Origin of the sequence: Streptomyces sp. NPDC006393, assembly GCF_040628575.1 — a bacterium.
Lineage (GTDB): Bacteria > Actinomycetota > Actinomycetes > Streptomycetales > Streptomycetaceae > Streptomyces.
Window position 1 is genome coordinate 1 of record NZ_JBEXZD010000059.1, and the last position, 47,017, is coordinate 47,017.

40 protein-coding genes and 3 pseudogenes are annotated in these 47,017 nt (G+C 71.6%); 20 read left to right on the forward strand and 23 right to left on the reverse strand.

Annotated elements, in window-relative coordinates; all coding sequences use genetic code 11:
- A pseudogene (locus ABZ484_RS23145) lies at positions 1–402 on the forward strand (6-phosphogluconate dehydrogenase); the annotation flags it as partial.
- Between the two features lie 50 nt (positions 403–452).
- Here ABZ484_RS23145 and ABZ484_RS23150 read toward each other — a convergent pair.
- Together ABZ484_RS23150 and ABZ484_RS23155 are read right to left on the reverse strand one after the other, a co-directional pair.
- Positions 453–2,243 carry a TIM barrel protein gene (locus ABZ484_RS23150; RefSeq protein ID WP_358867814.1) on the reverse strand — a complete coding sequence of 597 codons (1,791 nt, stop codon included), beginning with the start codon at positions 2,241–2,243 and terminating at the stop codon, positions 453–455.
- Positions 2,244–2,299: 56 nt separating this feature from the next.
- Positions 2,300–3,256, reverse strand: coding sequence for a shikimate dehydrogenase (locus ABZ484_RS23155; protein WP_358867815.1), 957 nt, complete (start codon positions 3,254–3,256; stop codon positions 2,300–2,302).
- A 192-nt stretch (positions 3,257–3,448) separates the two neighbouring features.
- Here ABZ484_RS23155 and ABZ484_RS23160 point away from each other — a divergent pair, with 192 nt between their 5' ends.
- Positions 3,449–4,114 carry a TetR family transcriptional regulator gene (locus tag ABZ484_RS23160; protein WP_358867816.1) on the forward strand — a complete coding sequence of 222 codons (666 nt, stop codon included), beginning with the start codon at positions 3,449–3,451 and terminating at the stop codon, positions 4,112–4,114.
- A 189-nt stretch (positions 4,115–4,303) separates the two neighbouring features.
- The gene (locus ABZ484_RS23165) at positions 4,304–5,662 is read left to right on the forward strand and encodes an MFS transporter (RefSeq protein WP_358867817.1); all 1,359 of its coding nucleotides are present in this window, start codon (positions 4,304–4,306) and stop codon (positions 5,660–5,662) included.
- A gap of 113 nt (positions 5,663–5,775) precedes the next feature.
- On the opposite strand, the gene ABZ484_RS23170 is transcribed toward ABZ484_RS23165, so the two are convergent.
- The gene (locus tag ABZ484_RS23170) at positions 5,776–6,117 is read right to left on the reverse strand and encodes a VOC family protein (RefSeq protein ID WP_358867818.1); all 342 of its coding nucleotides are present in this window, start codon (positions 6,115–6,117) and stop codon (positions 5,776–5,778) included.
- The gene (locus tag ABZ484_RS23175) at positions 6,114–6,722 is read right to left on the reverse strand and encodes a TetR/AcrR family transcriptional regulator (protein WP_358867819.1); all 609 of its coding nucleotides are present in this window, start codon (positions 6,720–6,722) and stop codon (positions 6,114–6,116) included. The genes ABZ484_RS23170 and ABZ484_RS23175 overlap by 4 nt, the downstream gene beginning before the upstream one ends.
- 144 nt (positions 6,723–6,866) lie before the next feature.
- On the opposite strand from ABZ484_RS23175, the gene ABZ484_RS23180 reads away from it, so the two are divergent.
- Positions 6,867–7,739: an NAD(P)-dependent oxidoreductase gene (locus tag ABZ484_RS23180; RefSeq protein ID WP_358867820.1), complete on the forward strand. Its 873-nt coding sequence runs from the start codon at positions 6,867–6,869 to the stop codon at positions 7,737–7,739.
- A 40-nt stretch (positions 7,740–7,779) separates the two neighbouring features.
- Here the strand turns inward: ABZ484_RS23180 and ABZ484_RS23185 are convergent, their stop codons facing one another.
- On the reverse strand, positions 7,780–8,241 hold the full coding sequence (locus ABZ484_RS23185) for a PPOX class F420-dependent oxidoreductase (RefSeq protein WP_358867821.1): 462 nt from the start codon (positions 8,239–8,241) through the stop codon (positions 7,780–7,782).
- A gap of 122 nt (positions 8,242–8,363) precedes the next feature.
- Here ABZ484_RS23185 and ABZ484_RS23190 point away from each other — a divergent pair, with 122 nt between their 5' ends.
- The 3 genes from ABZ484_RS23190 to ABZ484_RS23200 all read left to right on the forward strand — a co-directional run bounded on the left by ABZ484_RS23190 (position 8,364) and on the right by ABZ484_RS23200 (position 11,790).
- Complete coding sequence (locus tag ABZ484_RS23190; RefSeq protein ID WP_358867822.1) at positions 8,364–8,984, forward strand: TetR/AcrR family transcriptional regulator; 621 nt, start codon at positions 8,364–8,366, stop codon at positions 8,982–8,984.
- Positions 8,981–10,414, forward strand: coding sequence for an MFS transporter (locus ABZ484_RS23195; RefSeq protein ID WP_358867823.1), 1,434 nt, complete (start codon positions 8,981–8,983; stop codon positions 10,412–10,414). The genes ABZ484_RS23190 and ABZ484_RS23195 overlap by 4 nt, the downstream gene beginning before the upstream one ends.
- A gap of 143 nt (positions 10,415–10,557) precedes the next feature.
- Positions 10,558–11,790 carry a serine hydrolase domain-containing protein gene (locus tag ABZ484_RS23200; RefSeq protein ID WP_358867824.1) on the forward strand — a complete coding sequence of 411 codons (1,233 nt, stop codon included), beginning with the start codon at positions 10,558–10,560 and terminating at the stop codon, positions 11,788–11,790.
- Between the two features lie 37 nt (positions 11,791–11,827).
- Here ABZ484_RS23200 and ribA read toward each other — a convergent pair whose 3' ends face one another.
- A complete protein-coding gene (gene ribA, locus ABZ484_RS23205) occupies positions 11,828–12,499 on the reverse strand; it encodes a GTP cyclohydrolase II (RefSeq protein WP_358867825.1) in 672 nt (223 codons plus the stop codon).
- Positions 12,500–12,537: 38 nt separating this feature from the next.
- Here ribA and ABZ484_RS23210 point away from each other — a divergent pair, with 38 nt between their 5' ends.
- Positions 12,538–13,314: a creatininase family protein gene (locus ABZ484_RS23210; protein WP_358867826.1), complete on the forward strand. Its 777-nt coding sequence runs from the start codon at positions 12,538–12,540 to the stop codon at positions 13,312–13,314.
- Positions 13,315–13,409: 95 nt separating this feature from the next.
- Here ABZ484_RS23210 and ABZ484_RS23215 read toward each other — a convergent pair.
- The 5 genes and pseudogenes from ABZ484_RS23215 to ABZ484_RS23235 all read right to left on the reverse strand — a co-directional run.
- Positions 13,410–14,336 (reverse strand): annotated as a pseudogene (locus ABZ484_RS23215) (lysylphosphatidylglycerol synthase transmembrane domain-containing protein); the annotation flags it as partial.
- Positions 14,333–15,442: an SAM-dependent methyltransferase gene (locus tag ABZ484_RS23220; RefSeq protein ID WP_358867827.1), complete on the reverse strand. Its 1,110-nt coding sequence runs from the start codon at positions 15,440–15,442 to the stop codon at positions 14,333–14,335. The pseudogene ABZ484_RS23215 and the gene ABZ484_RS23220, both read right to left, overlap by 4 nt.
- Complete coding sequence (locus tag ABZ484_RS23225) at positions 15,439–16,623, reverse strand: glycosyltransferase family 4 protein (protein WP_358867828.1); 1,185 nt, start codon at positions 16,621–16,623, stop codon at positions 15,439–15,441. Before ABZ484_RS23225 ends, ABZ484_RS23220 begins: the two co-directional genes overlap by 4 nt.
- On the reverse strand, positions 16,620–17,018 hold the full coding sequence (locus ABZ484_RS23230) for a 6-carboxytetrahydropterin synthase (protein ID WP_358867829.1): 399 nt from the start codon (positions 17,016–17,018) through the stop codon (positions 16,620–16,622). Before ABZ484_RS23230 ends, ABZ484_RS23225 begins: the two co-directional genes overlap by 4 nt.
- A gap of 115 nt (positions 17,019–17,133) precedes the next feature.
- A complete protein-coding gene (locus tag ABZ484_RS23235) occupies positions 17,134–18,117 on the reverse strand; it encodes a zinc-binding alcohol dehydrogenase (RefSeq protein ID WP_358867830.1) in 984 nt (327 codons plus the stop codon).
- 107 nt (positions 18,118–18,224) lie between these two features.
- On the opposite strand from ABZ484_RS23235, the gene ABZ484_RS23240 reads away from it, so the two are divergent.
- Positions 18,225–19,082: a CDP-alcohol phosphatidyltransferase family protein gene (locus ABZ484_RS23240; RefSeq protein ID WP_358867831.1), complete on the forward strand. Its 858-nt coding sequence runs from the start codon at positions 18,225–18,227 to the stop codon at positions 19,080–19,082.
- An 18-nt stretch (positions 19,083–19,100) separates the two neighbouring features.
- Here the strand turns inward: ABZ484_RS23240 and ABZ484_RS23245 are convergent, their stop codons facing one another.
- Positions 19,101–19,262 (reverse strand): hypothetical protein, encoded by a 162-nt coding sequence (locus ABZ484_RS23245; RefSeq protein ID WP_358867832.1) that lies wholly within the window; start codon positions 19,260–19,262, stop codon positions 19,101–19,103.
- An 86-nt stretch (positions 19,263–19,348) separates the two neighbouring features.
- Positions 19,349–20,074 carry a YcnI family protein gene (locus ABZ484_RS23250; RefSeq protein WP_358867833.1) on the reverse strand — a complete coding sequence of 242 codons (726 nt, stop codon included), beginning with the start codon at positions 20,072–20,074 and terminating at the stop codon, positions 19,349–19,351.
- 30 nt (positions 20,075–20,104) lie between these two features.
- On the opposite strand from ABZ484_RS23250, the gene ABZ484_RS23255 reads away from it, so the two are divergent.
- The gene (locus tag ABZ484_RS23255; protein ID WP_358867834.1) at positions 20,105–20,896 is read left to right on the forward strand and encodes a hypothetical protein; all 792 of its coding nucleotides are present in this window, start codon (positions 20,105–20,107) and stop codon (positions 20,894–20,896) included.
- Positions 20,897–20,938: 42 nt separating this feature from the next.
- On the opposite strand, the gene ABZ484_RS23260 is transcribed toward ABZ484_RS23255, so the two are convergent.
- Both ABZ484_RS23260 and ABZ484_RS23265 read right to left on the reverse strand, forming a co-directional pair.
- Complete coding sequence (locus ABZ484_RS23260; protein WP_358867835.1) at positions 20,939–21,478, reverse strand: hypothetical protein; 540 nt, start codon at positions 21,476–21,478, stop codon at positions 20,939–20,941.
- 318 nt (positions 21,479–21,796) lie between these two features.
- On the reverse strand, positions 21,797–22,612 hold the full coding sequence (locus tag ABZ484_RS23265; RefSeq protein ID WP_358867836.1) for a GntR family transcriptional regulator: 816 nt from the start codon (positions 22,610–22,612) through the stop codon (positions 21,797–21,799).
- A gap of 433 nt (positions 22,613–23,045) precedes the next feature.
- Here ABZ484_RS23265 and ABZ484_RS23270 point away from each other — a divergent pair, with 433 nt between their 5' ends.
- The 5 genes from ABZ484_RS23270 to ABZ484_RS23290 all read left to right on the forward strand — a co-directional run bounded on the left by ABZ484_RS23270 (position 23,046) and on the right by ABZ484_RS23290 (position 29,502).
- Positions 23,046–24,314, forward strand: coding sequence for an extracellular solute-binding protein (locus ABZ484_RS23270; protein WP_358867837.1), 1,269 nt, complete (start codon positions 23,046–23,048; stop codon positions 24,312–24,314).
- Positions 24,315–24,393: 79 nt separating this feature from the next.
- Positions 24,394–25,374 carry a sugar ABC transporter permease gene (locus ABZ484_RS23275; protein ID WP_358867838.1) on the forward strand — a complete coding sequence of 327 codons (981 nt, stop codon included), beginning with the start codon at positions 24,394–24,396 and terminating at the stop codon, positions 25,372–25,374.
- 5 nt (positions 25,375–25,379) lie between these two features.
- A complete protein-coding gene (locus ABZ484_RS23280) occupies positions 25,380–26,243 on the forward strand; it encodes a carbohydrate ABC transporter permease (RefSeq protein WP_358867852.1) in 864 nt (287 codons plus the stop codon).
- Between the two features lie 171 nt (positions 26,244–26,414).
- Positions 26,415–28,013 (forward strand): beta-N-acetylhexosaminidase, encoded by a 1,599-nt coding sequence (locus ABZ484_RS23285; protein WP_358867839.1) that lies wholly within the window; start codon positions 26,415–26,417, stop codon positions 28,011–28,013.
- A gap of 34 nt (positions 28,014–28,047) precedes the next feature.
- Positions 28,048–29,502, forward strand: coding sequence for a cellulose binding domain-containing protein (locus ABZ484_RS23290; protein WP_358867840.1), 1,455 nt, complete (start codon positions 28,048–28,050; stop codon positions 29,500–29,502).
- Positions 29,503–29,640: 138 nt separating this feature from the next.
- Here ABZ484_RS23290 and ABZ484_RS23295 read toward each other — a convergent pair whose 3' ends face one another.
- From ABZ484_RS23295 to ABZ484_RS23320, 6 genes are all read right to left on the reverse strand, one after another.
- Positions 29,641–30,999, reverse strand: a complete 1,359-nt coding sequence (locus ABZ484_RS23295; protein WP_358867841.1) for a GH1 family beta-glucosidase — start codon at positions 30,997–30,999, stop codon at positions 29,641–29,643.
- Positions 31,000–31,028: 29 nt separating this feature from the next.
- Complete coding sequence (locus ABZ484_RS23300; protein ID WP_358867842.1) at positions 31,029–31,868, reverse strand: carbohydrate ABC transporter permease; 840 nt, start codon at positions 31,866–31,868, stop codon at positions 31,029–31,031.
- Positions 31,869–31,908: 40 nt separating this feature from the next.
- A complete protein-coding gene (locus tag ABZ484_RS23305) occupies positions 31,909–32,898 on the reverse strand; it encodes a sugar ABC transporter permease (protein ID WP_358867843.1) in 990 nt (329 codons plus the stop codon).
- Positions 32,899–32,903: 5 nt separating this feature from the next.
- Entirely contained in the window at positions 32,904–34,220 is a 1,317-nt protein-coding gene (locus tag ABZ484_RS23310; protein ID WP_358867844.1) for a sugar ABC transporter substrate-binding protein, read from the reverse strand.
- A 411-nt stretch (positions 34,221–34,631) separates the two neighbouring features.
- Positions 34,632–36,740, reverse strand: a complete 2,109-nt coding sequence (gene fusA / locus ABZ484_RS23315) for an elongation factor G (RefSeq protein WP_358867845.1) — start codon at positions 36,738–36,740, stop codon at positions 34,632–34,634.
- Between the two features lie 478 nt (positions 36,741–37,218).
- Positions 37,219–39,066 (reverse strand): adenylyl cyclase, encoded by a 1,848-nt coding sequence (locus tag ABZ484_RS23320; RefSeq protein WP_358867846.1) that lies wholly within the window; start codon positions 39,064–39,066, stop codon positions 37,219–37,221.
- A gap of 300 nt (positions 39,067–39,366) precedes the next feature.
- Between ABZ484_RS23320 and ABZ484_RS23325 the strand changes: the two genes are divergently transcribed.
- The 4 genes from ABZ484_RS23325 to ABZ484_RS23340 all read left to right on the forward strand — a co-directional run bounded on the left by ABZ484_RS23325 (position 39,367) and on the right by ABZ484_RS23340 (position 44,372).
- Positions 39,367–39,936 carry a hypothetical protein gene (locus ABZ484_RS23325; protein WP_358867847.1) on the forward strand — a complete coding sequence of 190 codons (570 nt, stop codon included), beginning with the start codon at positions 39,367–39,369 and terminating at the stop codon, positions 39,934–39,936.
- Positions 39,937–40,309: 373 nt separating this feature from the next.
- Positions 40,310–41,224 carry a YceI family protein gene (locus ABZ484_RS23330; RefSeq protein ID WP_358867848.1) on the forward strand — a complete coding sequence of 305 codons (915 nt, stop codon included), beginning with the start codon at positions 40,310–40,312 and terminating at the stop codon, positions 41,222–41,224.
- A gap of 285 nt (positions 41,225–41,509) precedes the next feature.
- Positions 41,510–43,060, forward strand: coding sequence for a hypothetical protein (locus ABZ484_RS23335; protein ID WP_358867849.1), 1,551 nt, complete (start codon positions 41,510–41,512; stop codon positions 43,058–43,060).
- 319 nt (positions 43,061–43,379) lie between these two features.
- On the forward strand, positions 43,380–44,372 hold the full coding sequence (locus tag ABZ484_RS23340) for a phospholipase D-like domain-containing protein (RefSeq protein WP_358867850.1): 993 nt from the start codon (positions 43,380–43,382) through the stop codon (positions 44,370–44,372).
- A gap of 401 nt (positions 44,373–44,773) precedes the next feature.
- Here ABZ484_RS23340 and ABZ484_RS23345 read toward each other — a convergent pair whose 3' ends face one another.
- On the reverse strand, positions 44,774–44,989 hold the full coding sequence (locus ABZ484_RS23345) for a hypothetical protein (protein WP_358867851.1): 216 nt from the start codon (positions 44,987–44,989) through the stop codon (positions 44,774–44,776).
- Between the two features lie 132 nt (positions 44,990–45,121).
- Here ABZ484_RS23345 and ABZ484_RS23350 point away from each other — a divergent pair.
- Positions 45,122–45,511: pseudogene (locus ABZ484_RS23350) on the forward strand (UvrD-helicase domain-containing protein); the annotation flags it as partial.
- A 72-nt stretch (positions 45,512–45,583) separates the two neighbouring features.
- Here ABZ484_RS23350 and ABZ484_RS23355 read toward each other — a convergent pair.
- Positions 45,584–46,387, reverse strand: coding sequence for a GH25 family lysozyme (locus tag ABZ484_RS23355; protein WP_358867853.1), 804 nt, complete (start codon positions 46,385–46,387; stop codon positions 45,584–45,586).
- Positions 46,388–47,017 lie beyond the last annotated feature (630 nt).

The following is a 47,017-nucleotide window of genomic DNA, read 5'->3' on the forward strand; positions in this document are numbered from 1 at the left end:
TTCGCGAAGATGGTCCACAACGGCATCGAGTACGCGATGATGCAGGCCTACGCCGAGGGCTGGGAGCTGCTGGAGAAGGTCGACTCCGTGGACAACGTCCGCGAGGTCTTCCGGTCCTGGCAGGAGGGCACCGTCATCCGCTCCTGGCTGCTGGACCTCGCCGTCGGCGCCCTCGACGACGACGAGCACCTGGACAAGCTGCGCGGCTACGCGGAGGACTCCGGCGAGGGCCGGTGGACCGTGGAGGCCGCCATCGACAACGCCGTGCCGCTGCCCGCGATCACGGCCTCGCTGTTCGCACGGTTCGCCTCCCGTCAGGAGGACTCGCCGCAGATGAAGATGGTCGCGGCGCTGCGCAACCAGTTCGGCGGCCACGCCGTGGAGGCGGCGAAGAAGGACTGACGCGTCACCGCAGGCGGCCCGGGTCACCCGACGGTGGCCCGGGCCGTCCGTCAGCGTGCCGGGCGCCGGGCCTGCTGGGCCGCCAGCCGTACGGGCGCGTTCGGGGCGCCGTAACCCCGGTAGCCGGGGTCCCGCTGGACGAGTTCGAAGAACACGCGGCCGACGGTCTCGGTGTAGCAGTGCCGGAAGGCGCCGCCCGCGTCGCGGTCGTAGAGGATGCCGAGGCCGCGGTAGGTCTCCAGTTCCTCGTCGGTCAGCTCGAACCGTGCCGCCAGGTCGTCGTAGTAGTTCGCGGGCACGGGCAGCAGCCGGCCGCCGGCCCGCCGGAAGCGGCGGGCGGCGGCGACCACGTCGTCCGTGGCCAGCGCGAGGTGCTGGGCGTGGACGGTGTCGTCGGTGGGTGCGGCGCCGACCCCGAGGGCGATCCGGACGCTGCCGTCGGCGTTGGTGACGGCGCGGCTGCGCAGCAGCCCGTAGGGGTCGGCGACGTCGACGCTCTCCTGGGCGTCCAGCCCGAGGACGCTGCGGTGGAAGAGGGCCGCCTCGTCGAACTGGTGCCAGGGCTGGGTGAGGGCGAGGTGGTCGATGCGCTCCGCTCCCGGGGCCGCGGGCGCGGCGGCGGTGTCCTCGAAGTCGGCCCGCCAGCTGGGCAGGTCGGGCCGGTCGGTGGCGCAGAAGAACAGTTCGGTGCCGTCGGGGGCCGCCACGGCGTCGAGCGGTGCGTCCTCGGCGGCACGACGGCGCGGCAGCACGGGGGCCAGCAGTGCCTCGGCGCGCCGGGCGGCGGCGGCCGGGTCCGGTGACTCCAGGCCGATCGCGGCGAGCTGGGTGCCGTCCCGGCGTACGGCCCCGGCGGTGTTGACGAGGATTCTGGCCTCGCCCCGCTGCCACAGGTCCACGGGCTTGGCGCGGTGGCGCGCGGTGCGGGCGAAGCCCAGCGCGCCCAGCACGGCCTCGACCGGCTCGGTGTCCGGGGTGACCAGTTCGGCGAAGGCGATGCCGGTGGGGACGACGGGCGCGGGCAGGTCCACCGCGCCGACGGCCTCCTGGAGGACCAGCAGCGAGCGGTGCGCGTCGACGGCCGTGGGACCCGCCTCGGCCTGCCGGAAGACGTCGTTGAAGACCTCCAGGGAGAGCGGGCCGTCGTAGCCGGTGCGCAGCACGTGCCGCAGGAGCCCGGCGACGTCGAAGCCGCCCTGCCCGGGGAAGCAGCGGTGGTGGCGGCTCCACTGGAGCACGTCCATCGCGAGCCGTGGGGCGTCGGCGAGCTGGAGGAAGAAGATCTTCTCGCCGGGGATGTCCTCGATGCCCTTGGGGTCCGAGCCCCGCGAGAGGATGTGGAAGCTGTCCAGGCAGGTGCCGAGCGCCGGGTGCCCGGCCGTCTCGACGATGTGCCAGGCGTGGTCGTAGGTGCTGACGTGCCGGCCCCAGGCGAGGGCCTCGTAGGCGACGCGGATGCCGAAGTCCTGCGCGAGGTCGGCGAGCCGGCTCAGCTGCTCGGCGGCCAGGGCGTCGTCGTCGAGGGCCGACGCGGAGACGCTGGAGCAGACGAGCACGGTGTCCGCGCCCAGCCGGCGCATCAGCTCGAACTTGTGCCGGGCCCGGCGCAGGTTGCCCGCGAACTCGGCCGGGGGCACCGCCTCGATGTCCCGCATCGGCTGGTACAGCTCGATGGCGAGGCCGAGGTCGGCGCAGCGGGCGCGGATCTCCTCGGGGGTGCGGGGGCTTGCGAGCAGATCGTTCTCGAAGATCTCCACCCCGTCGAAACCCGCTCGGGATGCGGCGGTGAGCTTCTCGGTGAGCGATCCGCTCAGCGAGACGGTGGCGATGGACGTACGCACCTGGGTACCTCTTTCTCCTGCTCTCCTGCTCTCCGGCTCCTCTGCTCCTGCGCTTCCTACTGCCGCGCCGCGATCGCGTCGCCGGCGCCGCGGGCCGCGTCGGCGGCGGCGTCGTCGGCGTCGTCGGAGCCACGGGCCGCGTCGGCGGTGCCCGCGACGTGGGCGATGTCGGCGATGTCGGCGAGCATCCGGGCGCTGTCGGGTTCCCGCCCGGTGAACAGGCGGAACGCGTCCGCGGCCTGGAACGCGGCCATGCCGCCGCCGTCGAGCGTGGCGCAGCCGGCCGCGCGGGCGATGCGCAGCAGCTCGGTCTCCAGCGGGCGGTAGACGACCTCGGCGACCCACAGGCCCGGGTGCAGCAGGTCGGCGGGAAGGGGCATTCCGGGGTGGGCGGCCATGCCGGTGGGGGTCGCGTGGACGAGGCCGTCGGCACCGGCCAGCAGGTCCGCCGACGCCGTCGGGGCCGCGGCGGCGGCCCGGCCGGCGCCGAAGTGGGCGTCGAGGGAGTCGGCCAGGGCGGCGGCCCGCTCGGGCAGCGCGTCGACGACGGTGACCCGCTCGGCCCCCAGCGTCAGCAGCGCGTGCGCGACGGCGGCCCCGGCGCCGCCCGCGCCGAGCTGCACCACGCGCTCCAGGGGTGCGTCGGGCAGGCCGCGCGCGAAGGAGGCCGCGAAGCCGGTGACGTCCGTGTTGTGGCCGATGGCCCGGCCGCCCTCGAAGACCACGGTGTTGACCGCGCCGAGCGCGGCGGCCTGCGGGGCGAGGTCGTCCAGGTGTTCGAGGACGAGCTGCTTGCAGGGGTGGGTGATGTTGAGCCCGTCGAAGCCCAGGTCGCGCGCGGAACGCAGCAGGTCGCCCACCGCCTCCGGCGGCAGCCCGAGGGCGTCGATGTCGATGAGCCGGTACACCAGGCGCAGCCCCTGCCGGTCCGCCTCGCGCTCGTGCAGCGCCGGACTGAACGACGGGCCGATGCCGGAACCGATCAGTCCGACGAGATACGACTCCTTGGCCACCGGGGAACCTCCTGAGCGAGGGAGCGGCAACCGAGCGAGCGAACGCCGAGCGGGCTCCCTAATGTACGAACCAGTACGTTAGCTATATCAGCCGCACGGACCCCTGGGAAGACCCCTCCTGGGCCGCGCACCCCTGCTTCTACAATCACGAGCCAGAGCACAGGCTCCCGCACCCGCTTCCGAAGGAACGTGATGACGAGCGTCGACGAACCGGCACGCACAGGCGGGCGCACCCGTGACGCCGCCCGCACCCGGGCCGAGATCCTCGACGTGGCCACACAGGAGTTCGCCCGGGCCGGCTACGACGGCGCCCGGGTGGACGAGATCGCCGCCCTGACCCGCACCACGAAGCGGATGATCTACTACTACTTCGGCGGCAAGGAGCAGCTGTTCACGGCCGTTCTGGAGCGGGCGTACGGGGTGATCCGCGAGGCCGAGCAGCGGCTGGACGTGGAGCATCTGGACCCGGTCGCGGCCATCCGGCGACTGGCCGAACTGACCTTCGACCACCATGAGCAGCACCCGGACTTCATCCGCCTGGTGAGCATCGAGAACATCCACGGGGCGGAGCACATCGCCGCCTCGGAGAGGCTCGGGAAGATCGGCTCCCCGGCGCTGGACGTGATCCGCCGGATCCTGGCGGCCGGGCAGGAGTCGGGCCTGTTCACGGCCGACGTGGACGCCGTCGACCTGCACGCGATGATCAGCTCGTTCTGCTTCTTCCGGGTCGCCAACAGGTCCACGTTCGGCGCCCTGTTCGGCCGCGACCTGGTCGATCCGGACCAGCGCGAGCACTACCGCGCGATGCTCGGCGACATGGTGATCGCCTACCTCACGGCGGAGCGCGCCGCGGACTGAGTCCGCACCCCACCCCTTGACACGGCGGAAACACGAGCGCAACATCCCACCCACCGCTACTAACTACCCAGTGGGTTAATTAGCCGGGATCCGGCCCCTCTCCCGCACCTCTCGCTTTCCGCTCACTCCGCTCACTCCGCTCACTCCGCTCACTCCGCCTAGGGTGGAGTTCCCCCGAAGGAGCCCGCCGTGTCCGTCCCCGCCCCGCCCCACGACCGTGCCGCTCCGCCCGGTCAGCCCGGAAAGGCCGCCGCTGCCGCCTGGATCGGCAGCGCCCTCGAGTACTACGACTTCTTCATCTACGGCAGCGCCGCGGCACTGATCTTCCCGAAGGTCTTCTTCGACTCCTCCGACCCGGCCACCGCCACGCTGCTGTCGCTGGCCACCTTCGGCGTCGCCTACGCGGCCCGCCCGGTCGGCGCGCTGTTCCTCGGTCACTTCGGCGACCGGCTGGGCCGCAAGAAGATCATGGTCTTCACGCTGCTGCTGATGGGCCTGGCGACGTTCCTGATCGGCTGTCTGCCCACCCGCGCCCAGGTGGGCGGCGCCGCCCCGGTCCTGCTGGTGCTGTGCCGGGTGCTGCAAGGGGTGTCCGCGGCGGGTGAGCAGGCCAGTGCCAGTTCGATGAGTCTGGAGCACGCGCCCGACGGGCGGCGCGGCTTCTTCACCAGTTTCACGCTCAGCGGCACCCAGGGCGGGCAGCTGATCGCCACGCTGGTGTTCCTCCCGGTCGCCGCGCTGCCCGAGCACCAGCTGCTCTCCTGGGGCTGGCGCGTGCCGTTCTGGGCGAGCGTCGTGGTCGCCGTCGTCGGCTACGTCATCCGGCGCAGGCTGGCCGAGACGCCGGCGTTCGCCCGGCAGGCGGCCGACGAGGGGGTCGCGAAACTGCCGCTGGCGGTGCTGGTGCGCGAGCACTGGGCGGATGTGCTGCGGGTGGTCGCGGGCGCGCTCATCGCCTCGGTGAGCACCATCTTCACGGTGTGGTCGCTGGCGTACGCGACCAGCGACGCGGTCGGCATGTCCCGTTCGTCGATGCTGTGGGTGGGCGCGCTCGCCAACCTGGTGGCGCTGGCCGCCATCCCGCTGTGGGCCACGCTGTCGGACCGGATCGGCCGGCGCCCGGTGTACCTGATCGGGGCGGCGGGCAGCGCGGTGGCGATGTTCCTGTACCTGTGGGCGATCTCCACGGGCTCCTACCCGCTGACGCTGATCCTCGGCATCGTCGCCTTCGGTGTCCTCTACAGCGCCGCCAACGGCGTGTGGCCGGCCTTCTACGGCGAGATGTTCTCCACCCGGGTGCGCCTGTCGGGCATGGCGGTCGGCACCCAGATCGGCTTCGCGGTGGCCGGGTTCGCGGTCACCTTCGCCGCCGAGATCGCGGGCCCCGACGGCACCGACTGGTCGGCGGTGGCCCTGTTCACGGCGGCCCTGTGCGTCCCTCCGGTGATCGCCGCCCTCTCGGCCCGCGAGACCCACCGGATCCCCACGGCGCGCCTCGGCGAGCGCGGGCTCCGGCGGGAGTCACAGCCGGAGACGGTCTCGGTCTGACCCGCGTCGCACCACACCGGCCTGCCCGGCACCCGCGGCCTGCTTCAGGGGCGTGGGTGCCGGGGCTTCACGGCCGTGCGTGCCGGGGCTGCACGGCCGTGGGTGCCGGGGCTTCACGGCCGTGGGTGCCGGGGCTCGTACAGGGCGAGTTCGCCGCCGCCGGGCAGCCGCAGGGCCGTCACCCGGCCCCAGCGCGCCTCTTGGGCCGGCCGGGCGAACTCGACACCCTGCGCGGCGAGTTCCGCGGTCGTCGCGTCGAGGTCGTCGCACATGAGCATCAGCTCGTGCGCCGGCTCGCCCTCGGTCGGGTGGCAGGCGACCTCGGCGGGCGGCGCCGCGAAGATCAGCCAGCCGTGCCCGGCGTCGACGTGCGACCAGCCCAGTACGTCCCGGAGGAAGGACCGGTCCGCCTCCGCGTCCCGGCTGTGGATCACCACATGTGCCCCGGTGATCATGTTTCACCTCTCCTGTCGTCGGGCGCCACGGCCGCGTCGAGGAGCGGACCCAGCTCTCGGGCCACGGTGGTCAGGGGGCGTACGTCGCCCTCGGCGCGGGCCATGATGATCGCACCCTCCAGGGAGCTGATCATCAGCGTGGCCAGCGGTTCCGCCCGTTCGGCCGGTACGCCCAGCTCCGTCAGAGCCTCGGCGACGGGGCCGCGCCAGGTCGTGAACGCGGCGGCGGCCGCCTCCCGCATCGCGTCGGAGGCGGCACAGTCGACCGTGGCCGCGGCGACCGGACAGCCGCCCAGGACGCCGGCCGTCTCGTACTCGTCGGTCCACTGCCGCACCATCGCGGCGAACAGTGCGCTCGGCGTCGGCTCGGCGAGGTCCGCCATGAACCGGGCGACGCGCCTGCCGGCGTACCGGCCCGCCCAGGCCACGGCCTCGCCGACCAGCTGTTCCTTGCCGCCCGGGAAGTAGTGCTGGAGCGATCCGCGCGGCGCGTTCGCGTGCTCGGCGACGTCCCGCATTCCGGTCGCGCCCACGCCGTCGTGCCGGATGAGCTGGGCCGCGCTGAAGACCATCCGCTCCCGCGGCCCCCGCTGGACCCCCGTCATCGTCGACCTCCCGGCGCCGTGTGTGCATGTCCGTCCCGGACTTCCGTGGTCCTGGATTTTCACCCTCCAGCCTATGACGCACGTCATAGGCGCGGCTACTATGACGGCTGTCATGGAAAGGTCCCGATCCCAGGGCGGTGTCTCGTGAACGTCGGCTTCATCGGTCTCGGAGTGATGGGCACACCCATGGCGCTCCGGCTGGCCCGCTCCGGCACTCCCCTGGTGGTGTGGAACCGCACGGCCGTCCGCACCGATCCCCTGCGCGCGGCCGGCGCGGAGGTGGCCGCGGACCCGGGCGAGCTCTTCGCCCGCGCGGACGTGGTGTTCCTGATGCTGGCGGACGACCTCGCGATCGACGCCACCCTCGGCCGCGGCGGCCCGGACTTCGCCGCGCTGGTCGCCGGCAGGACGGTCGTGCACATGGGCACGACCTCGCCCGAGTACTCACGCGCCCTGGAGGGCGACGTCCGGGCGGCGGGCGGCAGCTATGTCGAGGCGCCCGTCTCCGGTTCCCGCGTCCCGGCGGAGAACGGCGAGCTGGTCGCGATGCTGGCCGGCGACGAGCCGGCCGTGCGCCGCGTACGCCCCCTGCTCGCGCCCTTGTGCGCCGAGACGTTCCTGTGCGGCCCGGCGCCCAACGCCCTGCTGATGAAGCTGTCGGTGAACCTGTTCCTGATCACGCTGGTGACCGGATTCACCGAGGCCTTCCACTTCGCCGAACGGCAGGGGCTCGACCGCCGGCTGTTCCTCGACGCGCTGGGCGCCGGCCCGATGGCCAGCCCGGTGTCGCGGATGAAGGCGCCCAAGCTGCTGACCGAGGACTTCTCCGTGCAGGCGGCGGCACTCGACGTGCTGAAGAACAACCGGCTGATCGCCGAGGCCGCCCGCAAGACGGGCATCGCCTCCCCGCTGCTCGACGTGTGCCACGCCCTGTTCGAGGAGACCGTCTCGCTCGGACACGGCGACGAGGACATGGTGGCGGTCCTGCGGGCGATCCGGGCAAGGACGCAGGCCTAGGGGGGCCTGGGGGGCCTGGGGGGTATCTCGCCAGGGCCGGTCAGCCGTCGTTGGCACCCTTCGGGATGCCGTACGCCCGCTCCACCTTCAGCCGCAGCACCAGCCGCCGGTCGCGGACCATGGCCGCGCGGTAGTCGTCCCAGTCGGGATGCTCGCCCAGCACGTCCCGGTAGAGGCGGATCAGTTCCTCCACGGTCTCGTCGTGCGGGTCCCGGGCCACCGGCGAGAGTTCGGCGGTGCCCTCGGCGACCGTGTACGCCCGCCGGTCCGGACTGGTGACGTGGTAGGAGGCGCGCGGGTCGCGGCGCAGGTTGCGGGTCTTGGCACGGTCGTCGGTGATCGAGACGCGAACGACGCGCTCGTCCGGATCGTAGGCGTGGCTGACGTTCGACAACTGGGGGCGGCCGTCGCGCTTGAGGGTGACCAGTACCCCGCCGTGGCCCTCGGCGAGCAGGGCGAGCAGCGCGTCCGGCATGAGGTCGTGCGTCGTGTCCTGAGTCATACATGGCTCAACTCTCGCGGCCGAGCTTCCCATTCCCGGCGCGCCCCCGCAGTCGCTCTGCCCTCTCTCCGTCTGTCCCGGGTGAGTAGACACTGTCTACCGCCTCCTGGTAGACAGTGTCTATGAGCGAGCAGGGCGACAACGAGCACGGCGACAACGGGCACGAGGACCACCCCAAGGGACTGCGGGAGCGGCTGGTCGACGTCGGGGTGGAGCTGGTGGCCGCGGAGGGCTCCCAGGCCCTGACCCTGCGGGAGATCGCCCGCCGGGCGGGCGTCTCGCACGGGGCGCCGCGTCGCTGGTTCCCTACCCACCTGGAGCTGCTCTCCGCCATCGCGCGACGCGGCTTCGGCGAGCTGGCCGAGCGGGCCGGATCGGCGATCGGCGACGGCGAGGAGGGCCCGCGCGCCCAACTGACCACGCTGGCCAGGGTCTACCTGGAGTTCGCGCTGGGCAACCGCGGCATGTACGAACTGATGTTCCGCCATGATCTGCTGGAGAGCGGGCACCTGGGCCTGCGCGACACCAGCCTGCCGTTGTTCGGTGTCCTGGTCGACCTGGTCGGCCGGGCCCGCCCCGGCACGGACGCCCGCACGGTCGCCGCCTCCCTGTGGGCCAACCTGCACGGCATCGCCCAGCTGTGGTGCTGGGGCAGCCTCCAACTCGCCACCGGCGCCGACGACGTCACGCCGCTGATGCGTACCGCCCTGGACGCGCACCTCGGCCCGGAGAGCGGCCGATGAACCACCGGCGGGCGGCGGCACTCGCGTGCAGCGTGGCCGGCGCGGTGATCGTCGCCCTGGACGGCACGGTCCTCACCGTCGCGCAGCCCACGCTGCGGCACGACCTGGCGGCGTCGTACACGCAGGTCCAGTGGACCAGCACCGGCTATCTCGTCGCGGTGGCGAGCCTCCTGGTGTTCGCCGGACGGCTCGGTGACCGGTACGGCCACCGGTGGTTGTTCGCGGGCGGGATGCTCGGCTTCGGGGCGGCCTCGGCGGGCATCGGTCTGGCGCCCGGCATCGGCTGGGTGATCGCGCTGCGCGTCGCGCAGGGGGTGTGCGGGGCGCTGCTTCAGCCGGCCACGCTGGGCATGCTGCGCGCCGCCTTCCCGCCCGACCGGCTCGGCATGCCCCTCGCGGTGCGGACGAGCGCGATCGGGGTGGCGGCGGCCGCGGGTCCGGTGGTGGGCGGGGCGCTGGTGGCGGGGCTGGGCTGGCGGGCGGTGTTCTTCCTGAACATCGGGCCGGCGCTGCTGTTCGGCGCGCTCGCGCTCGCCCTCGCGCCGCCCGGGCACGAGCCGGCCCCTGCCCCGCGCCTCCGGCTCGACCTGCCGGGCGCGCTCCTGCTCGCCGCCGCCCTCGGCTGCGCCGTGCACACCCTGGTCGCGCTGCCGGACCCGGGCCGGGCGGGTCCGGTCACGGCATCCGTCACGGGTGCGGTCACGGGTGCGGTCGCCGTGGTCGCCGCTGCCGCGTTCGTCCGGCACGAGCGCCGTACCGAGCACCCGCTGCTGCCGCCGGACGTCGTCGGGTCGGCTGCCGTCGGCTCGGCGGTCGGCGTCCTGGTCGCCGCGTCGGCCGCCCTGTCCGGCACGTTGTTCGTCGTCACGTACGTCCTTCAGGACACGCTGGGCCTGGACCCCTTCCACAGCGCGCTGCGCAGCCTGCCGCTGGCGGCACTGATGGTGCTCGCGGCGGCCGTGTGCCCGGTGCTGCTGCGCCGGGCCGGGGCCCGTCGTACGACCGTGGCGGCCATGGCCGGGCTCGCACTGGGCGCGGTGGTGCTCGCCCGGGCGACCGGGACCCTCGCCCTGTGCACCGGTTTCGCGCTGCTCGGCGCCGGGTTCGGCACGGTGATGGTGGCCGCGACGCAGGTCGTCGTACGTCAGGCGGCGGTCGGCTCGGCCGGGGTGGCGGGCGGACTCCAGCAGACCGCGATGAACGTGGGCCCCGCCCTGGGCGTGGCGGCGGCGACCACGCTGCGGGGTGTCGGCGGTGGGGCCGGGCTGCCGCTCGCCGTGCTCGCCGGGGTGGCGGGGGCGGGGGCGGTCGCCGGGCGTGCGCTGCCGGGGCGTGCACATGCCTCGGACGCCGACGGTCGCGGTCCCAGGCCGCCGACGGGCGCGGCTCACGAGGCCGTTCCCGTGCTCCCGCGCGACCATGAGGCCTGAGGGCACCCTCGGACGGGTAGGCCGCAGTGGTCCACGTGCGACGGGGACGGGATCGACCGCAATGGTCCCCGTGCGACGGGGACGGGACCGACCGCAGTGGTCCCCGTGCGACGGGACCGACCGGACAGGGCCGGAGGAGAGCGATGGCACAGCTGCGACAGGAGGTCGAGCCGGGCGAGGCCGGGCTGGACCCGAAGGCGCTCGACCGTCTCGACGGGTATCTGGCCCGCTTCGTCGACGAGGGCCGCCTGCCCGGCTACCTGGTGGCGCTCGCGCGCGGCGGCCGGGTCGCCCACCTGACCGCGTACGGCCTGCGGGACGTGGCGGCCGGGCTGCCCGTCGAGAGCGACACCGTGTGGCGGATCTACTCCATGACCAAGCCGGTGACCGCCGTCGCCGTTCTGCAACTAGTGGAGGAGGGCAGGCTGTCCCTGGACGACCCGCTGGAACGGCATCTCCCGGCCTTCGCCGGCCCCCGGGTGTACGTCGGCGGCTCGGGCGACGACGTGAGGACCCGCCCCGCCGCCGGGCCCGTCCTCATACGCCATCTACTCACCCACACCGCGGGCCTGACGTTCGGCTTCTATCACGCCCACCCCGTCGACGCCCTCTACCGGGCCGCCGGTCTCGCGTCGTCGTCTCCGCCGGGCGCCGGCCTGGCGGAAACGACGGACGTCTACGCGCGCCTGCCGCTCCAGTTCGACCCGGGCACGCAGTGGAACTACTCCGTCGCCAGCAACGTCCTCGGCCGGGTCGTCGAGGTGGTGTCCGGGCAGCCGCTCGACGTGTTCTTCACCGAGCGGATCCTCGGGCCGCTCGGCATGACCGACACCCGCTTCCACGTCACCGGGGAACAGGCGGGCCGACTGGCCGAGTTGTACGGTCAGACCGACGACGAGGCCGCCATCGAGCCGATCCCCGGCCTGCCCCTCGACGGCCGCCCCCGCTTCCTCTCGGGCAGCGGCGGCCTGGTGTCGACCGCGTACGACTGGCACCGCTTCATGGAACTGCTGCGCCGCCGCGGCGAACTGGACGGCACCCGGCTGCTCTCCCCCGGCACCGTCGACCTGATGACCCGCAACCACCTCCCCGGCGGCGCCGACCTGCGCTCCTACGGCAGCCGCCCCGCCCACGACGAACCCGGCAACGACGGCATGGGCTTCGGCTTCAACGTCTCCGTCGTCGTCGACCCCGCCCGCACCCAGGCGCCGTCCGGCCCCGGCACCTTCGGCTGGAGCGGGGCGGCGACCACGACCTTCTGGGTCGACCCGGGCCGCGAACTGACCTTCCAGTTCATGACCCAGCTCCGCCCGAGGACCTCCCTGCGGATCTATCCGGAGCTGAGGCGGCTGGTCCACGAGGCGGTCACGGGCTGAGGCTGAGAGCTCATGGTAAGAGGACAACCGCCGGGCCTCAGGACAGGTGGGCCACCGCGTCCAGATGGGGCAGGTGGTGGTCCATGCGTTCCCGCTTGGTGCGCAGGTAGGTGATGTTGTTCTCGCACGGCGGGATCAGCAGCGGAACCTGCTCGGCGACCTGGATGCCGTGCCGTACCAATGCCTCGCGCTTGCGCGGGTTGTTGGACATCAGGCGCACCGAGTCCACCCCCAGGTCCTGCAGGATCCCGGCGGCGACACCGTAGTCTCGGGCGTCGACGGGCAGGCCGAGGGCGAGGTTCGCCTCGACCGTGTCCAGGCCCTCCGCCTGGAGTGCCATCGCCCGCAGCTTGGCGAGCAGTCCGATGCCGCGGCCCTCGTGGCCCCTCAAGTACACGACGATCCCGCTGCCTTCGGCGACGACGGCACGCAGCGCGGCGGCGAGCTGGTCGCCGCACTCGCAGTGCTGGGAGCCGAAGGCGTCCCCGGTGAGGCACTCGGAGTGCAGCCGGACCAGGACGCGCTCGGTGCCGATGTCGCCGTGGACCAGGGCCACTTGTTCGTCGCCGCGATCGTGATCCAGGTAGCCGATCGCCTGGAATTTCCCGTAGACAGTGGGCAGCGGGGCATTCACGACGCGTTCCACACCCGTGCGCCGTGCGGACTTCCGTGAGGACTTCTTGCCGAGTACGCCGAGGTTTTCTGTCATGATCTGGATCCTAAGCAGAGACGAAAGGCCGGGAAAGCATGAGTGTTTCGGAAACACGGCCGACGGAACGTGGTGCGGGTGGCCTGTTGCCGGCGGACACCACGGAGGACGTACGGAATCGGGGGGCGGGCCGCTCATCGCAGGTGGCCGTGCTGCCGGTGGGGAGTTTCGAGCAGCACGGCCCGTACCTGCCGCTGGCCACCGACACGCTGGTCGCCTGTGCCATCGCCCGGGAGATCACCGGCGCGTACCCGGTGCACCTGCTGCCGCCGGTGACGATCTCCTGCTCGCACGAGCACGCGGCCTGGCCGGGGACCGTCAGCATCTCTTCGGTGACCCTTCATTCGGTGGTGCGGGACATCGCGGACTCCCTGCGCCGCTCCGGCGTCGAGGCCCTGGCGGTGGTCAACGGCCACGGCGGGAACTACGTGCTGGGCAACGTGGTCCAGGAGGCCTCCGCGCGCGGCGAGCGCATGGCGCTCTTCCCGGCCGCGGAGGACTGGGAGACAGCCCGGGAGCGGGCCGGGGTGCGTACCTCGTTGCTCACCGACATGCATGCGGGGGAAATCGAGACCTCCATTCTTCTGCACGCTCATCCCGAAATGGTCCGGGCCGGTCACGAAAAGGCCGACTTCGTCGCGGACGACCGGCGCCATCTGCTGACCGCCGGAATGTCCGCCTATACCGAATCGGGCGTCATCGGCCGTCCTTCCCTGGGGGCTCCGCAAAAGGGCAAGGAACTGCTGGCGAGCCTCGCGGATTCCTTCGCACCGTATTTCTCGCTGCTGACGTCGGCGGGCACCGCCGGCGAGTAGGCGCCGGGGCGACGGCGGGCCACCAGGACGAGCGCGCCCGGCAGGCTCGCCACGAAGCTCAGCACCCCGTACACCACCGCCACGGCCACTCCGGTGCTCGCCCCCAGTCCGGCGGCGCCGAAGGCCCACGCGGTGACGCCCTCCCGGGGCCCGAACCCGCCTACGTTCAGCGGCAGTCCCATGGCGGCCAGCGCCAGCACCGCCAGCGGCAGCAGCACGGGCACCGGGGCGGTGCAGCCGGCGACCCGGGCGGCGACCACGAACGTCGCGAAGTGCCCGGCGAGGACGACGGCGGAGGACAGGGCCACACCCGGCCCGTTGCGGCGGGACAGCAGCCCCGCACGTGCCTCGCCGAGCATCCGCTCCAGGGCGCGCCCGCGGCGGGAGGGCGCCGCCCGGTTCATGCGCAGCGCCAGCAGCACCGCGAGCGCCCCGACGACGGCGAGGGCGACGAGCGGTGCGAGGTGCAGGGCCTGGGCGCGGACCGGGGAGGGCAGGGTCAGCAGCATCGCCGTACCCGTGACGGCGAGCGCCAGCTGCCCGGCCACCCGCTCCAGAACCACGGCCCGCACACCGCGGCCGATGTCCCCGGCGCTCTGCCCGTGCCGCACCGCCCGGTGCACGTCGCCCAGGACGCCGCCGGGCAGGGCCGCGTTCAGGAACAGCGCCCGGTAGTAGTCGGCCACGGCCGCGCCGAGCGGCAGCCGGAGACGCAGGCCGCGTGCCACCAACTGCCAGCGCCAGGCGCTGCACACGGTGGTGACCAGCCCGATCACGAGTGCCGCTGTCAGCGAGGGCGCGTCGAGCCGGCGCAGTCCCTGAAGGAGCACTCCGGTGCCCAGCCGCCACAGCAGCACGGCGAGGATCACGACGCCGGCAACGGTGCCGACGTGGGCGCGCAGGGCACGGATGCGGGGGCGGGACAGGAGGCCGGGCCGCCGCGGCGGGGGCGCCGCCGGCCGGGGCGCCGCCGACCGGGGCCGGGGTGGTGCGCTGCGTACGTCCATCGTCTGCGCGCTCATGCGTCACCGCCCGTGGGACCCGGCAGCGCGAGCAGGTCGCTGTGGTGGACGACCACCCGCAACTCCCCCGCCGCGCAGGCTTCCAGGCGCTCGGCGAGGTAATGGTCGGCGCGCCCCCTCAGTTCGGGGCGCTGCTCGACGGCCGCGGCGACCCAGCCGCGCAGCCACTGGGCGGTCAGTTCGCGCTGGTCGGGTCCGAGTCGCCAGGGGCTCGGACACACGCGTACGTCGGCGCCGTGCGCGGCGAAGGCCTCGCGGGCCGCCGTCACCGCGTCCGGGCCGAGCAGTCCGGTCCGGCGCTGGTGGGCGTTGAACGCCTCGGTGAGCTCGGCGTCCAGCGGGTCGGCCGGGGTCAGCTCGACCCGGCCGACCACGGACAGGGTGAGCAGCGCGGGGCAGCCCGCCCCGGCGCAGGCGGCGGCGAGGGCGGCGACCTCCTCACGGGTGAGGACGTCCAGCAGCGCGGACGCCGTCACCAGACTGGCGCCGGCCAGGGCGTCCGGGGTCAGCCGGGCGACGTCACCGCGCCGTGTCTCCACGGTGATCCGGCTGCCGTCGGCGGCGGCGCCCGCGGCACCCACGGCGGCGAAGTGCAGCAGGTAGGGGTCGCGGTCGTGCAGGATCCAGTGCTGTGCGCCGTCCAGCCGGGGGGCGAGCCAGCGGCCCATCGAGCCGGTGCCGCAGCCCAGGTCGTGCACGACGAGCCCGCCGTGCGGGTCCGCCCGGTCGGCGAGGCGGGTCCGCAGCGGACCAAGCAGTTCCGTGGCCCGCGCCGCCGCGTCGGCCGCCTCCCGCAGCCGCAGCCACTCGGGCGCGTACCGGGACGGCTCCTCGGGCACGAAGCGGGACGGCTCCTCGGGCGCGTGCCGGGACGGCGGCTTCTCGGGCGCGTGCCGGGACAGCGGCTCCTCCGGTGTGTGCCGGGACGGAGGTTGCTCGGGCGCGCCCGCCCGCAGACGCACGGTGGCCCGCTCACCGGGCCGGGGGGCGGGACCGGCGCCGGGGATCACCGCGTCGGAAGCGGAAGCGGAAGCGGAAGCGGGTGCGAGGTCCCCGTCGGGGGTCACCGATTCGGGGCCGGCAGGCAGCGCGGTCGTCTTCCTCATGCCGCCCTCCGGGGTTCCTCGGGGAGTCGGGCGAGGACGCCGGCCAGGCTGCGGGCGGTCGTCGCCCAGCCGTCGAGGGCCGCGCGGCGGCCCCGGGCGGCGGCCTTGAGCCGGCGGCGCACGTCGGCCTCGCCGAACCAGCCGCGCAGCTCCCCGGCAAGGGCGACGGGGTCCTCCGGCGGGACGAGGATGCCGGGCACCCCGCCGTCGGGGGCGCGGCCGACCGCCTCGGGGACTCCGCCGACGTCCGTGGCCAGCACGGGGATGCCGCGTGCGAGCGCCTCGGTGACGGCCATGCCGTAGGTCTCGGCGTAGGAGGCGAGGACCATCAGGTCGGCGGCGGCGTAGCGGGCGTCGAGGTCGGCGCCGGCCCGCGGTCCGACGAGGTGGAAGCGGTCCTGAAGGCCGTGCCTGGCGATCAGGTCGCGCAGCCGGGCGACGTAGGCGGGGTCCTGGGTCAGGGCGCCGACGCACTCGCAGCTCCACGGCAGGTCCGTGACCGCGGCCAGGGCCTCGACCAGCCGGTGCTGCCCCTTGCGCGGCGTCACGGCGGCGACGCACAACAGCCGTGAGACACCGTCGGTGCCGGGGGCGAGGGGCGCGATGTCGGCGCCCGGCGCGGCGACGTGGACCCGGTCGGGGACGAGCCCGTGGTGGGAGACGAGTCGGCGGACCGCCCAGTCGCTGGTGGCGACGACGGCGGGAGCGGCCCGCAGCACCTGCCGTTCCCGCGCGTCCAGTTCGGCGGCCACGGCGGGTTCGAGCCCGGTCTCGTCGCCGAGCGGGAGATGGACGAGGACGGCCAGGCGCAGCCGTTCGGCCTCAGGGACGACGATCTCGGGGACGCCGCAGGCGACGAGCCCGTCCAGGAGGACGACGGCGCCGTCCGGCAACTCCCTCAGCACCCGCGCGAGTTCGGTGCGGGCCGCGGCGCCCGGGCGCGGCCAGTCGCCGTGCACGGGGTGCGGCCGGACCTGCCAGCCGAAGCCGGGCAGGTCGAGGCTGACCCGGCGGTCGTAGGCGTTGCCGCCGCTCGGTGTGGCCGGGTCGTCGACGCCGCCCGGCAGGACGAAGTGCACGGTGCGCAGGGACATGGGGATGATCCCGACGTGATGGCGGCCCGAGCGCGGCGCGGGCACGAACGCGAGGGGCGGGGGACGGTGCACGGTCATGTCGGTCACAGGGCACGCTCGTAACTCGCCCACGCGACGTGCGACTCGTGCAGGGTGACGGCGAGGCCGGCCAGTTGCCTGGCGCCCTCGCCCAGGGCGCCCTTGTGGATCCGTTCGGCGAGCCGGTCGGCGATGACCTTGGCCAGGTACTCCGTGGAGGTGTTGATCCCGGCGAAGTCGGGTTCGTTGTCGAGGTTGCGGTAGTTCAGCTCGCTCACGACCGCGCCCAGCTCCTGGGTGGCCAGCCCGATGTCGACGACGATGTTGTCGTCGTCGAGCTGCTCGCGCCGGAACGTGGCGTCCACGAGGAAGGTGGCTCCGTGCAGCCGCTGCGCGGGCCCGAACACCTCGCCGCGGAAGCTGTGGGCGATCATGATGTGATCACGGACGGTGATGCTGAACAACGAACGACCCTCCAGGTACGGCGCGTCTGATCCCCGCCGGTCCCGGCCGGGGATGCGGAGTAATACGGCTGCCCACCTCCCCTTGTTCAGCTGTTCTCACTCTCTCTTCCGGGACTCAGGCGTCCGTGTCGTAGCGGACTCGGTGGCACAGGGCCGGGATCTCCCCGGAGGCGAGCCCCGGCATGACCCGGGGCAGCTCCTCGAACGTGCTCTCTCCGGTGACGAGGGCGTCCAACTCCGGGGCGGCGAGCAGGTCGAGGGCGAGGGCGAGCCGGTCGGCGTACGTACGGTTGCCGCGGCGGGCCGGCGAGACGGTGCCGACCTGGCTGCTGCGGATGACCAGCCGGCGGGAGTGGAAGGCCTCGCCGAGCGGAAGGGAGACCCTCCGGTCGCCGTACCAGCTGAGTTCGACGACCGTGCCCTCGGCGGTGAGCAGTTCCAGGGCACGGGCCAGGCCCTGCTCGGTGGCGCTGGCGTGCACCACGAGGTCGCACTCCCCGAGCGCCTCCCCGGGCAGGGCGAAGCCGACACCGAGGGCCTCGGCCACCTTGGCACGGGCGGGATCGGCGTCCACCAGCTGGACGCGCACTCCGGGGAACCGGGCCAGCAGCGCGGCCACCGAGCAGCCGACCATCCCGCCGCCGACGACGGCGATCCGGTCGCCGATCAGGGGCGCGGCGTCCCACAGGGCGTTGACGGCGGTCTCGACGGTACCCGCGAGCACGGCCCGCTCGGCGGGAACGGACTCCGGTACGGGGGTCACGGCGGCGGCCGGGACGGCGTACCGGGTCTGGTGCGGATAGAGGCAGAAGACCGTACGCCCGACCAGCTCGCCCGGGCCCTCCTCCACCACCCCCACGCTCAGGTAGCCGTACTTCACCGGCCCCGGGAAGTCGCCCTCCTGGAACGGCGCCCGCATGGCGTCGTACTGACTGGCGGGCACCTGGCCGCGGAACACCAGCGTCTCCGTGCCCCGGCTGATCCCGGAGTACAGCGCCCGCACGACGACCTCGCCCTCGCCGGGCTCCGGAAGACGCATGTCACGCACCTCGCCCTCGCCTGGCGAACGGAGCCAGAACGCACGTGCGGAACGGTTCATGGGCGGCCTCCTGAACGATCGGGAAGTTGTTCACGTACGGAGATGTGCACAGGCCGCGCACAGTACGCGGCGTTGATCGACTCTGTCACTCGGCCGGAGGGTGTGCGGTGGCCCTGAACAACACGTACGACGCCAGGTCAGGCCTCAGGCCGGCCCAGCAGGAGACCGCCGTGGGCGCGGGCGTGCAGATCCTGCTCCTGGCCCTGCTCGGCACGGCGATCGGCATGGGCCCGGCGGGCTGGGTGACCGGCCTGGTCTTCGCGATCGCCACCTGGGCGGTGCTCTCCCGGGCCCTGCACCGTTCGCGACTGCGCTCCTTCGGCGCGGCCAACCGGGTCACCCTGGGCCGGGCCACCCTCGTCGGCGGCGTCACGGCACTGGTCGCGGACTCCTTCGAGAGCTCGCCGCCGGTCTCCCTGCTGGTCGGCCTGACGGCGGTGGCCCTGATCCTGGACGGCGTCGACGGCAAGGTGGCCCGTCGCACCGGCACGACCACGGCACTGGGCGCCCGCTTCGACATGGAGGTCGACGCCTTCCTGATCCTGGTGCTCAGCGTCTACGTCTCGATGGACCTGGGCCCCTGGGTCCTCCTGATCGGCTCCATGCGCTACGCCTTCGTCGCCGCCGCCCGCGCCCTGCCCTGGCTCAACGCCCCGCTCCCCCCGAGCACGGCCCGCAAGACGGTGGCCGCGCTCCAGGGCATCCTCCTGCTCCTGGCGGGCGCGGGCCTGCTGCCGCACCGGGCGAACGTGGGCGTGGTGCTGGTGGCGCTGGCGCTGCTGGTGTGGTCTTTCGGGCGCGACGTGGTGTGGCTGTGGCGGACCTCGCGGATGCGGGTCGCTGCCGCGGCCAGCACCCAGGCGGTGCGGGAGGCGACCCCCGTCATCGAGCCCCTCAAAAAATCCGCCACGGCCCGCGCCGGGGAACCCGTCGACGAGATGATGGAGGGCGCGCGGGCGGCTTGACGTCACGCGTCGAGACGATCAGCCACGCGCCTCACAGCGGTGGTCGTAGTAGTCCTTGCCGCCCACCAGGACCGAGGTGACCAACTTCGGCAGGCCGTCGACATCCCGCTCGACCTCCTGCGAGGTCTGCCGGCTGACCCTCGGCGGCGGCCCCGGCGGAGGGGCTGCTGGAGCAGGCACCGGCTGCCCGACCGACGCGCCAGAGGAGCGACGGCCCGGATCACGGGAAAGTGATCCGGGCCGTTCCGCGTGCGGGAGATACGGGGCTACGACCGCGCCGACCGCGTCCGTACGACGGCGAAGACGGCCGCGGCGAGACCGAGCACGCCAACGACCAGCCCGGCGATTCCGAGGCCGCGGGCGGTGGAATCGCCGCCGGATGAGGCAGTGGACGATGCGGAGGCGGCCTTGGCCTCCCCCGCGGCCGCCGCGGTCCCCTCGCCGTCTGCGGCGGTGAGCTTCAGCACCGGCGCGGGGTTCTCCGGCTCGTCGCCGCCCTGCGGCTCCTCGATCCAGCGGACGACCTTGCCGTCGGAGTACGTCTGCAGGGTCTTGAAGACCAGCTGCCCGGTGTCCTCGGGAAGTTGACCGAAGGCGACGTCGAAGTCCTGGTACTGGCCGGGGCCGATCTTCCCACCGGTCCACGTGATTTCGGAGACCGCGTCGGTGATGGTCCCGTCGTCGGTCTTGACCGGCTTCTTGAGCTTGGTCTCGGTGACCTTGGCGGTCCAGCCGTCCTGCGGGGTGACGAGCACGCCGAGGAGGGGGTGGTCGGTGGGCAGGTACACCTGGACCTTGGTGGTGCCGGCCGAGTCCTCCTCGTTGGGCACCCGGAAGGTCAGCACACCGTCCGAGGCCCCCTTGGCGTAACTGTCGGGGTGGACGGTGACGTGAGCGAACGCGGCGCCCGCAGCGGTGAGCACTCCGGCCGCGGCGAGAGCGGTGACGAGGCCGGCCCGGCGCAGGGCGCCGTTGGTACGCATCGTGGACATGACTGATGGATCTCCGTACTGGAAGGTGGTGTGGGGGTTCGGACGGGGTACGGGATCCGGAGCGGCGGACCGCGCCGGCTGACGGCGTGCCGCAGCAGGAGCGACCGTGACAGCGAGGCCACGGCGAAGGCGCGGGAACCGCGCACGGCCGGTGCGGGCAGCGGCGCGGCCGCGGCCCGCCACCATGCCACGAGCCCCGGTACGAAGGCGACGGCCCGGCGCAGCAGCGACCACAACGCCGCCTCGCCGCACCGCAGCCACCAGGACGCGACGAGCGCGGCCAGGACGTGGACGGCCACGGCGTACGGGCTGAGCGTGCGTGAGGGCATGGCCGGCGAGGGCACGCCGTGGACGTGCGCGGACACCATGTGCATGCCGTGCGCGGACACCATGTGCATGCCGTGCGCGACCACGGCGTGCACACCATGGCCGGACATCGGCATGGCCGATACGGCCGGCATGGAGGGCATGGGATGGATCGGCGACAGGGCGGGAAGGGGACCGTGCCCGCCCGGATGCCCCATGCCGGCCCGCGTCGCGTCGAAGCCGAAGTGCAGGGCCGCCTGCGTGGCGAGCATCATCGCGCCGATCCCCGGCAAGGACCGCTCCCGCCCGCCCAGCAGCCACCCGGCGACGAACACGCCCGCGAAGGCGGCACCGCACACCCACAGCGGCGGCATGTCCCCCATGGCGAGCCCGTGTCCGGCGGCGGCGAGCAGCACACACACCGCGGCGAACACCACGGCGCGAAGACTCCGTACCGCCGCCGACGCGCCCATCGCCCGGCATCCTCCCACGCACGGCGCATACGTGCGGGCGTGACGCTCCGGTTCAGACACTCCCGCGTACAGGCCGAGCGGTCGCCTACACGACGCCCGCCGCGTCGAGCAGCCGGACCAGGTCCTTGCGGCCGTATCCCAGCAGCGAGGCCCGGTGAGCGGCCATCAGCAGCAGGTGCGCCAGGATCTGCGCCGGGTAGCCGTCTCTGTCGTCGCCGAGCCATTCGTCAGGCTTCTCGACGCCCAGACTGTTCAACACGAGCCCGTGCTCGCGGCGGATCTCCGCGACCGTGCCGGCCACGGCGTCGAGGAGCGACTTCCCGGGGCGCTCGCACTCAAGGGCGAAGCCCCCCCAGTCGGCCGGTACACAGCCCTCCGGCGGATCCGCCCGCAGGGCCGCGTACCTCTCGTCCTCGAAGCCGCCGGCGTCGAAGGAGTCGTCCACCAGGAAGAACCGGTGAAAACCTGGTGGGACGGGCGGAGGCGGGGGTGTGTACTCCCATCCGGCGTCCTCGTACAGCCTCCGCTTCACCTCTTCCTCGTCGGCGAGTGTCACGGTGAAGCCCGTGTCGTCGTTCCGACCGGTTACGGTGCCGTCCGGGTTGTGGTGGAAGTACAGTCCCATGTGTGTCTCCTTCGTGGTCACCGGCGTCGGTCGTCCGCCCGAAGATCCCGTCACACATCGAACGAGCCGCACCAACCGCCCGTGCCCGCCACGCCGGAGATCACCCGATCCAGTGAATGAGGGCGGGTCCTCCCTGCGCGGCCTTCCTCCCCCCTTCCCGAGGCGTCCGCACGATCTCCGCGTACCGCCGGCCGCTGCCTTGTAGTCGACGTGGCCGGGGCCGAAGCGCTTGTCGTAGCCAGCACTTGTCGTAGCCATAGGCACATTCGAAGCCGTCGAGGAGGGACCGTCGGTGGCGCGCCGCCGGACCCGGCCGGATCAGCGCTCCCCTTGGACGTCGCCCAGCGTCGACGCGGCAAGCGGGTCGCCCTGGGAGAAGTCGCCCGGGGGGATACCCGGATGGTGTCCGACGGGCGGCGTGGCGGGCACCGTGTCAGCCCCGAGTGTCAGACGGGAGACGATGCGGTATCGGTCACCGCGGTAGAGGGAGTGGACGTATTCCACCGGGCGCCCGCCACTGTCCGTGGTCAGACGCTCGAACAACAGCGCCGGGGAGAGCTCCGGCATGTCGAGCACCTCTGCCTCGGCTCGGGTCACCACGGTGGGCTCGATCGTCTGGGTGGCCTCGCTCACATGGACGCCGTGGTGCGTGCGCAAATGCTCGTAGAGGTCGCCGTGTTCCAGTTCGCGGGCGGTCAGGCCGGGTACCAGGGCGGCCGGAATGTGCAGGTGCTCGATCGCCATGGGGGCGCCGTCGACCAGTCGCAGCCGGGCCACGTAGACGATCTGCGCGGCGGGAGAAAGGCGCAGCCTGCGCCCCACCCGGGCGCCCGCCGGCACGGTGGTGAACTCCAGCAGCCTGCTCGCCCACACCCCTGACGCCTGAGGCACGCTCAGCGAGTGATGGCCCGGCACGAGTTCCTGAGTGATCTTCTCGGGGGCGACGAACATCCCCCGGCCGTGTTCGCGCACGAGAATGCCCGCGCTGACCAGTTCGTCCACGGCCGCTCGCAGTGTGGGCCGGGACACGCCGAGCCGGGCGCACAGGGTCCGTTCGGAGGGAATCGCGTCACCCGGCTTGCGTTCCTCGACCATCTCCAGCACCGCGTCGCGGACCCGCTCGCGTTTGAGCACACCACCGGGGTGACTCTCCGCCGACCCGCCGTCGCCGGGACGCGGCACGTCGGCCGGCGCATCCGGCCCTGCCCCCGCACCCGCACCGGCCTCCGCAGCGGCCGGCCGAACCGTGTCCGGCTCCCTGTCACTCATCCGCGTCGTCCCCTCTCCCGCCCGTGCAGCGCATGCGCAGGTAACCACTTTCCGCTGTACCGACCACAACACTGTACTGGTCAGGACCAGTTATGTCCGCTGGTCAACGATGGAAGGATGACACCCAGCCCCCGATGTCCCGCAAATTCCTTTGTTGTTCGGAGGGTTGACGGCCTCATTGGTCCATGCCATTTTCATCCCCCATCAGCAGGTCATCTGTCCAGCTATCCAACTGGTCAGGTTCCTGGTTGGTGCCCTTCCTGCTCCGCGCCATCCATGAGCTCTCCCGAGGTGAACCGTGAAGTTGCGCTTGCTCACCGGTGCGTCCCTGCTCACGCTGAGTACCCTCCTCTGTGCCTGCTCCGGCGGCTCCGACGACGCCACCGGTGCGGACGGGGGCAGGTCGGAGCTGACCGTCTGGCTGATGCGGGACAGTGTCTCCGCGGCCTTCCAGAAGGAGTTCACCGACGGTTTCAGCAAGGCACATCCCGACATCGACCTGAAGATCCAGATCCAGGAGTGGGACGGCATCGGCCAGAAGGTCACCGCCGCTCTTGCCAGCAATGACGCGCCCGACGTCATCGAGGTCGGCAACACCCAGGTCGCCCAGTACGCCCAGAGCGGCGGCCTGCTCGACCTCACCGGCAAGAAGGCCGATCTCGGCGGCGACACCTGGCTCAAGGGACTGGCCGAGCCAGGCGCTTGGGACGGCAAGCAGTACGGCATCCCGTACTACGCCGCCAACCGCGTGGTCATCTACCGCAAGGACCTGCTGAGACAGGCCGGCGTCGACCCGGCCGCCATCAAGACCCGGGATCAGTGGATCGCCGCGACGAAGAAACTGAACACGGGAGACCAACAGGGCATCTACCTCACCGGCCAGACCTGGTACGCCCTGGCCGGCTTCATCTGGGACGAGGGCGGCGACCTGGCGGTCCGGGACGGCGGCAAGTGGAAGGGCACCCTCGACACCCCCCAAGCCCTGGCCGCGATGGAGTTCTACAAGCAGCTCCAGGCGCTGGGGAAGGGACCGAAGGACGCCGACGAGGCGAACCCGCCGCAGGCCGAGGTGATGGCCAAGGGCAAGGTCGCACAGATCATCTCGGTTCCCGGCGGAGCCAACGTCATCGTCCAGCACAACCCCGCGCTCAAGGGCAAGCTCGGCTTCTTCCCCGTCCCGGGCAAGACCGCCGACAAGCCGGGTGCGGTCTTCACCGGCGGTTCCGACCTCGTCATTCCGGCCGCTTCCCGGCACCAGGACGCCGCCTACACCTTCGTCAAGGAACTGACCGGGGACACCTGGCAGACGAAGCTCGCCCTGGCCATGAGCTACGTACCGAACAAGACCTCCCTCGCCTCCGCCGTGGCCTCCGACCCCGGAGCCGCGGCGATGGCCGTCGGCGCCGCCCAGGGCCGGGCCACGCCCAACACGCCGGGGTGGGCCGCCGTCGAGGCCGAGAACCCGATCAAGGACTACATGACCGCCTCCCTCACCGGCGGCGACATGAAGCAGGAGGCGACGAAGGCGTCCGCGGAGATCACCCGGGCGATGAACAGCGCCTCCTGACCCCTCGGACCGGTGCCCGGACGGCCCCCGCCGTCCGCATCGCCGGTCCCCCGCCCGCCACCGTACGAAAGGAGGGGCCGTGTCGGCCATCCGAGAACGCGCCGTCCCCCGCGCCGCCCCGCACCGGCGGCACCGGGTGTCCGTCCCACCGACCGCCCGCGGCGCCGCACGTCACCACGGCGGTCCCTGGCCCTACCTGCTGGTGGCGCCCGCTGTGCTCGGCATGCTCTACCTGCTGGTCTACCCCCTCGCCCGAGCCGTCCTGATCTCCTTGCAGGACTTCCGCCTGCGCGAACTCATCTCGGGGGACGCCAGGTTCGTCGGCCTGGACAACTACCGGACGCTGCTGACCGATCCACGGTTCTGGACGGTGGTGCGCCGCACGTTCCTCTTCATGGCCGTGAACGTCGTCCTCATCATGGTGATCGCGCTGCTCGTGGCGCTGATGACCGAGCGACTCGGCCGCGTCTGGCGGACCGCTGTGCTCAGCTCCCTCGTCCTGGCCTGGGCGATGCCGGTGGTCGCGGCCACCACCGTGTTCCAGTGGCTCTTCCACTCCGAGTTCGGCGTCGTCAACTGGCTCCTGACCTCCCTCGGCTTCGGCTCCTTCGAGCGCTACCCCTGGTTCGCCCACGGCACGGCGGCCTTCGCCATCCTCGTCGCCCTCGTGGTGTGGCAGTCGGTCCCGTTCGCCGCCATCACCCTGTACTCGGCGCTCACCACCGTTCCCGCCGAACTGAACGAGTCCGCCCGCATCGACGGCGCCGGCGCCCTGCGGATCCTCAGATCGGTCACCTTCCCGGTCATCCGGCCGATCGTGATGCTCGTCCTCTGCCTCGAAGTGATCTGGACCTTCAGGGCGTTCGTGCAGATCTGGGTGATGACCAAGGGAGGCCCCGGCGACGCCACCACCATCCTGCCGGTCTACGCGGTGCAGACCGCCCTCTCCAGCCAGCGCTACGACCTCGGCTCGGCGGCCTCCATGGTCACCGTGGTCCTCATGTCGGGCGTCCTGGTCCTCTACTTCCGCCAGATGTTCCGCCAGGAGGAGGAGCTGTGAGCGTCGTGCGCCCCGCCGGCGCGGCGGTCCGCCGGAGCCCCGTGCGCCGTCTGCGCCGTCTGCCGCTCCACGCGGGCGCCGCCCTGACGGTGCTGGTCTGCCTGTTCCCCGTCTACTGGATGGCCACGACGGCGTTCAAGCCGTCGCGTGACATCCAGTCCTCCACCCCGCAACTGGTGCCGCACACCTGGACCCTGGAGCACTTCCGCACCGCCGTCCACGCGGCCGGCTTCGCCCAGTTCTGGCGCAACAGCCTCCTGGTCACCGCCGGTGCGGTCCTGCTGTCGCTGGTCGTTGCCCTGGGTGCCGCGTTCGCCGTGGCCCGGATGCGGTGGCGGGGACGCCGGCAGTTCGTCCTCGCCGTCTTCGTCGCGCAGATGGCCCCGTGGGAGTCGCTGATCATCCCGGTCTACATCATCGCCCGCGACACCGGCATGCTGGACCGGCTGCTCACCCTGACGCTGGTGTACTTCACGATCACGCTGCCGTTCACCATCATCGTGCTGCGCGGCTTCATCGCCACCATCCCGCCGGAGCTGGAGGAGGCCGCGCAGGTCGACGGCTGCACCCGGCCCGGGGCGTTCCTGCGGGTCGCCCTGCCCCTGCTCGCTCCGGGGCTGATGGCCACCTCGCTCTTCGGGTTCATCACCGCCTGGAACGAGTTCGCCTACGCCAACTTCCTGATCATCAAGAACCAGGACCACCGCACCCTGCCGGTGTGGCTGTCCTCCTTCCAGAACACCTTCGGCACGGACTGGGGCGCCACCATGGCCGCCTCCACCCTCTTCGCGCTCCCCGCCCTCGTCGTCTTCCTGCTGCTCCAACGCCATGTCACCTCCGGCCTGGCCTCGGGGGCGGTCAAGGGCTGACGCCCGCCGTGTCACCCCGCTGCCCTCGGACGGCTCCGGCACCCACCGTCTGCCCCTCCCCCGCACAGAGCCCCGACGCCCACCGCCTCGCCCTGCCCCGCCCTGCCCGCAGACAGCCCCGGCACACCGCACCCGCTCCCCGCCCGCCCCTCCCCGGAAGGCCGCCCGCCCGTGTCCTCACTCCGCCGAGAACAGGTTCTGCTGCCCCGGCCCACACGGCAGGTCCACCGTTCCGGCCACTTCACCCTCGACGCCACCACCGCCGTCCGCGCCACCGGCGAAGCCGAAGGCGCCGCCGACCTGCTGCGCACACTCCTCTCACCCGCCATCGGACTACCCCTGGCCCCCTCCTCGTCCGGCACCGTCACCTTCACCGTCGACCGCCAACTCGGCGGCCTGGGGCAGGAGGGGTACGGACTCACCATCTCCCCGCACTCCGTCCTGCTGCGCGCCGCCCATCCCATGGGCCTGCTCCGCGGCGTCCAGACCATCCGCCAGCTCCTGCCGCCCGAGGCACTCGCCCCGCCCCCGGCCGCGGCCCGCCGGGAGGTCTGGGAACTTCCCTGCACCGAGATCACCGACGTCCCCCGCCACCCCTGGCGGGGCCTGATGATCGATGTCGCACGTCACTTCCACGACGCCGCCACCCTCCGCCGGCACGTCGACCTGCTCGCCCTGCACAAGCTCAACGTCCTCCACCTGCACCTCACCGACGACCAGGGCTGGCGCATGCCCGTCACCTCCTACCCCCGCCTCACCACGGCCGGCGCCCACCGAGCCGAGTCGATGCTCGGCCCCGACAGCCCCGACAGCCCCGCCGGCTTCGACGGCCGCCCGCACGGCGGTGCGTACACCCGCGCGGAACTCACCGGCCTCGTCGCCTACGCGGCACGGCGCGGCGTGTCCGTGGTACCGGAGGTCGCGATGCCCGGCCACGTCCGCGCCGCCCTCGCCGCCTACCCCCACCTGGGCAACCACCCCGAGCGCAGGCTCGACGTGTGGACGCGATGGGGCGTGTGCGACACCATCCTCGGCGTCCACGACGAGGTGCTCGACTTCTGCCGCGCCGTACTCGCCGAGGTGATGGACGTCTTCCCCTCCCCCTACATCCACCTGGGCGGAGACGAGTGCCCCACGACCGAATGGGAGCAGAGCCCCCGCGCCCGTGCCCGCGTGGCCGCGGAACGACTGCCCGGACCGGCGGCCCTCCACGGCTGGCTCCTGGGCCAGGCGGGCGCCTACTTGCTGGATCACGGCCGCCACCCCGTCGGCTGGGCCGAAGACGGCGCCCTGCTACCGCCGGGGTTCACGGTGATGAGCTGGCGCGACCCCGCCCACGCCGCCGAAGCACTCCGCCACGGCCGCGACGTCGTCCTCACCCACCACCGCACCACCTACCTCGACTACGCCCAGGACGACAGCCCTCACGGCCCACCCGCCCAGCCCGGCGCGATCGTCGACCTGCCCGCCGTCCACGGCGGAGACCCCGAGCCACGGACGGCCGCCCCGGGCGGCGGGCGGGTCCGCGGCACCCAGGCACAGCTGTGGACCGAGTTCGCCCCCACCGCCGCCGACCTCGACCGCCTCGCCTACCCCCGGCTGTGCGCGCTCGCCGACCGGGCCTGGACCGGGCCCACGGCCTGGCGGGACTTCACCGCCCGGCTCACCGCGCACATCCCCCGACTGGACGCCCTCGGCGTCCGCCGCCATCGCAGTCCGACCGCGCCATCGTCCACGATGACGCCCGCCAGTACAGCGCCCTCCGCATGACATCCACCCGATCGCTCACGGAGAGGACACCACTGTGACCAGCAACGAGAACGGGCCCGCCGGGCAGCGCCGCCGGCGTCTTCGCGCCACGGCCGCTGCCGCCGCCGTCACGGCCCTGGGCGCCACCGCCCTGGCCGCCCTGCCCAGCACCGCCAGCGCCGCCGACGCCCTCTCGGTGCAGTACCGCACCAGCGCCACCGGTGCCACCGCCGACCAGAGCGAGCCGTGGTTCAAGGTGAAGAACACCGGCACCGCCGCCCTGCCGCTCAGCGAGGTCAAACTCCGCTACTACTTCAAGGCCGACTCGGCCGGCGCGACGTACCGCTTCGCCTGTTCCTGGGCGGTGAAGGGCTGTGCCAACATCACCGGCACCTTCGGCACCCTCGCCCACCCCACCGACACCGCCGACCGCTACCTGGAGATCGGCTTCACCTCCGGTGCCGGTTCCCTCGCACCGGGCGCCGACACCGGCGACATGCAACTGCGCTTCTACCAGTCCAACTGGCAGACCCTGCGGCAGAGCGACGACTACTCCTTCAGCGCCACCCAGACCTCGTACGGCGACTGGAGCAGGGTCACCGCAACCCGCGGCGGCTCCCTTGTCTGGGGCACCGCCCCCGAAGGCAACACGCCCACCGACCCGCCCACCGACCCGCCGACCACCCCGCCACCGTCGGACGGCTCCGGCACTCTGTGGGACGACTTCAGCTACAGCTCGTACACCGACCCCGCGATCTCCGCCCACGGCTGGTCGGTGCGCTCCAACTCCGGCGGCCCCGGCGTTCCGGGCGCCACCTGGGACCCGTCCAACGTCACCTTCCCCAGCAGCGGCGGCAACACCGTCATGAACCTGGAGACCTCCACCAACGGCACCGCCTCCGGCACCGAGCAGACCGAGGTGCTCACCAAGGCGACCAAGTTCAAGAACGGCACCTACGCGGCCCGCGTGAAGTTCAACGACGTCCCGACCTCCGGCCCCGACGGCGACCACCTGGTGCAGACGTTCTTCACCATCAACGACCTCAAGGCCCCGATGGCCGACGACTACTCCGAGTACGACTTCGAGTACCTGCCCAACGGCGGCTGGGGCGAGCCGTCCGACATCCTGTACACCACCTCCTGGGAGACCTACAACCCCGACCCGTGGCAGGCGGTCAACCAGCACACCGAGGGCCGCCAGAGCTACGACGGCTGGCACGACCTGATGCTGACCATCGACGACAGCACCATCAAGTACTACGTCGACGGGCAGCTGTTCGGCACCCACGACGCCGCCTACCTGCCCGAACGCCCCATGTCGATCAACTTCAACCAGTGGCTGATCGACCTCAACGGCCAGACGTCCACCACCCCCAGGTCCTATCAGGAGCAGATCGACTACGTCCTGCACGTCAAGAATCAGGTGCTCACACCGGCCCAGGTCAGCGCGAAGATAGCCGCCTACCGGTCGTCCGGCACCGCCTACGAGGACACGGTGCCGGCGAGTTGAGCCCCGGCGCCCCGCCGCACCACCCGGCGGACGACCAGTCCGCCGGGAGCAGGGTCCGGCAACTCGGGGCCCGGTGCGAGGTGCGCACCGGGCCCCGAGGGCCGTACGCCCGGGGGCGTCGGCGGCGTCGTCACCGTCCTACGCGGCCTTCCTCTCCCCCTCCCGGTGCGCCCGTACGATCTCCGCGTACCGCCGGCCGCTGCCCTTGATGGTGCGCGCCTGGGTCCGGTAGTCGACGTGGACGAGGCCGAAGCGCTTGTCGTAGCCGTAGGCCCATTCGAAGTTGTCCAGGAGGGACCAGGCGAAGTAGCCGGCGAGGGGGGCGCCCTTGCGGGCGGCGGAGGCGCAGGCGGCCAGGTGCTGGACGAGGTAGTCCTGGCGTTCGGGGTCGTCGATGGTGCCGTCGGGGCGGACGACGTCCGGGAAGGCGGAGCCGTTCTCGGTGACGTAGAGCTTGCGGGCGCCGTAGTCGTCGGTGAGGCGCAGGAGCAGGGCTTCGATGCCGCCGGCGTCGATCTCCCAGTCCATGCCGGTGCGCGGCACGTCCGGGCGGCGTACCGAACGGGCGTGGGGTGCCGGGCCGGTGGGGTCGTCCTCGACGTACGCCGGGAAGTAGTAGTTGAGGCCGAGCCAGTCCAGGGGCGCGGCGATGGTCTCCGCGTCGCCGGGGCGTTCGGGGAGGTCGACGCCGTAGACCTCGCGCATGTCGGCGGGGAAGCCGCGGCCGTGCACCGGGTCCAGCCACCAGCGGTTGACGTGGCCGTCGTGGCGGCGGGCGGCCGCCAGGTCCTCGGGGCGGTCGGTGGCGGGGTGGACGGTGGAGAGGTTGTTGACGATGCCGATCCGGGCGTTCGGGGCGGCGGCGCGGATCGCCCGTACGGCCAGGCCGTGACCGAGCAGGAGGTGGTACGAGGAGCGGACGGCCGCGGTCAGGTCGGTGAGACCGGGGGCCATCTTGCCCTCCAGGTGGCCGATCCAGGCGGAGCAGGACGGCTCGTTGAGGGTGGCCCAGCGGCTGACCCGGTCGCCCAGGCGTTCGGCGACCACCGAGGCGTAGGCGGCGAAGTGCTCGGCGGTCGCCCGCTCGGGCCAGCCGCCCCGGTCCTGGAGAACCTGCGGGAGGTCCCAGTGGTAGAGGGTGACGGACGGGGTGATGCCCGCTTCCAGCAGGCCGTCGATCAGCTCGTCGTAGAAGGCGAGGCCCTTGGCGTTCACCGGGCCGTCGCCGCCGGGCACGACGCGCGGCCAGGCGATGGACAGCCGGTAGGCGTTGGTGCCCAGGCGCCGCATCAGGGCGATGTCCTCGCGCCAGCGGTGGTAGTGGTCGCAGGCGGTGTCACCGTCGTCGTCGTTGTCGATCTTGCCCGGGGTGTGGGAGAAGGTGTCCCAGATGGACGGCGAGCGGCCGTCCTCGGCGACGGCTCCCTCGATCTGGTACGCCGAGGTGGCCGTGCCCCAGAGGAAGTCGTGCGGGAGCGCGGCGAGATCGATGGTCACAGAAGCCCCTTCGGGATCAAAGCGGTTGGTCACTTGACGGCTCCTGCCGTCAGCCCGGCGACGAGGTAACGCTGGAGCAGCAGGAATCCGGCGACCACGGGCACGCTGACGACGAGCGAGGCGGCCATGATCTGGTTCCAGTACACGTCGTTGAGCGTGGAGTAGCCCTGCAGGCCCACGGCGAGCGTGCGGGTGGTGTCGTTGGTCATCACGGAGGCGAAGAGCACCTCGCCCCAGGCGGTCATGAAGGCGTACACGGCGACGGCGACGATGCCGGGCACCGCGGCCGGCACCACGACGCGGAACAGCGCGCCGAGCGGTCCGCAGCCGTCCACCAGTGCCGCCTCGTCCAGGTCGCGCGGCACCGAGTCGAAGTAGCCGATCAGCATCCAGATGGAGAACGGGAGGGAGAAGGTGAGGTACGTCAGGATCAGGCCGCCGCGGGAGCCGAACAGGGCGATGCCGGTGGCGTTGCCGATGTTGACGTAGAGGAGGAACAGCGGGAGGAGGAAGAGGATGCCCGGGAACATCTGGGTGGACAGCACGGTGACGGTGAAGACGCGCTTGCCGCGGAAGTCGTAGCGGCTCACGGCGTACGCGGCGAAGACCGCGATCACCACCGAGCAGACCGTCGCCGCGCCCGCCACGATCAGCGAGTTCACGAAGTACCTCGCCAGCGGGACCGTCGACCAGATGTCGATGTACGGGCGGATCGTCAGGCCGCTCGGCAGCCAGCGGAACTTGCCGGTGACGTCGGCCAGCGGCTTCAGCGAGCTGGAGACCATGACGTACACCGGCACCAGGACGAACCCGGTGAGCAGGGTGAGGAAGATCCGCCGGGACCAGAGGAAGGAGCGCGGCGGGGCCATCGGGGACCTGTAGGGGGAGGTAGGGAGGGACCTGTAGGAGTCAGACATCGGAGGTCCTCCGTCCGCGCGAGGTGAGCAGCAGGTACGCGCCCGTCACCACCAGCAGGAAGAGCAGCAGCAGGACGGACATCGCGGAGCCGGTGCCGAAGTTCCAGGTGACGAACGAGGCCTGGTAGATGTGGACCGAGATGAGGTCCGCGGCCTCGGGGGCGGCCTTGCCGAACAGGACGTACGGCGTGTTGAAGTCGTTGAACGTCCACAGGAACAGCACCAGGATCAGCACCTGGTTGACGGGGCGGAGGGACGGGAGGGTGATGCGGCGGATCTGCTGCCACATCCCGGCGCCGTCCAGCGCCGCCGCCTCGTACAGCTCCCGTGGGATGTTCTGGAGCCCGGCCATGACGATCAGGAAGGCGAACGGCCAGCCCTTCCACACCGACACCACGAGCAGCGCGACGAAGCTGTTGTCGCCGATCAGCCAGAAGGACGGCTTGTCGGTGAGGTGCAGCTGGTCGTGCAGGACGTGGTTCACCAGGCCGTTGTCGTGCTGGAACATGAACACCCAGGTGATGACGGCCGCGTAGACGGGCAGCGCGTACGGCACCAGGAACAGCGCGCGCAGCAGGCCGCGGCCGCGGAAGGTGTCCTGCATGTAGATCGCCGCGGTCGTGCCGATCAGCCAGCACAGGCCGACCGAGAGCAGGGTGAAGCCGACGGTGACGAAGAAGGAGTGGAGCAGGGCCTCGCCGACGGGGGCGTCGAAGTCCACCGACACCGTGTAGTTGCCGAGGCCGGACCAGGGGGCGCTGCCCCAGTCGCGGATGTAGAACTGGGTGAGTTCCTTGAAGCTCATCACGATGCCGATGACCATCGGCACCAGGTGGACCAGGAGTTCGAGGAGCAGGGCGGGCAGGAGCAGCAGGTACGGCAGTCCGACGCGCCTCCGCCGCCCGGTGCGGCGCGCGGTGGGCGCCGTACCGGGGGCCGTGGTGCCCACCGTCTCCTTGACGGCGGCGGTGGTGGTGGTCATCGCGCTCACTTCGCCGGCATCTGCTGCTGGGCCTTTTCGAGCTTGGCCTTCACCGAGTCGGTGGTCACCGCGCGGCCGGCCGCGGCGTCCGCGAACAGCTCCTTGACGGCCGTACCGACGGTCGTCTCGAACTGGGACTCCTGGGCGACCTGGGGCAGCGCGGCGGCGCTGGTGGCCAGGGTGTTCTTCAGGACGGCGTTGGCCGGGGTGTTGAACGAGGGGTCCGCCTGCGCGGACTTGACCGGCGGGATGGAGCTGTAGGCCTTGTTGAGGATCTTCTGCTCGTCGTCGCTGGTCATGAACTTCACGAACTTGGTGGCGCCGTCGAGGTTGTCGGTGTTCTTGAAGACGGCCATGTTGATGCCGGCGACCATCGAGTTGACCTGGGTGCCGGTGCCGGGGGCGCCGGACCGCACGGGCACGGGGGCGATGCCGTAGGCGTCCTCGCTCATCCCCTGGGACTTGAGGTTGGCGGAGGCCGACTGCCACAGCAGCATCGCCGTCTTCCCCTTGGCGAAGTCGCTCACCGACTGGTTCTGCGCGTACTCGGCGTTGCCCTGCGGGATGACCTTGTCCTTGGCCATCAGGTCGACGTACTGCTTGACCGCGGCGACCACTCCGTCGTTGGTGAAGTCGGGCTTGCCGTCGGCGGTGAAGAAGTCGGCGCCGTGCTGCTTGGCGAAGACGAAGACGTGGTGGATGTTCTCCGAGACGTTGGCACCCTCGGCGCCGATGACCTGCTTGCCCTTCGCCTGGATCTTCTTCCCGTCGGCGACCAGTTCGTCCCAGGTGGCGGGCGGCTTGCTGATCCCCGCGTCGGCGAAGATCTGCTTGTTGTAGTAGAGCGCGTACGCCATCGAGTACAGCGGCACGGCGGCCGGGTCCTGGCCCTGGACGCCGGTGGAGCCGAGGGCGGAGTCGACGAAGCGGTCCTTGCCGCCGATCTTCGCGAAGTTCTTCGCGTCCCACGGCAGCAGCGCGCCGGTGGCCTGGAGCGACGCGCTCCAGGTGTTGCCGATGTTGAGGACGTCGGGTCCCTGCCCGGACGTGGTGGCGGTCAGGATCCGGTTGAGCAGATCCGACCAGGGCACGACCTCCAGCTTGACCTTGATCCCGTACTGCTTCTCGAACTTGTCGAGCTCGGGCTGGAGGACCTTCTTGTCGACCTCGATGCTGGCGCCCTGGTTGGAGGCCCAGTACGTGAGCGTCTTCGGCGAGTCGTTGGACCCGCCGCCCGTCGACGAACCGCCTCCGCAGGCCGAGGCGGCAAGGGCGAGAGACAAGGTGACGGCGCCTACGGCCGCGGCTCGGATGCTGCGCATGGCTCCTGGTGTCCCTTTCCGGGAGTCGAGAACCAGAGGGAGCGTTCGACCGTTCAACTCGTGAAGCACCCTCACGGCTTAATTTAGGACGTGAGTTAAACCCTTCGACGCAAGTCCGTCAAGGGTTGCGGCAGGGGGTAATCGGTGCGGGTGCCGAATGCTACGGAGAGTGGGCGACCGGGGGCTGTGAGCAGTGCGCGGGCGTGGAGGCCGGTCCCTCCCCGGTCCGGGGCCGGTCCCTCCCCGGCCTGGGGCCAGTCGATCCCCGGCCTGGGGCCAGTCGATCCCCGGCCTGGGGCCAGTCGATCCCCGGCCTGGGGCCAGTCGATCCCCGGCCTGGGGCCGGTCCCTCCGCGGAGTGGCGGGAGGGACCGGCCCGCCGCGAACCGCTGTCCGGCAGCGGACGTACGGCTACCCGGCAGGCGCCGGGCTCGGGACGGCCCCCGGCGCGGGGGCGTACCCGGCAGGACGGGTGGTGAAGGTGCCCCGGCCCTGGGTACGGCTGCGCAGACGGGTCGCGTAGCCGAACAGCTCGGCCAGGGGGACGGTGGCGGTGACCACCGCGGTCCTCGCGCGGGCGGCCTGGCCCGAGACCTGGCCACGCCGTGCGGCCAGGTCACCGAGTACGCCCCCCACGGCCTCCTCGGGGACGGTCACCGTGACCTCGACGACCGGCTCCAGCACACGCATCGCGCAGGCGCGCAGCGCCTCACGCAGACCGAGCCGCCCGGCGGTCCGGAAAGCCATCTCCGAGGAGTCCTTGGGATGGGTCGCGCCGTCGGTCAGGGTGACCCGCAGCCCCGTCACCGGATGCCCGCCGAGCGGCCCCTCGGCCAGGGCGTCACGGCAGCCGGCCTCCACCGCACGGACGTACTCCTGCGGTACGCGGCCGCCGACGACGACGGACCGGAAGACGAAGCCGCTGTCGCTCTCCGCGGGCTCGTTGGGCGCGATGGGCTCGATGGGCTCGATGGGCTCGACGTCCAGCAGGACGTGGGCGAACTGCCCGGCGCCGCCGTCCTGTTTGACGTGCCGGTAGAGCACACCGGACACCCCGCGCACCACGGTCTCCCGGAGCGCCACCCGAGGCCGGCCGACGTTGACGTCGATCCCCTGCGCCTGGCGCAGCTTCTCCACGGCGACCTCCAGGTGCAGCTCCCCCATGCCGGAGAGCACGGTCTGACCGGTCTCGGGGTCGGTCCGCACCACCAGGGACGGATCCTCCTCGGTGAGCCGGCCGAGCGCGGAGGCGAGCCGGTCGGCGTCGGCCCTGCGACGAGCCTCCACGGCCACGGAGACGACGGGCTCGGCGACGCTCGGGGGCTCCAGGACGAGCGGGGCGCCGGGGTCGCAGAGGGTCGAGCCCGCGCGGGCGGACTTCAGACCGACCACGGCCACGATGTCCCCGGCGAGCGCGCGTTCGAGCGGAGCGTGGCGGTCGGCCTGCACGCGCAGGATCCGCCCGATGCGCTCGGTACGGCGTGCGGTCGCGTCCCACACGGTGGCTCCTTTCTCGATCGTTCCGGAACAGACGCGGAGGTAGGTCAGCCGCCCGGTGGCGGTGGCGTTCACCTTGAAGGCGAGCGCGGCGAACGGAGCCGCCGGGTCGGCGGCCCGCTCCTGCTCGGTGCCGTCCCACGTGCCGCGCACGGCGGGCACGTCGAGCGGCGACGGCAGGTAGGCCACGACGGCGTCGAGCAGCGGCTCGATCCCTCGGTTGCGGTAGGCGGAGCCGCACAGCACGACGACACCGTCACCGGTGCGGGTCAGGTCACGCAGCGCGGACACGAGTGCGGCGGCGCCGAGCGTCTCCCCCTCGCAGAACTCCTCCAGCGCGGCCGGATGCCGCTCGGCCACGGCCTCCTCCAGCAGCCGGCGCCGGAGCAGCGCCTCGTCACGCAAGCCGTCGGGCACGGGACGGACCTCGGCGGCGCCATCACTCCCGTCGGGCCAGACCAGCGCACGCATGCGCACGAGGTCCACGACTCCGACGAAGCCGTCCTCCGCCCCGATGGGCAGTTGCACGACCAGCGGGACGGGATGCAATCGCTCACGGATCGACGCCACGGCGGTGTCGAGATCGGCCCCGGCCCGGTCCATCTTGTTCACGAACGCGATCCTCGGCACCCCGTGCCGGTCGGCCTGCCTCCACACCGACTCGCTCTGCGGCTCCACACCGGCGACCGCGTCGAACACGGCCACGGCCCCGTCCAGCACCCGCAGCGAACGCTCCACCTCGTCCGCGAAGTCGACGTGCCCGGGAGTGTCGATCAGGTTGATCCAGCACCCGTCCCAGGCACAGCTCACGGCCGCGGCGAAGATGGTGATGCCACGATCCCGCTCCTGGGGATCGAAGTCGGTGACGGTGGTCCCGTCGTGCACCTCACCCCGCTTGTGGGTGGTGCCGGTGGCGTACAGGATCCGCTCGGTGACGGTCGTCTTGCCGGCGTCGACGTGGGCGAGGATGCCGAGGTTGCGGACGGCGGCGAGGGACTTGAGGGGGCTGACAGTGCTGCGCACGGCCCATGGCCTTTCGATGTGATGTGGAAAGGGGCAGCGCGATTCGCCGTGCGAGGGCAGGCATGCGGGGTGTGTGGGCGTGAAGGCACGCCGGCCACCCGTGCCCGGCCACCGGACACGGGCGGCAGGGCACTCGGCCGTTCGGTCGAAGCGGGTCAGACCCTCGACACGGGCATCCGGTACCGGCCGCGCAGCGGGCACCGGATACCCGAGGACACCAGGATCACGTCGAAGCGCGACGGCGGGACGACGGATGCGGTGTGGTCACGCACGGCCGTCCCCTCTCTCCTGTCGCGAAGTCGCGCACCGCACCGAGACGGTGCGCGCGATGACGTGTCGACAGTACGGAAGGCGGGGCCGACGGGCCACGGATTTTCAGCTGCCCGCCCACACCTCGGAGGCCGGCCCGCGCGACGGCGGGCTTCGCAAAGCGGTGTGGGCGGAGCGCGCCTCGTAGGCGTCAACGCCTGTGGGCGGGTCAGACCGTGCCGACGCCGTTCGCGTACGACTTCATGTTGTAGGTCCCGAAGCCGTTCTGGACGGGGTCACCCGTGTCGTTGATGCAGTGCAGGATGCCGCCGCCGCCCGCGCCGTTGAGGCAGACGGTCATCAGCGAGGTGAAGACGACGCCCGGGGTGTCGGGGACCTCATAGGCGCGGTCGGTGTAGATGTTCGCGTTGAGGTTGAAGAAGGCGTAGCTGCCCAGGCCCCAGGCGTGGTGCTCGGTGACGTGGTCGCCGACCTTGTAGGCGGCGAAGCCGTTGGTGCTGCCGTGCTTCCAGGCCGACTGCGTCGGGACGTCGTACGGATGCTCGTTCTGGAAGAAGTAGGTGCGGCCCTGGTTGCCGTTCCAGAGCACCTCGTAGTTCTGGTGGTGCTCGACGAACAGGCCGTAGGCGGTGACCCGGTCGCCGTTGACGAGGAAGCCGACGCCCGCGGGGTTGACCGACCAGCCGACCGTGCCGTCGAGGCCGTGGTCGGCGCGCCAGGCCCAGACGTGGTCGACGATCACGTCGTTGCTGTCGATCTGGATGCTGACCTCGGTACCGCCGGGAACGGCGCCGCCGATGCGCGGGAAGACGTCGAAGAGCGCGGTGGGCTGGTGCGCGTGGTTCTTGCGGGTGTGGCCGTCGCCGACGCGCAGCAGCACGGGGGAGCTTGCGGAGGCGGCCTCGAGGATCACGCCGGCCACGGAGACGTCACCGATGTCGGCGACCTCGATGAGGGAGTTGCCCCTGACGGCCTGGAGGGTGGCCAGACCGAGGCCGAGGACGACGGTGCCGGGCCGGGAGACCCGCAGCGGCGCGGACAGCGGGTAGATGCCCGGGGTGAGCAGGAGGTGCTTGCCGCGGGCGAGCGCCGCGTTGATGCTCGCGGCGGAGTCGCCCGGGTGTGCGACGTGGAACTCGGTCAGCGGGATGCTGTGGCCGGCGGCCGGCCCGTCGGCCCAGGAGGTGCCGGTGCTGTCGCGACGCAGCGCGGGCACGAAGACGTGGTAGGCCCCGCGCCGGTCCACGGTCAGGAACGGCTTCTCCCGGATCACCGGGACGCGGTCGACGGTCGTGTAGGGCGGGGTCGGGAAGGATGTGGCGGGTGCGCCCTCGACGCCGACGAAGACCATGTTCCAGTTGGCGCCGGTCCAGCTGCCGATCGTGTCGTTGCGCGACAGCCACTGCTGCTGCGAGCCCGAGTTGATCTGGCCGCCCACCACGCTGTCGACGAGGAAGCCGCCGCTGGACCAACCGTTGCCGGGCGGGCTCGGCATGAGGATCATGTCGCCCTTGACGTGGACGCGCCGCATGGGCGCGGCCTGGGCGACGGCCCAGCGATCCAGCCCGTCCGGCGGCACGATGGTCAGGTTCTCGGCGGCCCGCCAGAAGTCCTGCGTGCCGTTGCCGTCGAACCACTGGGCGTCGACGGTCACATGACCGTTGATCACAACGTCCTCGGGACTGGCGCCGAGCCCGAGGACGTGGGTGTAGAAGCCGACGTTGATCTCGACGTTGTACGTGCCCGGCTTGAACGCCAGGGCGTACCGCTCGGTTCCGAACTGGTTGGACTCCTGGACGGCGAACACGGCATCGATCCGCGCCTGGATCGCCGCGTCGCCCATCGACGTGTCGAAGACCAGGACGTTCGGCCCCAGACCGGCCGTCCCGTGGCCGGCGACGCCGTGGCCGACCGAGCCGGCGCCGGAGTTGGAGGCGGAGGCGGAGGCGGAGGACGACGCGAAGGCGGATCCTGCGGTGGCGCCGGCCAGCGGCACCGCTGCGGCAGCGGCCGCCGCCCCGCGGAGCAGGGCACGACGAGAGGGAATTTCAGACACGGCTCTCCCTGAAAAGGCGTCGGGTAAACGGGACCGCGGCTGGCCCCCAACCGCGAGAGAGCGCTCTCAGCCACGGAGTGAATCACCGCCGGTTTGCAGCGTCAATAAGTCCGCACCAATAACAGGCCGCCTCACGCGCCGAGTTGTCGTGCAGGGGGCCGGGCCCCTGCGGCAGGGAAGTCGGGCAACCGAACTGCTCCGGGGACCGGGCCCGTCCGGTCCATCGAAGCGGTGGACAGCAGGCCACGCGGGCTGTTAGGCAGGGTCCCCACAAGAAATCGATCATCTCGGGGGGACCCTGTGGACGCACTCCGCGTCGCTCGCCGCGCCGCGCCGATCCTGCTGGTGGCGGCCTTGTTGACGGCATGCTCGTCCGAGGGCGACAGCGCCTCGGGAGCCGGCACCGGCCGCGCTTCGGCGTCGGCCGCCGGACGGGCTGCCGCCTCGGCCACGCCCGACGGCAGCGGCAGCGGCGGCGCGACGGCCAGTCCGGGCGCACCGGCCCCGAGCGCCTCCGAGACGGCCACCTATCCCACATCGCAGGGCGCGCCCGGGGCGGCGGTGCCGGAGGTTCGGGACGCCTTCGCCGTGTTGCAGGCTACGTACAACGACGGCTGTACGACCCCGGGGAACTGCGAGTACTTCCTCACCCGGGTGGTGACCAACCTCGACGACCTGTACAACTCGATGAAGGCGAGCCCGAAGGGCACCGGGCACTTCGGTCCTCCCCTCTCCCGGATCAAGGCGATGCAGGAGGCCCTTGCGGGGGACTTCTCCTTTCCCAACCTCAAGCGGCACCAGAAGCTGCTCCTCTCCACCCGGGACGACGTGAACACCTGGATGCAGTCCCATCCCGAGGACTACCGCTGACCCATCGAGGGGACTGACACGCGGCCTCGGTGTGTGGGCCGCGTGAGGGGACCGGGAGCGGTGTGTGAACACCACGGGGTTTCGGGTGTCCTTCGCCACAGCACTGCCGCAAAGGACGATGACCGAGAATTGGCTTCGCGGCCCACGGTTACAGGCCTTCGCCGTGATCGCACACGTTGCAGGCGCCTGCCGCACGCCACTTCGGGGGAAGAACGGCCCTCACGGCCTGTTCTATGATCGTTGAAAAGTTGATCTCATCGCATCCGCAACCAGTCTCCATTGGATCCTGGCGACCGCGCGCGCCGACTCCGAGCGGGCCTCGCGGTTCCGTGCGGGACTCGCGGTACTGACACGGCGAAGAAAGGTGAACAGCATGGCCCTCGGGCTGCTCCGACGTCGGCGTTCCCGCAACGCTTCCGGTGCCGCGTCGGGTCTGTCGGTCCCCCTGCCGACCGGCGCGGGTGCGTACGGCTGCGAGGTCGTCGATCCCATGGGACAGCCCATGGGCGGTGCCGAGGTCACGGTGACCTCGGTGGACAGCCACCGCGTCCTCGCCCGCGGCACCACGGATCCGTTCGGCCTGTTCATGGCGACGCTGCCGCCTGGCTCCTACAGCGTGATGGCCACCGCGGAGGGACTGACACCCGCACGCAAGAGTGTCGACGTAGCCGCCGGAGTCGTCCTCTCCCCGGAGCGCATCGCGCTGCTGCCCGCCCGTCAGCTGGAACTCCCGGCCCCCGGCACCTGGTTGTTCGACCCGCCGCACACGGCGATCCGGTTCATCGCCAAGCATGTGGGCATGGCCCACGTCCATGGCCGCTTCACCCGCTTCGACGGCGGCATCCGCGTCGCGCCGGACATGGCCGACTCCCAGGTGTCGGTGCGCATCGACGCCTCCAGCATCGCCACGGGCAACAGGACCCGCGACAACCACCTGCGTTCCGCCGACTTCCTCGACGTCGAGCGCTATCCGTACATCGACTTCGTCAGCAACCGGTTCGTCTACCGCGGCGGCTCCAAGTGGACGCTGCACGGCACGCTCACCATGCACGGCACCAGCCGTTCCGTGGGCCTGGACACGACATACCTCGGAACGGTGAACGGCGGCTACGAGCAGGAGCTCCGCTGCGCGGCACTGGCGAAGGCCGAACTGCACCGCGAGGACTTCACCCTCAACTGGCGTTCCATGCTGGCCCGCGGGATCGCGGTCGTCGGACCGACCGTGCAGCTGGAGCTGGACATCCAGGCGATGTACCGCACTCCCGAGACGCCCACACCGCCGGAGTAGGCGGAGTAGGCGGAGTAGGCGGCGGCCCGTCACCCCCGCGCCGGGCCGATGGCGCGCTGTGTGGCCGCGCCCGGACCGTGGCCGCGCCCGGAACGTGGGCGCGCTTCGGGACTCGCGCGGCCGCGCCGGACTTTCCCGCGCCCCTGTGGCGGCACGTACAACCTTCGCACCCGCGTGCGAGTCGATCTCTGTGGCACAAGCCATCGGTGGACGGCGCACCCCGCGCCTCCCCCGGCACCCCGCCCAGGCCACGGCCTCCGACACCCGCCCGCGGAAAGAGCACCATTGATCGACAGTACGACCACGCGGCGGGACGAGTCCGCTCCCGTCCCGTCTGCCACCACCCTCTCGCCCGCGGAGGTACGCGCCGAGCGCCGCCGTGTCATCGAGTCCATCCGCGCACTGCGCCGTCTCCTCGACAGGCGACGGGCCTTCGAACTCGCCGACCGGCGCCGCCTGAACCGGGAGGCACGGGACCGCGACCGCGCCGAGGCGGCACACGGCAAAGGACTGCAACGCATCCACGAACGGCAGGTCCGCCAGGAGACCTCGCTCACCCGGCAGCTCCACGGACTGGACGGAAAGCGCGAGAGCCGGGAGAAGCGGGCCCTCGCGGTGCTGCGCCGCGAGTCCATCGAACGCGCGCTCGGCAGCACGTATCTCACCGCGAGCCAGGTGAACGGCATCGGCGCCGGCCTGATCCGCGACCTCGCGGCCCAGGGCATCCGGACGGCGGCCGACTTCGAGCGCGTCAGCTGGGGCAAGGCGCAGAGCGGCAAGGGCGGCGAGGTCCTGTACATCCACCGCACCAAGGGCGGCAAGGTCCACATCAACGGCATCGGAGAGCACCGGGGCCGGCCGCTCTTGGCGTGGCGCCAGTCCGCGGTGGCCCGTGCCGAGGCCCGCGCCCCGCGTGAGCTGCCGCCGGACGAGCGGCACCGCATCGCCGAGATCATCGAAGCGGAGCGGAAGCGGCTCCAGCAGGAGCTGGCCGAGGCACCGCGCACCGCGGAGTCCGCACGCGCCGAAGCCGTACAGGCGCACGCGGAGGCCCTGGGCCGACTGGCCGACGCCCACCGGGAGGCGGCGGACCGCGCCGCCGAACGCCGCGCCGAGTTCGACGCGATGGCAGAGCAGCTGCTCGCGCTCCAGGCACAACTGTCCGCGCACATGGACCAGTACGGCGATGCGGGCCGCCGGGTCCGCCGCGCCCAGACCCGCGCGCTGCGCCCGCTCCCGGACGTACCGTCTCTGCCGGCCGTCCCGTCCCCCCGCGGCCCCTCGGACTCCGAACAGCGCACGAGCCCAGCGACGCGCCCGGAGGCCGGCCAGACGCAGCCCGGCACGACCAAGGCCGGCCCGACCAAGGTCAGCCTGGCGAAGGTCAGCCTCGCGAAGGTCAGCGGGCCGAAGGCCGCCGACGGAGCCCGGCCGGAGCAGGTGCCCGGGGTACGGGCCGGCCTCGGCTGGCTGGTCCCCATCGTCTTCTTCACCATGACCGCGATCACGGGCGTGGGCGAACAGGACGTGACGGCACCTCTGTGGTTCAGGATCGGCACTCGACTGGTGGCCGCGGCGATCCTCGCCGATCTGCTGCGCCTGTGGATCCCGCGCAGGCGCTGGCGGACAGCGGCTCCCATGCCTCCGGGAACGGGCCCGCTGACCTTCGGCACCCTCCTCGCCCTGGCCGCCTCCGGCATGTTCCCCGACCCGGAGCTGTCCACCAATGGAGCCCCGTGGGCGGTGTCCGTCGTAGCGGCGTTCTTCCTGATGGGAGGCGCACTTCTGCGCACGAGGACGGACGAGGACGAGAACAACGGCACGCCCAAGGGCTAGGGCTAGGGCTATTGCAAGGGCAAGGGCAAGGAGGCGTAGGCGATGCTCTTGCTCTGAGCCCAGTTCATGCCGTCGCGCATGGACGACGTCGTGCTTCCGAGGTCGTGCGCGACAAGGCGCCGCATGAGGTCATGGGAAGCTTTTGCCATTTCGAGGAAGTCCCTTGCACCGCCCCCGACCTGCACGGCGTCCGTTATGTCCACGGCCCCGGCCGGTTGCTCACGCCATGTTTACCGAGCTGCCTCTCCCCGTCGTTCTACGCGCGTGGTGTCATGCACGCGTCGTGCTCCGCCAGCGTCAACTCGACTAGGAGTCAAGCATGCTGTGGAAGGTCCTCGGCCGTGCCGGTGTCGCCCTGGCCGCCGGTGCGTCGGTGGTGGCCACCGCCCTCCCCGCGAACGCCGCCGAATACTCCGCGTTCGCCTTCTCGCGTAGCGGCAGCCAGCCCACCGTCTACGACTTCATCAACTCGGCCACCACCACACTCGACATGACCATGTACGAGCTGGAGGACACCACCGCCGTCAACGACCTCATAGCCCTGAAGAACAAGGGCGTCACCGTCCGGGTCGTACTGGACCGCCAGCACAAGACCGCCAACAACTCGGCGTACAGCGCCCTGAGCAGCGCGGGTGTGGGAGTGGTGTGGTCGCCGTCCGCCTTCGTCTACACGCACCAGAAGACCATCACGGTGGACGGCGTGAAGTCGCTGATCATGACCGGCAACCTCACCTCGCAGTACTACACGACCAGCCGTGACTACGGCGTGTTCGACGACGACAGCCGCGACGTCGCCTCGATCGAGAAGGTCTTCAACGCCGACTACACCGGCACCTCGATCACGCCCACCGACGGCGACCACCTGCTCTGGTCCCCCACCGACTCCCGCAACCGCCTGCTGTCCGTCATCAACGGCGCCACCTCCGAACTCGACGTCGAGGAACTGGAGTTCAGTGACAGCACGGTGGTCAACGCCATCGTGGCGCGGGCGAAGGCGGGCGTGGCCGTGCGGGTGGTACTGGAGAGCCCGTCCAGCTACTCCAGCCAGGTGTCCGCCATCAAGGCGGCGGGCGGCAAGGTCGTCGGCTACTCCGACCCCAACGGCTTCTACATCCACGCCAAGGCGATGGTCGCCGACTACGGCCTGTCCACCCAGAAGGTGGAGGCCGGCTCCATGAACATCAGCAGCAACTCGCTGGACAACAACAGGGAGCTGGGAATCGTCCTCACGGGCACGGGCGTCGCCGAGCCGGTCGCCACCACCGTCGAGACCACCTTCGACAGCGACTATTCGGGCGGCACTCCCGCGTGACGGTGAATCGGTGACTCAGCGCCGATGCCCCACGCCCCCGGCCGGCATGGGCATCGGCGGCCCCAGCGGAAAGTGGCGGCGAAGGACCGGCCTGGGACGGTGCGGATCGCCGTGACCGACACGCGAGGTGATCGCCTGCCTTCACCCGCTGCTGACTTCATCGCACCCTTGGACGCGGAGTCGGGCCGCGGTCGGTTCGTGGTGACCTCCCTGGCCGACCGATGGGGCACGGAGCCGTGTCCGCCCAGCGGCAAGTCGGTCTGGGCGGCCGACGCGGGATCGTGCCGGTCATCCGGATCCGGCCCGTACCTCTGTGATGAGGCGCTGCACTCTGTGGCGTACGCCGTGCTCGTCGCTCTTCTTGAGCAGCGGAAGCGGGCCGTGGAAAGGGAGTCGAAAGTTCACGGGCGGTGGAAGACGTCGAGTGGTCCGTAAGCAGTCGGCTTGCTGTCGGCCAGCTCAGGGTGGTTGCCCACGCGGTTGGCCGATTCCAGGTACGCGAGGATACGGTCCTCGTCCCAGGGCCCACTGCTCTGTACGGCATCGCGCAGGGCCGGCGCGTCGTGTGCCGTGGTGGCCTGGCCGCCGATCTCCCGGTAGAAGCCTGCTCGAGCCATTGAACAGGTTCTCCATCTCGCCGTTCTCGTCGACGTTTCGGGCTGTGGTTTCGCCTGCTCCGAACGCGCCGCCGAACGCCGTGCCGGAGAGGCGGAGTCGCTTACCTCGTCAAGGCTGAGGCCCAGCTCAGGGCGGCCCGGTGCGGGCGCGGCAGCGCGTTGTCGCCCTCGAAGCGCGAGCAGTTGTGGCCCGCCGTCGAGTTGTTCGAGCAGATGTTGCGCGAGCAGAAGGCGACCACCCACCTCAAGGTGTGCCCCCTCGCGGACGGCCTTCTGGCCGGCACCTCACCCACGCACGACCATGTCGTCGACGAGGCACAGGACCTTCACCCCGCGCAGTGGCGCGTCCTGCGCGGCGCGGTGGCGCCCGGAAACGACGACCTGTTCATCACGGGCGACCCCCACCAGCGGATCTACGACTCCAGGGTGTCGCTGGGGTCCCTGGGCATCTCGGTCACCGGGCGCACCCACCGGCTGCGCATCAACTATCGCAGCACCGAGGAGATCCTCGCCTGGTCCACGGCAATCCTCGGCGGGGAGCCCCGGGTGGAGCGGCACCGTGCGTGCCCTGCTCCACCCGGGGTCCGAGGTGTGTCACGCAGTGTTGTTGGCCAAGGCCAGCAAGCGGCTGCGGTCGCCGTTGAAGCGGTCGCGGTCCACGTTGCCGGAGATGCCGCTGACGCTGCCCGTGGAGGTGTACTGCCAGACCGTGGCGTACGGGAAGCCGTTCGGGAGGGTGGGGTTGGACGCGGTGGTCCAGCTCGCCACCCAGAGCGGGCTCCTGGCGGACATGCCGCTCCAGCCGCCGGTGCAGGTGTTCCACCAGCTGGGGCTGGTGTAGATGACGACGTCGCGGCCGGTCTTCGACTTGTACGTGTTGTAGAAGTCGAGGATCCACGACTGCATCGCGGCGGCCGACTTGCCGTAGCAGCCGCCTTCCAGGTCGAGCATCCCGGGCAGCGTCAGGTTGTCCCTCGACCAGGCGCCGCCGTTGTTGGCGAAGTAGGTCGCCTGCGTGGCGCCGCTGGAGGCGTCCGGCCGCGCGAAGTGGTACGCGCCCCGGATCACGTTGTTCTTGTAGGCGTTCAGGTAGTTGGTGTTGAACTGGGAGTCCTTGTACGAGGTGCCCTCGGTGGCCTTGATCCAGGCGAACTGGATGCCCGCCGATTTGACCGACGCCCAGTTGATCGTCCCCTGGTAGTGCGAGACGTCGATACCGGGCGGGGGGTTCGTGGCGAAGGACGGGCTCACCACGGCCGTGGTGCTCAGCTGGAGTTGGCGTGTGTCCGGCTTGAAGTCCTTGCTGTCCTGGACGTAGCCGACGCCGGCGTATCCCTGGCCGAGCGGGATGGTGTCGCCGGACGGCGCGGGTCTGGCGGAGGCCGTGCCCGCCGTCATGGTCGCTGTCAGGGCGATGCTCGCGCCGAGGACGCCGGCGACGGTCAGAGTTCGGGCACTGCGAATTCGCGAGGACAAGGCTTTCCTCCTGGGCTTCCGGTTGTGGGGTGCGGGGAGGTGCGAGGAGGTGCGGGTACGTGCAGGACGTGCAGGACGTGCCGGGATGTGCGGTTCGGTGCGGTCTACTCGCGTAGCTCCGAGGCTGGCGCTCGTCACCGCGGCTTCGGTGCCGCGGCTGCGGACAGGGGGTGGGGCCGTGGGCGATCCAGGGAGCGCGTCGCCGGGGTGGGGGCTCGGGCGTGCTGGGCGGAGCTGTGCCTGCGTGGCGCCGCGACAGGTGGGCTGTGCAGCTGCGCTTGTCACGGACACGTCATGATAAGCAGTCAACACCCCTTGTCCGAAAGGGGTTTCGGGCACCATCTGTGGTCCAGTCCACTGCCCAATCAGCAGACCTGTGCCGATTCCCCAAGACGCCCCGGAACTTCCGCCGTCTGAAACTCCCCGCGCCCGCGTGCCGCACGGTGCGGCACGCGGGAAGAATAATTTTTGATGGTGAAAGATTGAGAAATCAAATGGTTTCAAATGTTAAAGAGACTGAATCTACTGGAAATGAAGAAGGTGGCAAGATTG

Excerpts from the sequence above, each read along its gene's own strand:
- ABZ484_RS23210 (WP_358867826.1), top strand. The coding sequence starts at position 12,538 with ATGAGTGTTTCGGAAACACGGCCGACGGAACGTGGTGCGGGTGGCCTG.
- ABZ484_RS23260 (WP_358867835.1), bottom strand. The coding sequence starts at position 21,478 with ATGGGACTGTACTTCCACCACAACCCGGACGGCACCGTAACCGGTCGG.
- ABZ484_RS23185 (WP_358867821.1), bottom strand. The coding sequence starts at position 8,241 with ATGACTCAGGACACGACGCACGACCTCATGCCGGACGCGCTGCTCGCC.
- ABZ484_RS23160 (WP_358867816.1), top strand. The coding sequence starts at position 3,449 with ATGACGAGCGTCGACGAACCGGCACGCACAGGCGGGCGCACCCGTGAC.
- ABZ484_RS23330 (WP_358867848.1), top strand. The coding sequence starts at position 40,310 with ATGGCCCTCGGGCTGCTCCGACGTCGGCGTTCCCGCAACGCTTCCGGT.
- ABZ484_RS23235 (WP_358867830.1), bottom strand. The coding sequence starts at position 18,117 with ATGAACCGTTCCGCACGTGCGTTCTGGCTCCGTTCGCCAGGCGAGGGC.
- ABZ484_RS23175 (WP_358867819.1), bottom strand. The coding sequence starts at position 6,722 with ATGACGGGGGTCCAGCGGGGGCCGCGGGAGCGGATGGTCTTCAGCGCG.
- ABZ484_RS23300 (WP_358867842.1), bottom strand. The coding sequence starts at position 31,868 with ATGGCCCCGCCGCGCTCCTTCCTCTGGTCCCGGCGGATCTTCCTCACC.
- ABZ484_RS23345 (WP_358867851.1), bottom strand. The coding sequence starts at position 44,989 with ATGGCTCGAGCAGGCTTCTACCGGGAGATCGGCGGCCAGGCCACCACG.
- ABZ484_RS23190 (WP_358867822.1), top strand. The coding sequence starts at position 8,364 with ATGAGCGAGCAGGGCGACAACGAGCACGGCGACAACGGGCACGAGGAC.
- ABZ484_RS23310 (WP_358867844.1), bottom strand. The coding sequence starts at position 34,220 with ATGCGCAGCATCCGAGCCGCGGCCGTAGGCGCCGTCACCTTGTCTCTC.
- ABZ484_RS23195 (WP_358867823.1), top strand. The coding sequence starts at position 8,981 with ATGAACCACCGGCGGGCGGCGGCACTCGCGTGCAGCGTGGCCGGCGCG.
- ABZ484_RS23355 (WP_358867853.1), bottom strand. The coding sequence starts at position 46,387 with ATGACGGCGGGCACGGCCTCCGCCAGACCCGCGCCGTCCGGCGACACC.
- ABZ484_RS23220 (WP_358867827.1), bottom strand. The coding sequence starts at position 15,442 with ATGAGGAAGACGACCGCGCTGCCTGCCGGCCCCGAATCGGTGACCCCC.
- ABZ484_RS23170 (WP_358867818.1), bottom strand. The coding sequence starts at position 6,117 with ATGATCACCGGGGCACATGTGGTGATCCACAGCCGGGACGCGGAGGCG.
- ABZ484_RS23200 (WP_358867824.1), top strand. The coding sequence starts at position 10,558 with ATGGCACAGCTGCGACAGGAGGTCGAGCCGGGCGAGGCCGGGCTGGAC.
- ribA (WP_358867825.1), bottom strand. The coding sequence starts at position 12,499 with ATGACAGAAAACCTCGGCGTACTCGGCAAGAAGTCCTCACGGAAGTCC.
- ABZ484_RS23340 (WP_358867850.1), top strand. The coding sequence starts at position 43,380 with ATGCTGTGGAAGGTCCTCGGCCGTGCCGGTGTCGCCCTGGCCGCCGGT.
- ABZ484_RS23305 (WP_358867843.1), bottom strand. The coding sequence starts at position 32,898 with ATGACCACCACCACCGCCGCCGTCAAGGAGACGGTGGGCACCACGGCC.
- ABZ484_RS23250 (WP_358867833.1), bottom strand. The coding sequence starts at position 20,074 with ATGTCCACGATGCGTACCAACGGCGCCCTGCGCCGGGCCGGCCTCGTC.